The sequence below is a fragment of the Pseudomonas nabeulensis genome (assembly GCF_004682045.1).
GTDB classification, from domain to species: domain Bacteria; phylum Pseudomonadota; class Gammaproteobacteria; order Pseudomonadales; family Pseudomonadaceae; genus Aquipseudomonas; species Aquipseudomonas nabeulensis.
In genome coordinates this window covers 113,640-170,258 of the sequence record NZ_QUZT01000002.1, presented here as the reverse complement: position 1 = coordinate 170,258, position 56,619 = coordinate 113,640, and the positions used below count along the sequence as shown (strand labels likewise).

Sequence of the window (56,619 nt, the reverse complement as noted above, 5' to 3'; positions counted from 1 at the left end):
AGCTTTGCCAACGGTGGGCAACTGTCCTATCGCTATGTCGCTCCGCTGGCGGATGCCGGTGTGCCGCTGCAAGCCATCGGCTGGCTGCTGCGCGGTGACTCGCCGCTCAAGCTGCGCCCGCGCCTGGACCCTCAACAGTGGCGCTGGATGGCCGCGTTCCTCGGCGCGTGCCGGGGCTCGGTGAACAAACGCAATGCCGCGCACTTGCTGCGCCTGGCGTCCCTGAGCCAGACCACGTTGCAGCAATGGCGCGTGGATGATCGCCTGGACGGTTTCCACTGGCGGCGCAACGGCAAGCTGGTGACCTTCCGCGATGCCAACTCCTTTGAACATGCCCGTAGCAAAGTCACCGATATCCTGCAGCAACAGGTGCTGTCAGCGGTGGACTGCGCACGCTTGGAGCCAGCGTTGGGGAGCGGCGGTTTTGTCGGGGGGATCTATACGCCGAACGAGGAAGTGGCCGATTGTCATGCCTTCTGCCAGCGCCTGGCGGCGCGGCTGGAAGCGTCCGGGCGCTGCCGTCTTTTGCTGGGGCGCAAGGTGACCGGTATTCGCCACGCCGCCGGCGCCGTGCAGGCCATCGAGTTGGGTGACGAAGTGATGCCGGTGGATAACCTGGTGTTGGCGGCCGGCTATCGCAGCGCCGAGCTGGGCGTGTCGTTGCCGCTGTATCCGCTCAAGGGCTACAGCCTCAGCGTGCCGATTGGCGCGCAGCATCAGGCGCCGAACGTGAGCATCACCGACTACGACCGCAAGATCGTCTACGCCCGTATCGGCGAACAACTGCGAGTGGCGGCGATGGTGGATATCGTCGGCTTCGACGCAGGCCTGGAGCCCAAGCGCCTGGCGCTGATGAAACGCCAGGCGCTGGAGACGTTTCCGAATGCCGGCGACTACGCCCACGCGGTGGAATGGGCCGGCATGCGCCCGGCCACCCCCACCGGCGTGCCGCTGATTGGCGCCAGTGTCTACCGCAACCTGTGGCTGAACCTGGGCCACGGCGCCCTGGGCTTTACCCTAGCCTGCGGCAGCGGCCAATTGCTCGCCGAACTGATCGGCCAGCACACCCCTTCCATTGATATGCAGGGCCTGGCGCCCCGCGCTGCATAAGGATGCACCGATGACCATCACCCGAATCAGCAGCAATGAGCGTCTTTCCGGCGCCGCCACGTTCAAGGACCTGGTGTTCCTCTCGGGCCAAGTGCCGGGCGACGGCCAGGACGTGGCCACCCAGACTCAGGAAGTGCTGGCCAAGATCGACGCGCTGCTGGCCCAGGCCGGCAGCGACAAGGACCACCTGCTCAACGCGACGATTTACCTGAAAGACATCGCCGACGGTTTTGCGCCGATGAACGAGGTATGGTCCGCCTGGCTGTCACCGGGCATGGCGCCCACCCGCACCACCCTGCAAGCAGAGCTGGCGCGCCCAAGCGTGCTGGTGGAAATCAGCGTGATCGCTGTACGTAAATAACCAAAAAACCAACGGAGAATAACAATGAAAAAAATCCTGTTGACCGGCTGCACCCTGGGGCTTTTGTTGGGCGGGCAGGCGTATGCCAATGAAGCGCCGCTGGACGGTGCGCTGGCCAAGATCGCCAACGCCAAGTCCATCACCTTGGGCTATCGCGATGCATCGGTGCCGTTTTCCTACGTGGGGGATAACAGTGGCAAGCCCATGGGCTATTCGGTGGAGCTGGCGAACAAGATCGTCGAGCGTATCCAGCAAAAAACCGGGGTGGCCAACCTCAATGTGAAGTACAACCTGGTGACCTCCCAGACGCGTATTCCGTTGGTACAGAACGGCACCGTCGATCTGGAATGCGGCTCCACCGGGGTGACCGCCGAGCGGCAAAAGCAGGTGGCGTTTTCCTACGGCTTCATCTACGTGAAGGGCCAGTTGTTGACCGCCAAAGACAGCGGTATCAAAGGCTTTGGTGACCTCAAGGGCAGGAACGTCGTGACCACCGCCGGCACCACCAACGAACGTTTCCTCAAGAGCTACAACGCCGAGCACAAGACCAATATGTTCGTGATCAGCGCCAAGGACCACGGCGAAGCGTTCAAGATGCTCGAGACCGGCCGCGCGGCGGCGTTCTACATGGACGACGCGTTGCTTTACGGCGAGCGCGCCAAGGCCAAGGACCCGCACAACTGGGTCGTGGTGGGTGAAGAGCAATCGCGGGAGATCTACAGCTGCATGGTGCGCAAGGACGACCCGCAGTTTCTCGCCGTGGTCAACGAGACACTGGGTGACCTGTACCGCAGCGGCGAGATCAACGGGATTTACCAGCGCTGGTTCGAACAGCCAATTCCGCCGAAGGGCTTGAACCTGGAATTCCCGATGACCAGCGAGTTGAAGGCGATCATTGCCAAGCCGGTGAGTGATCCGGTGGAGTAGTTGCCTGGTAATACAATCTAAATGTGGGAGGGGGCTTGCCCCCGATAGCGGTGTGTCAGCTACAGATAAGTTGGCTGATCCACCGCAATCGGGGGCAAGCCCCCTCCCACATTTTTGATTGGGTTTGCAGCCCTAGGTTAGAAATCGCCCCACAACTGTTGCGCGACCGCCAGCGCCACCACTGGCGCCGTTTCGGTACGAAGCACCCGCGGCCCCAGGCGTGCCGCGTGGTAGCCGCCAGCTTGGGCGGTCTGGACTTCACCTTCAGTCAACCCACCCTCCGGCCCAATCAAAAACGCCAGGCTCGCAGGCTTGGCATGGCTCACCATCGGCTCCGCCACCGGGTGCAGCACCAGCTTCAAATCCGCCTCGGTCTGCTTCAACCAATCCGCCAGTAACAGTGGCGGATGAATCACCGGCACTGTCGAACGCCCGCATTGCTCGCAGGCGCTGATCGCCACCTGGCGCCAGTGCAGCAGGCGCTTGTCGGCGCGTTCGTCCTTGAGGCGCACTTCGCAGCGGTCGCTGAAAATCGGCGTGATGGCGTTGACGCCCAGCTCAGTGGCTTTCTGGATCGCCCAATCCATGCGCTCGCCACGGGACAGGCCCTGGCCGAGATGGATATGCAGGGGCGATTCAGCCTGGCCCGGGAAGCTTTCGGTGAGTTGCACGGTGACGCGCTTCTTGCCGACCTCCAGCAGGCTGCCCAGGAACTCCGTGCCTGAGCCGTCGAACAGCTGCACGGCGTCACCTTCGCCCATGCGCAGTACGCGGCTGATGTAGTGCGCCTGGGCTTCGGGCAATTCGTGCTCGCCGAGGCTCAGCGGGGTGTCGGTGAAAAAACGGGACAGTCTCATTTCTGTTCTCTGGAAAAGGTGTGCAGGCCATCAGCCCGGATCGCGAAAGCCTGGGTGGAAATCCTTCGGCACGGCGACGCTGACTTTACTGTTGGTGGCGATATCGATGCCTTCGCTGGCCACTTCGGCGAGGAAGTCGATCTGCTCTGGCGTGATCACATAAGGCGGCAGGAAATACACCACGCTGCCCAGTGGCCGCAACAGTGCGCCGCGTTCCAGGGCGTGCTCGAACACCTTCAAGCCACGACGTTCCTGCCACGGGTAGGCGGCCTTGGTGGCTTTGTCCTGCACCATCTCGATGGCCAGCACCATGCCGGTCTGGCGCACTTCCGAGACGTGGGGGTGGTCCACCAGGTGTGCGGTCGAGGTGGCCATGCGCTGGGCCAGGGCCTTGTTGTTCTCGATGACGTTGTCTTCTTCGAAGATATCCAGGGTCGCCAACGCCGCGGCGCACGCCAGCGGGTTGCCGGTGTAGCTGTGGGAGTGCAGGAAGGCGCGCAGGGTGGGGTAGTCGTCGTAGAAGGCGTCGTACACGTCATCGGTGGTGACCACGGCCGCCAACGGCAGGTAGCCGCCGGTAAGGGCTTTGGACAGGCACAGGAAGTCCGGGCGGATGCCGGCCTGTTCACAGGCGAACATCGTGCCGGTACGGCCGAAGCCTACGGCGATTTCGTCGTGGATCAGGTGCACGCCGTAGCGGTCGCAGGCTTCACGCAGCAGCTTGAGGTACACCGGGTGGTACATGCGCATGCCGCCGGCGCCCTGGATCAGCGGCTCGATGATCACTGCGGCGACGGTGTCGTGGTTCTCCGCCAGGGTCTGCTCCATGGCCTGGAACATCGTGCGCGAGTGTTCTTCCCAGCTCATGCCTTCGGGGCGCAGGTAGCAATCCGGGCTTGGCACTTTGAGGGTGTCGAGCAGCAACGCCTTGTAGGTTTCGGTAAACAACGGCACATCGCCCACCGACATCGCGGCGATGGTTTCGCCGTGGTAGCTGTTGGTCAGGGTGACGAAGCGTTTCTTGTTCGGCAAGCCGCGGTTGAGCCAGTAGTGAAAGCTCATTTTCAGCGCGACTTCGATACAGGACGAGCCGTTGTCGGCGTAGAAGCAGCGGGTCAGGCCTTCGGGTGTCATCTGAACCAGGCGCTCGGACAGCTCGATCACCGGCTGGTGGCTGAAACCGGCGAGGATCACGTGTTCCAGTTGGTCCACCTGGTCCTTGATGCGCTGGTTGATGCGCGGGTTGGCGTGGCCGAACACGTTGACCCACCAGGAACTGACGGCGTCGAGGTAGCGCTTGCCTTCGAAGTCTTCCAGCCAGATGCCTTCCCCGCGCTTGATCGGGACCAGTGGCAGTTGCTGGTGGTCTTTCATCTGGGTGCAGGGATGCCACAGCACGGCGAGGTCGCGTTGCATCCACTGGTTGTTCAGGCCCATCGGTGATCTCCTCGAAGCGGTCCTGCGTCGCGCGCAGGTAAAACAATCGCGCAAGCCTATGCAATGGGCGGCGGTGTCACAAGTCATTACACGTGAATTGAAGGTAAACGTAGGACGGTCTGTCACGTTTCTTGGGAATAGTCTTAATTCTTCGTTAACGTATTCTGCGTAAGCTCCTTATCGTATTTCTCGATATTTCGAAGCAAAAATTTGCGCTTTAATTCGATAGGTAAATCGCTAGTCTTGGCACAGTTCTTACGGGATTTGGGACATGCAGCTACGTAACACATCGGCCCGCTATGGCTGGGTCAGCATTGTTTTGCACTGGGGCGTGGCCCTGGTGGTGTTTGGTTTGTTCGCCCTGGGTTTGTGGATGGTCGGCCTCGACTACTACAGCGCCTGGCGCAAAGAAGCGCCGGACCTGCACAAGAGCATTGGCATTACTTTGTTTGCCGTCATGTTGGTGCGCATTGTCTGGCGCTTGCTTAGCCCGCCACCACCGCCGCTGGCGAGCTACAGCCGCATGACCCGTATCGGTGCCGCGTTTGGCCACGGGTTCCTTTATCTCGGGCTGTTTGCCGTGATGATTGCCGGTTACCTGATTTCCACCGCAGACGGTGTCGGTATCCCGGTGTTTGGCCTGTTTGAGATTCCTGCCGTGGTTTCCGGGCTACCGGACCAGGCAGACAACGCAGGCCTGGTGCACCTGTACCTGGCCTGGGTGTTGGTGGTGTTTGCCGGTTTGCACGGCGTGGCTGCACTGAAACACCACTTCATTGATCGTGATGTGACCCTGCTGCGAATGCTGGGACGCAAAGCCTGATGTTCAACCTCGACTCACAAGGAATAGAAAGTATGTTGAAAAAGACCCTCGCCGCTCTGGCAATCGGTACTGCCCTGCTGTCCGCAGGCCAGGTGATGGCTGCTGACTACAAGATCGACAAAGAAGGCCAGCACGCCTTCATCGACTGGAAGATCAGCCACCTGGGCTACAGCTTCATTCACGGTACGTTCAAGGATTGGGACGGCACGTTCAGCTGGGACGCGGCCAAGCCCGAGGCCAGCAAGATCTCGGTCGACGTGAAAACCGCCAGCCTGTGGTCCAACCACGCCGAGCGTGACAAGCACATCGCCAGCAAAGACTTCCTGGAAGTGGCCAAGTTTGCCGACGCCAAGTTCGTCTCCACTGCCGTTAAACCGACCGGCGAAAAAACCGCTGACGTGACCGGCGACCTGACCCTGCACGGCGTGACCAAGCCGGTGACGTTCAAGGCGACGTTCAACGGTGAAGGCAAGGACCCATGGGGCGGCGAACGTGCTGGCTTCAACGCCACCACCACGCTGAACCTGAACGACTTCGGCATCAAGGGCCCAGGCCCGACGTCCCAGACTGCCGACTTGGACATCTCGCTGGAAGGTGTGAAGCAGAAGTAATTGCTGCCTGGCAATGCGTTCAATGTGGGAGGGGCGGTGCGACGATTCGACTTGCTCCCGATGGCGGTGGGTCAGTAACAGATTTTTTGGCTGACACACTGCTATCGGGGGCAAGTCGAATCGTCGCACCGCCCCTCCCACATTTGATCTGCGTTGACTCAAAAAAAATGCCCCGGCTCGAAAGAGGCGGGGCATTTTTTATGTGACGTTGAAACTCAGCGGTTGCGGGTCAGCAGTGCTGGCTTCTCACCACGAGGACGGCCTGGCAGTTGATCCAACTGCTCGGGTGTCGGGAAGCGATCCGCTTTCGACTCCTTGTGGATGATCTTCGGTGCCGGGCCGCCACGCGGGTTCTGCACGGCTGGCTCGGACGAACGTTGCTGGTCGTCACGGGCCGGGCGGCGGTTGCGCGAGTCTTCGCGACGGGCCTGGCCATCACGTGGCGCGCCATTACGCGGGCCGTTGCGCTTGGCTGGCGCAGTTCCGGTGGTGCCGCCGCTGCTGTTGCGCGGGCCGTTCTGGCGACCGCCTTGAGGTTGGCCGTTACGTGGAGCGCCCGCGCCCTGTGCCGGGGCACCTGGGCGGCGGCCACGGCCTTGGGCCGGCTTGGCCTGAGGCACGTAGTCGACGCGGTTACCGAAGTTATCGATATCGTCGTCGAGGAACTCGTCCGGTGCACGGTCAGCCGCAGCGCGTGGCGGCTGGCTCGGCTGGCGCTGTTCGCGGGCCGGGGTGCCTTCACGGGGCTTCTGCTCACGGGCTGGGCGTTCGCCACGGCCGTTGCTGGCGGATTTTTCCTTGCCCTTGTCTTTGCCTTTGTCGCGGCGACCACCGCCACCACCGCCGCCGTTCGGGCCATCGCCCTTCGGACCGCGTGGGTTGCGCGGGTTACGCACGTCCGGACGTTCGCGCGCTTCTGGCTTCTCGGCCTCCACGGCGCTGGCATCGAAGCCCATCAGGTCGCCGTCGGCGATTTTCTGCTTGGTCATGCGCTCGATGCTTTTCAGCAGTTTTTCTTCGTCCGGTGCAACCAGGGAGATGGCTTCACCCGAACGACCGGCACGGCCGGTACGGCCGATACGGTGCACATAGTCTTCATCGACGTTTGGCAGCTCGAAGTTGACCACGTGTGGCAGTTGGTCGATATCCAGGCCGCGAGCGGCGATATCGGTGGCCACCAGGATACGCACGGTGCCGGCCTTGAAGTCGGCCAGGGCCTTGGTGCGCGCGTTCTGGCTCTTGTTGCCGTGGATGGCAACGGCGGTGAGGCCGTGCTTGTCCAGGTACTCGGCCAGGCGGTTGGCGCCGTGCTTGGTGCGGGTGAACACCAGCACCTGTTCCCACGCACCGTGGGTGATCAGGTGGGCCAGCAGCGCACGCTTGTGGCTGGCTGCCAGGCGGAACACGCGTTGCTCGATACGCTCGACCGTGGTGTTCGGCGGCGTGACTTCGATGCGCTCTGGGTTGTGCAGCAGCTTGCCGGCCAGATTGGTGATGTCTTGGGAGAACGTTGCCGAGAACAGCAGGTTCTGACGTTTGGCCGGCAGGCGCGCGAGGACTTTTTTCACGTCATGGACAAAGCCCATGTCGAGCATGCGGTCGGCTTCGTCCAGCACGAGGATTTCCACGTGGGACAGGTCGACGCTGCCTTGGCCGCACAGGTCGAGCAAGCGACCCGGGCAAGCGACCAGTACGTCCACACCACGGGACATGGCCTGAACCTGTGGGTTCATGCCGACGCCGCCGAAGATGCAGGCACTGACGAACTTCAAGTCGCGGGCATACAGCTTGAAGCTGTCGTGCACCTGGGCGGCGAGTTCGCGGGTGGGGGTCAGGACCAGTACGCGCGGTTGGCGCGGGCCATGACGCTGGGATTTGTCCGGATGACCGTTAGGGAACAACCGCTCCAGGATCGGGAGGGCGAAACCACCGGTTTTACCAGTACCTGTCTGCGCCGCAACCATCAGGTCGCGACCTTGCAACACGGCGGGAATGGCCCGCTGTTGCACCGGAGTAGGCTCGGTATACCCCGCTGCCTCGATGGCGCGGACTAAAGCCTCGGAGAGACCGAGGGAAGCAAAGGACATGAGTAATCCTGTTTTAGTTAGGGCTTGGCCCAAAGGGATAATCTTGCCGGGCGTGAATGACGCTTAGGGGAGCGTTATCCCGTCCGGTCCTGCTGCGTCTGGCGGGCACTCCACCGGCTCGCGCGGGCTGAAAGCTGCGCAGTAGCGGGGTTGGGTGCCTTTTTCAAGACCTCAGCGGCCGGGCGTAAGCCTGGCGGAAAGGCCGGAGTATAACAGAGCAATCACGGCGCGCCGCTTTCCTGCTGCTCAACGGTGTGTCCGGAGGCGTTGCTGACTTGGAATCCGCCGTATTTGGCGCTCAAGGCGACGTAGGCCGGTTCTTGTTTGAAGCGCTTGAGTTCAGCGGCAAAGCGCTGCACCAGCAGGTCCATGCCCGCGCCACGGCGCACCGCAAGAAATTGCTGCTGGCGGCTCACCACCACCGGCGCCTGGCTGACCTTGCCCTCCAGGCCCATCGCCTTGATCACATGCTGGCCCACTCGGCGGTCGGTGATCACCATATCGATGCGCCCCAGCAGCAATTTGCCGAAGTTGGCTTCATGGCTGGGGGCCGGTTCGCGGTTGAACACGGTGGAGTCGCTGAACGGTGCACCATACAAATAGCCCGGCGAGGTGCCGATGGTGAGGCCGCGCAGGTCGTCGAGGGTCTGGGCTGGATGGGGGCGGTCGTTGGCGTAGAACACCACGAACTCCACTTCCGAGAGCGGTTCGCTGGGGTAAAGCAGCAGGGCATCGCGGTCGTGGCTATGGAAAATATCCAGCGCGCCGTCGGCGTGGCCTTGTTCAAGCATGGCCAGGCAGCGCTTCCACGGCAGGAACTGCCACTGCACCTCGACACCCAGGCGCTGGAACACGGTCACCGTGGTTTCGTAGTCCAGCCCGCGCATGGTGCCGTTGTCATCGTAGACATAGGGCGCCCAGGGCTCGGTGACAATGCGCAATTTCTCGCCATAAGCGGCCAGGCTCAGGCAAGTAAAGAGGGCGGCAGTCAACAGCTTCAAAAGGATGGGCATGCCCTGAGGTTACGATGCTCTTTGTTTAAATAGAAGCTCTGGGGCGCGCATTGGCAGGCAAGAGGGGGGCAAATGAAAAGGCCCCCGCATGAGCGAGGGCCTGGGTGCCGCTTGAACTCGCCTCAGCGTGGCAGCTTGAGGTTGTTCCAGATGGCGAGGCTCGGCTCAGCCTGGTTCAGGGTGTAGAAGTGCAACCCTGGCGCGCCGCCTTGCAGCAAGCGTTCGCACATTTCGCTGATGACCTGCTCGCCGAACGCCTGGATGCTCTTGACGTCGTCGCCGTAGGCTTCCAGTTGCTTGCGAATCCAGCGTGGGATTTCTGCGCCGCATGCGTCGGAGAAACGTGCCAACTTGCTGTAGTTGGTGATCGGCATGATGCCCGGCACGATCGGGATGTTGACACCCATGGCCCGCACGCGCTCGACGAAGTAGAAGTAGCTGTCGGCGTTGAAGAAGTACTGGGTGATCGCGCTGTCGGCGCCAGCGTTGGCCTTGCGCACGAAGTTGTGCAGGTCGTCTTCGAAGTTGCGCGCCTGGGGGTGCATCTCCGGGTACGCGGCCACTTCGATATGGAAGTGATCGCCGCTTTCTTCGCGGATGAAGCTCACCAGGTCGTTGGCGTAGCGCAGCTCACCGCTGGCCATGCCCATGCCGGACGGCAGGTCGCCACGCAGGGCGACGATGCGTTTGATGCCGGCTTGCTGGTATTGGGTCAGCAGGCCACGCAGGTCGGCCTTGCTGTCGCCCACACACGACAGGTGCGGGGCGGCGGGAACTTTGACTTGGCTTTCCAGCTGCAACACGGTGTTGATCGTGCGGTCACGGGTCGAGCCGCCGGCGCCGTAGGTGCAGGAGAAGAAGTCGGGGTTGTAGCTGGCCAACTGGGTGGCCGTGGCCATCAGTTTTTCATGCCCAGCATCGGTCTTGGTCGGGAAGAACTCGAAGCTGTAGCGACGGTCTTGGGACATGGTAATACCCTTTGAAACTCGAAACTGGAAGGCTTGTGTGGGAGGGGGCTTGCCCCCGATTGCGGTGTGTCAGTAGATGAATTTGTTGGCTGACACTCTGCCATCGGGGGCAAGCCCCCTCCCACATTTAAAGCCCGCTCCCCTTTAGATAGAGAGCGGGCACAGGCTTATCAGTAGCGGTAAGCGTGCGGCTTGAACGGGCCTTCAACCGTCACGCCGATGTAGTCGGCCTGGGTCTTGGTCAGTTGAGTCACTACGCCGCCGAAGCCGCGGACCATTTCCAGGGCCACTTCTTCGTCGAGTTTCTTCGGCAGTACTTCTACGGTCAGGCGCTCGGCTTTCTGGGCAGGCGACAGGTCGGCGTACTTCTGGTCGAACAGGAAGATCTGTGCCAGGACCTGGTTGGCGAACGAGCCGTCCATGATGCGGCTTGGGTGACCAGTGGCGTTGCCCAGGTTAACCAGACGGCCTTCGGCCAGCAGGATCAGGTAGTCGTCGTTCTGTGGGTCGAAATCACCAGCACCGGTACGGTGAACCTTGTGTACCTGTGGCTTCACTTCTTCCCATGCCCAGTTCTTGCGCATGAAAGCGGTGTCGATCTCGTTGTCGAAGTGGCCGATGTTGCAGACAACAGCGCGCTTCTTCAGGGCCTTGAGCATGTTCGCGTCGCAAACATTCACGTTACCGGTGGTGGTCACGATCAGGTCGATCTTGCCCAGCAGGGCCTTGTCGATGCTCGCTTCGGTGCCGTCGTTCTGACCGTCGATGAACGGCGAAACCACTTCGAAACCGTCCATGCAGGCTTGCATGGCGCAGATCGGGTCAACTTCGGAGACTTTAACGATCATGCCTTCCTGACGCAGGGACTGGGACGAACCCTTGCCCACGTCGCCGTAGCCGATCACCAGGGCTTGCTTGCCCGACAGCAGGTGGTCGGTGCCGCGCTTGATGGCATCGTTCAGGCTGTGACGGCAGCCGTACTTGTTGTCGTTCTTGCTCTTGGTCACCGAGTCGTTGACGTTGATGGCCGGGATTTTCAGCTCGCCCTTGGCCAGCATGTCCAGCAGGCGGTGGACGCCGGTGGTGGTTTCTTCGGTCACGCCGTGGACGCGGTCCAGGATGGCCGGGTATTTCTTGTGCAGCAGCTCGGTCAGGTCGCCGCCGTCGTCGAGGATCATGTTGGCATCCCAAGGCGCGCCATCCTTGAGGATGGTTTGCTCCAGGCACCACTCGTACTCTTCTTCGGTCTCGCCTTTCCAGGCAAATACCGGGATACCGGCGGCGGCGATAGCGGCAGCGGCCTGGTCTTGAGTCGAGAAGATGTTGCAGGACGACCAACGCACTTCGGCACCCAGGGCAACCAGGGTTTCGATCAGCACGGCAGTCTGGATGGTCATGTGGATGCAGCCGAGGATCTTGGCGCCTTTGAGCGGCTGCTCAGCGGCGTACTTGCGGCGCAGACCCATCAGGGCTGGCATTTCGGATTCGGCGATAAAGGTTTCGCGACGGCCCCAGGCGGCGAGGGACATGTCGGCGACTTTGTAGTCGTTGAAATCTGCAGGCGTGTTGACAGCGCTCATGAAGAGCCTCCATTCGTAGTGTGCGAATGGGCGCCGTTGTGCGTTTAGTATCAGGCCAGGGCAACCAGGCCGGACAACGCCCCATCCGAGCCTGACAGGTTGAACCTGCTGCAGCGCCCCTCGGACAGGTGGCGGGAAAACGGTAACAATTGGATATGACCGTTTTGAAACGGCGCCGATTATAGCCGTGTGCGCCGCACTTCCCAAGCCTTTCTGTCGGGTGCATGAAGATCCCTCATGGGCTTGATAGGCAATGGCTCGTAGAGCTTGGGCGCGGCCTCTGCCATGATGTTGCCCATCATTCGGCAAGACGCTTTGGAGTGACCATGAACTTCCACACCCGCAAATGGGTAAAACCTGAAGACCTCAACCCCAACGGCACCCTGTTCGGCGGCAGCCTGTTGCGCTGGATCGACGAAGAAGCGGCGATCTACGCGATTGTCCAGCTGGGCAACCAGCGTGTCGTCACCAAGTACATCTCCGAGATCAACTTCGTCAGCGCCTCGCGCCAGGGCGACATCATCGAACTGGGCATCACCGCCACCGAGTTCGGCCGTACCTCGATCACCCTGACCTGTGAAGTGCGCAACAAGATCACCCGCAAAAGCATCCTCACCGTGGAAAAGATGGTCTTCGTCAACCTGGGTGACGACGGTCTGCCTGCGCCCCATGGCCGTACCGAAATCAAGTACGTCAAAGACCAGTTCCAGGACGACAGCCTCTCCGAGTAATGCACAGCGGTCTGATTTGCTTTGCCAAATCATTCCGTATGGATCTTTCCCAGGCTCTCTCGTCACTCAGGACTACTTCCTGAAGAGAGAGCTGTTGTATGAAAGTGTCCATGTCTCCTGTCCCAATCCGGCCCCTTGCAGCGCCAACCATTGACCTTGAGGTTAAGACTGCGCTGGTCAAGGAGGTGGGGCCTCGAAAGCTGAGCCTTCATCGCCATGGTGATGGGCGAGTGACCGTGACTGCGTCGCCGCCACCACCCGGCCACTTGGTGCTCAGCGGTGGTGGCGCCAAGGGCGTTGCTTTTCCGGGAGTGGTGCAGGCGCTGGAGGACGGCAGGAAACTGCAAGGTGTGAAGGTTATCTCCGGCTCATCCGCCGGGGCGATTTCCGCCACATTGCTTGCCAGTGGCATGGGGGGCAAGGCGTTTGGTGAGCTGTCCAACACGATGGATCTGCCGGGCTTGCTCAACAGCAAAGACCCGGTGACGGCTTGGCTGCAAACAGCAAGCACCAAGCTTGGTCAATTGGCCGGGCGCCTTCCAGGCCCCGCTGGGAATATTTCTCAATTGTTGTTGACCCTGCTGCCACGCTTGCAGACCGAAGCATCCCCCCTGGAAGAGATGATGCGCAACGAATCGCGCAAATCGATCCTGGCCCACATTGCCGACACGCCCAGGGCCAGTCGTCCCGCCGACGTCATGAAAATTGCTGACAGACTAAGTGCCGGAGGGGCGCCGACGTTTCGTGACCTTGAGGTCTTGAGCCGGCATATCCCGGCGATCAAGCAGCTCAACATCACTGGCACGGGCATGTTCGACGGGCGCCCGCAGTTGGTGGTGTTCAATGCCAGCTTGACTCCAGACCTGGATATCGCCCGTGCCGCCCATATCTCGGGTTCGTTGCCGGGGCTGTTCAAGAGCCCGGAAGAACAAGGTCATGGGTTCCAGGCGTCGGCCGAAGTCACGGCGTTCCAGGACGGTGGGTTGCTCGTTAATACGCCGGCGCCTGGTGTAATTGAGCGGTCGTTTGCGCAGAGCCCGCTGAGCCGGCCTGAGTCGCTGGTCGTCAAGTTCGAGTCGGAAAAGGAAAGCCCGAACAAAAGTGGCAACTTTTTCAGTGCCATTGTCGACACCGTCACCGGTACACCGCATTCGGCGGCCGGGGCTTATCAAGAAGAACGACTCAAGGCGTATGCCGACCAGACGGTGACCTTGCCGCTGAACACGGAAAAAGGCGATTTCCGTGGGCTGCTCAATGGCACTGTCAATTTCACCATGAGCCTCGAACAGAAACTGCATCTGCAGGCGCGGGCCCGCCAAACGGTGGCGACGCACTTGGAGGCGCGTAGTGACGCGCGTGAACGTTTTTCGTTTGACTCTGTGGATGCAGCGGTGCTGGCAATGGACGATGAAATGCTCGCCAGTGCGCAGGATGAATTGCGCAAGGACTCGGCCGCAGCAGATGTAATGATGTTTCGCAAGAGCGCGCAACAAGCACTGCTGGCCCTGGACAGTGCGATTGCCGAAGCCAATCAATCCAGCGACGCGCTGGCAATCACGCCGAAGCTGGCTGCTGCGCTGCGAAATCTGGATGCACTCGCTCGTCGGCCGGAACACATTGAGTGGCTGGGGCAGCGCCTCAGCGCGGTAGGGCAACGCAACTTCCAGCAACTGCTGCAGGTGGCGGCCAGGCAGGATAAGGCTGCACCTCTGTCCAAGGTCATGGCCAGCGGCGTCGCTCAAATGAAAAGACGTGACATTGCGGTGAAAGCCGAGAACTTCACGCGGGAGGTGATATATCCATCGCTTTATCGGCCGGGCCAACCGGCGTCCAACGTTGAGTTGTTGCAACGCGTAGCCCGTGATCTGGCCGAGGCCAGCACGCCAGGCGAGTTCAATGCCGCGCTTGACGCCATCGTTCAACACTACACGGCGCGCAATAAGCCGTGGCGCACAGCGTTCAAGTCCACCACCGTTGAGATGGCGAAGGCCTGGCGCATACCGATTTCGTCATCTGGCCATTGAACAGCCATTGTCGCGGCGTGTCGTAGCTACAGGCGCCCCTTGGACTTAGCTGATCATGACCACTCAAGACGACGGCAAGACCCCCAACCTGTCGCAAGAAGAGCAACAGGACGTCGACAAGAACCAGCCGCCCCGCGCGGCGGTGCTGCATGAAATCATCCGCACCCAGGGTGATCAGGAACTTGAACGCAATGTGGCGGCGCTGTGGTGGTCGGCACTGGCTGCTGGCCTGACCATGGGCCTGTCGTTGATGGGCATGGGCCTGCTCAACTCGCGCCTGCCGGACGGTGAGGGCTTCAAGGTGATCGCCAGCTTCGGTTACTGCGCGGGCTTCCTCGCGGTCATCCTGGCGCGCCAGCAATTGTTCACCGAAAACACCCTGACCGCCGTGCTGCCGGTGATGAGCAAGCCCACGCTGGCGAATGCCGGGCGGCTGTTGCGGTTGTGGACGGTGGTGCTGGTAGGCAACTTGTGCGGCACCTTGCTGGTGGCCTACGTAATGTTGCACTTGCCGATCTTCGATACCAAGACTGACCTGGCCTTCCTGGAAATCGGGCGCAAGGTCATGGAGAACGATCCCGGCCAGATGTTCGCCAAGGGCATCGTCTCCGGCTGGATGATCGCCACCATGGTGTGGATGATCCCGTCCATGGAAAGCGCCAAGATGTTCATCATCATCTTGATCACCTACCTGATGGCCTTGGGCGACTTCACCCACATCGTGGTGGGGTCGGCGGAGGTGTCGTACCTGGTGTTTGCCGGCGAGTTGCCGTGGAAGGATTTCTGGCAGGTGTTCGCCGGGCCGACGTTGGCGGGCAATATCATTGGCGGCAGCTTTATCTTCGCCTTGATCAGCCATGCCCAGGTGCGCAGTGAAAGCAGCTTGCCGGGCAAGGCGACTGCGGACCCGAGGCATCCGCAGCAGATCAACAAGGGTCAGTGATGTTCAGATGCGGCCTGGGGCTCGCCCTGGGTCACGCGCTTGACCAGTTTGCCGATGCTCAACCCCTGCAACAGGATCGACGACAACACCACGATATAGGTGATGCTGAGCAGCAGGTCACGTTCAGGGCCCAGCGGCAAGGCCAGCGCCAAGGCTACCGAGACCCCACCGCGCAGCCCGCCCCAGGTCAGGATGCGGATGGTGCCGCGTGGCACCGTGCGCCAGCGGCGTAGCAACAGGATTGCCGGGGCTACGGTCAGCAGGCGCGAGAGCAGGATCGCGACGGCCAACAAACTGGCAGCGAACACGTGCAGCCAGTTGAACGGCAGCAGCAGCAGCTCCATGCCGATCAGTGCAAACAGCAAGGCGTTGAGCATGTCATCGAGCAATTCCCAGAAGCCATCCAGGTAGCGACGGGTCATCTCGTTCATCGCCAGCTTGCGGCCCAGGTTGCCGATGATCAGGCCCGCGACCACCATCGCGATCGGTGCGGAGACGTGCAGTTCCGTCGCCATCGCCGAACCGCCGATGACCAGGGCGAGGGTGAGCATCACTTCAATCTGGTGTTGCTCGATGCTCTTGATCATCAGGTACACCAGGTAGCCGATCAGGCCGCCGAACACCACGCCGCCAATCGCCTCATGGGCGAACAGCATGGCCGTGGCGCCGACGGTCGGTGTCTCGCCCAACTGTGCGATGCCCAGCAATACGGTAAACACCACCACCGCCGTGCCGTCGTTGAACAGCGACTCGCCGACGATGGTGGTTTTCAGGGGTTTGGACGCATTGGCGGTACGCAGTACGCCGAGCACCGCAATCGGGTCGGTGGGCGAGATCAGCGCACCGAACAGCAGGCAGTACAGGAAGCTCACGTGCCAGCCGAACAGGGCAAAGATGTAGTAAGCCAGGCTGCCGATCACTACGGTGGCGATCAATACGCCGAAGGTCGCCAGCAGGCCAATGGGCCAGCGGTAGCTGCGCAGGTCGTTCAGGTTGACGTGCAGGGCGCCTGCGAACAGCAGGAACGAGAGCATCCAGTTCATCAGCAGGTCGCCGAAATCGATCTGGCCGATCAGTTGTTGGATGCGTTCTTCCAAGCCTGGATAGCCGAGAAAACTCAGGCCTTGCAGGATCAGGGAAAACATCAGGGCCGTGACCATCACGCCGATGGTGGGTGGCAGGCCGATAAAGCGGAAGTTCACATACGTGAGCAGGGTGGTCAGGCAAATAAAGGCGGCGACAAGTTCAAGCATCCGGGGTCCTTGGAAGTTGGGTGGCGGGGCGTTAATGGGTGGATGGACCGCTGTTGCGGCGTGATGTTGCAGTGTGGCGCGAAAAACACCCATAGAACCATTCAGGATGTGACCGTTCATAGTGATGGGTGCGGCTTGGTGGTTTTAGTGCTAAAACTCTAATTTCTGTTTTAAAACAAAAAAGGAATCGGTGATGACGGTAGCGTTCTGGTGTGTGTTGATCGCAATTTTCCTGCCTTACCTGTGCACGGGCCTGGCCAAGTTCAGCCAAGGCAAGTTCGGGCCTCGGCAAAACCACGACCCGCGTGCCTTCCTGGAGACCCTCGAGGGGTTCGCCCGGCGTGCGCACAATGCCCAGCTCAACAGTTTTGAAGTCACCCCGGCATTTGCGGCGGCGGTGATTATCGCGCACCTGGCCGGTACGGCTGAATTGGTGACGATCAATGTGCTGGCGGTGCTGTTTATCACCAGTCGCCTGTTGTACATCATTTGCTACGTGGCGGACTGGGCGATCCTGCGTTCGCTGGTGTGGTTTGTGGGGATGGCGTTGATTGCGAGTTTCTTTTTTGTCTCGATCTAAAGGCTGAAATGGATCCTTTGTGGGAGGGGGCTTGCCCCCGATAGCGGCGCATCAGCCAGTACACCTGCAACTGGCACACCGCAATCGGGGGCAAGCCCCCTCCCACATTTGCCCCTCTGTGTCTGTCAGGTACCGGCAGGCGCATCAGGCACGTGAGGCAACGCCGCCCCCTTGGGCCACAGCATCCAGATCTGCCCCTGCTGCTTCATATTCCCCGCCAATTCACCCGCCGCATCACCGGTGCCCCAGAACAGGTCGGCACGCACTTCGCCGGTGATAGCACCGCCCGTGTCTTGTGCGGCGACAGGTCGTGCGATGGGCGAGCCGTCCGGTTTGGTCGTGGACAGCCACAACAGACTGCCCAGCGGAATCACCTTGCGATCCACCGCCACGCTGTAACCTGCGGTCAATGGCACATTCAGCGAACCACGTGGCCCTTCATTGCTGTCGGGGCGGGCGCTGAAGAACACGTAGCTGGGGTTGCTCGCCAGCAGTTCCGGGATGCGTTGCGGGTTGGCCTTGGCCCAGGCGCTGATGGCGCCCATGGTCACGTCTTCTTTCTTCAACTGACCTTGCTCCACCAACCAGCGGCCGATAGGGCGATAGGGGTAACCGTTCTGGTCGCCATAACCCACGCGCAGTTGGCGCCCGCCGGCCAGTTGAATGCGGCCCGAGCCCTGGATCTGCAGGAATTGCAGGTCCATCGGGTCTGTGAGCCAGGCAATCGGCTTGGCCGTGGAGCCTTGGCCGTTGATGGCGCTGGCGTTGTCATAAGGCTTCACCACGCGACCTTCCAGGCGACCGCGCAGGCGCTTGCCCTTGAGTTCGGGGTAGATTGCTTCCAGGTTGACGATGATCAGGTCATCCGGCACGCCATACACCGGCACGTTGGCTTTGGCGGTTTTGGTCAGGCTGCCGGGGTAGACCGGCTCGTAGTAACCGGTGATCAACCCGTTCGGCGTGTTGTCTGCCGAGCGCAAACCGAACACATCCAGGCGCTCCTTGAGAAAACCGCGCACTGCCACGGCATTGCTCGGCACCGCAGCGGCTGCCGCGCAGGTCGCGCCCCAGATCGGGTCGGCCTTGAGGCGCTGGCAGGCGCTGCGCCAAGACTCGAAACCCGCCAGCAAATCACTGTCGGACACGGCGGGCAGTGCTTCCCACGGGGCACTCACATAGGTGGCGACCGCGTGGGGTTTTGAGGTTTCATCTTTGGCAGGCTCTTTACCTGCATCGCAGCCGGCGAGCAGGGCGATCATCGGCAGAGCCCACGCCAATCGGCGGCTCCAGCGTTTTGAAATGGCATTCATACAAACACTTCCTGAAGCGATTGCCCGCGCCGCAGCGCCGTTGGGCAACCCTTATTATTAATAGGGCTATTGGTCTTTGTGGGCGGGGCGAGGATACTGGCCGCCGTTTCCCGTGACCTCGAAGCCACCATGACTTTTAAAAGACTGACCGTTGTATTGCTGGCCTGCCTGACACTGTCCGCCTGTGGCGGCGTCGATCCGAATTCACCCCTGGGCCAGCGCAAGGCGATCTTCAAGCAGATGCTCAAGACCGGCGAAGACCTGGGCGGCATGCTGCGCGGACGCATCCCGTTCGACGGCGCCAAATTCGCCGAAGGCGCGGTCAAGCTGGATGCGTTGTCCCATGAGCCGTGGAAACATTTCCCGAGCGTACGTGAAGAAGACCACACCAGCGCCAAGGATGACGTGTGGCAGCAGCAGGCACGTTTCCAGGAGTTGGCCCGCAACCTTGAGGCGGCCACCGGTGAATTGGTGATCGCCAGTAAAGTGCAGCCTTACTCGGCCAGTTATCTGGGGCCAGCGGTGCAGAAGGTTGAAGATGCCTGCAGCGCTTGCCATAAACAGTTCCGAGACCACTGACCGGGTTTACTGGTCGAGCTCTTCCACGGCGTCCTGCAATTCTTTGCGGGACTGGGCGAGCTTGTCTTTGCGCTTGTTGATCTTCTCGGCGTCGCCCTTTTTCATCGCCTTGTCGAGGTCGGCCTGGCGGCGGCTGACTTCATGCTTGGCGTCGAGCACCTTGTTTTCGCGCTCTTTGCGCAATGACGCATCGGTGCAGTTGGCAGTAACTTCGCTCAGGGCTTTTTCCAGGCCGGCTTGTTGTTCAGCGTTGCCGTGGGCCTTGGCTTGCTCGATCTGAAGGGTGATGGCCTGGCGCTTGGCGGCGCAGCCAGTCAGTTGCGGTGCTTCTTCGGCAGCCAGCAGCGGCGTGGCCATGAAGCTTGCGACGGTCAGCAGGGCAAGAGGGGCTAGAAATTTCATGTGGGGCTCCAAGGTCGCAATCTGATAGCCGGGTCGGGTTCAAAACCCGTCAATGCCGGCCACGTGTAGTGTTTCAGCCAAGGCCTGTACTTGCGGGTCGTGAAAAAAGGCGCTCAATTGCGCCGCACGGCCCGGGCCGATGCCATCAATGGCCAGCCAGCCTTGGGTGTCTCTGGCAACCAGCGTCTGCCAGTCACCTTCCAGGTTGTTACGTGCCGCAGGCGGTACACCCAAGGCTTTGAGCCATTGTGCAAAGGGCCGCTGCCTCGCGCTGTGGAGGCTCTCTAGCACCCGTGCGCGGCTGCGATCACCGAAGCCCTCAATGTTAGCAAGCTCTGCCGGGTCCAGGGTCAACCAATCAAGAAAGCTTGCGATTAGACCGGCCTGGATCAATACGTTCCACGTCTCGCGGCCGATATGGGGCAGCGCCAGCCCTTGGTTGCCACTGAGCCAGGTAAGGCGCGCGAGCAACTGTTCTTCGCAGCCGGGGTCCAGTTGCCAACAGCTCAGGGCGTGAAAGTCATGAGGATCGGGAACGGGCAGGCCAACCCTTGAAGTGGCGCGCAGGACAACTTCGTCCAGCCGAGGAATCACCTGGCCTGCCAGGCTGATGGACACTTGATCGCCAGGGCGGATATCCAGCGCTTGCCAACGCTTCAATGAGCCGACGCTGACGCGGCTGATCTGTCGGTCATCCAGTTGCACCGGCGCCAGTTCGAGCATCGGGGTGATGCGTCCGGTGCGACCGATCTTGAAGTGCACTTTGCGCACCAGCGCCAGCGCCTGGGTGACCGGGTACTTCCAGGCAACCGCCCAGTACGGCGCACTGACCTGCCAACGCTCGGCGGGTGCGCGCGCTGCTTGATGCAACACCACGCCGTCACTGGCGAAGGGCAATGGATGGTTGTACCAAAAGGTGCGCCAATGCGCGGCATCGCCGATGTGCTGGATGGGCTGGCTGTAGCGCTGGCTATCGCTGAAGCCCAGGCGGGCTAGCGTCGCAATGCGTTCGGTAAAAGAGGCCGGACCATCAGGCCAGGCCCAGACAAACAGGCCGATACCCGCAGCATCGGTGTCACTCAGCTGTCGACGGTTCATCAAGCCGGCCACTTTGCTACGGGCATTGAGCCCACCATGGGCGGATTGCACATGGTCATCGAGGCGCCAATACAGTTCACCTTGCAGCACCAGGTCGATGGGTTCGGGCAGTTGCTGGACAATGCCGGGGATCTTGCGCGCAGAGGCTGACCAGTCTTGGCCAAGCGCACCGTCGCCACGGCTGATCACCTGGCCCAACCGGCCCTGGCGATACACCAGGGTCACGGCAACGCCGTCGACCTTGGGCTGGACCCATACATCCTGGCGCGTACCCAGCCAGGTGCCGACGGCCTGCTCATCCAGCAGTTTTTCCAGGCCGGTATGGGCGACGGGGTGAGGCAAAGAGCCTCGCGAAGTCGCCAGCGGATGGTCGGAGGTTGCGATAGGGTGGGGCAGGCATTCGCGCCAGCGGTCAAGGCGCTGTCGGGCCTGATCATAGAGTTCATCGCTGACAGGCGATTGGCCAAGTCGGTGATAACGGTCGTCCCACTGGCTGATGTGCGTGGCCAGGTGATCGACCTGGGCCTGAGGCTCATCGGGACAGTTTTCGGCAGAGACCCAAACGGGTAAAACACAGAGTAAAAAAGCCATCATTCGAAGCATTGTGAGCATCCTTGCCCGGAAAGGGTGCCCAGCCTAAAGGATCCCATTGCCCACAAAAAAGCCCCGACGGCGCGGGGCTTTTTACCGGGTGTTTCTGCTTACTTGAACAGACCGCCCAGGGCTTTCACGGCGTCGTTCTTGTCGGCCTTGGCCTCGGTGGTTTGCTGCTTGGCATCGGCTTTGGCCTGGGTTTCAGCCAATTTGTTGCAACCTTTGTTGACCTGGTCTTGCGCTGCTTTAAAAGCCTTTACGGACAGGGTGTCGTTCTTGGCTTCGGCGGCATCGATCTTGGTTTGCAGGTCCTTGGCGTGTTGCTGGCAGTCGCCGGCGTTGCCGCCGCCCAGTTGGGAGCTCAGGGCGCCACTCAGTGCACTCAGGTCGGTGCCGGAGTGAGCGGGCAGGGCAAACAGGCTGAGCAACAGGGCAGCAGGGGCGAGCGTGGAGATGCGCATGGAAAACCTCAATGTTCGATTGCTTGCGCGCTTATGAATCCCGGGCAGGCGCAATGCAATATCCAAATAAGGTGAAGGGCCCGAGAGGGCGCGGATTCTAGAGGGCCATCATTGGGCCTGCAAGGTTTGGATCCAAAAAACGTGAAGATCATCGCGCAAATGGCCGCGCACTAAAAAGCCCCGCCAGGCGAACCTGACGGGGCTTTGATGTACCGAGAGCGATTACAGGCCGGCGGCAGTGCGCAGGTCGTTGGCGCGGTCGGTTTTTTCCCAGGTGAAGGTGGTGAAGGTATCGTCGCCGACAGTCTTCTGCGCAGGGGTACGACCGAAGTGGCCGTAGGCTGCGGTTTCCTGGTACATCGGGTGCAGCAGGTCGAGCATGGTGGTGATCGCGTAAGGGCGCAGGTCGAAGATCTCACGCACCAGCTTCACGATCTTGTCATCGCTGATCTTGCCGGTGCCGAAGGTATTCAACGAGATCGACGTAGGCTGGGCCACACCGATGGCGTAGGACACCTGGATCTCGCAACGCTCAGCCAGGCCGGCCGCGACAATGTTCTTGGCCACGTAACGACCGGCGTACGCCGCCGAACGGTCAACCTTGGATGGGTCTTTACCCGAGAACGCGCCGCCGCCGTGACGGGCCATGCCGCCGTAGCTGTCGACGATGATCTTGCGACCGGTCAGGCCGCAGTCGCCTACCGGGCCACCGATGATGAACTGGCCAGTCGGGTTGATGTGGAACTGGGTGTCCTTGGTCAGCAGTTCAGCCGGCAGCACGTGCTTGACGATCAGCTCCATCACGCCTTCGCGCAGGTCGGCGTAGGACACGTCCGGGTTGTGCTGGGTCGACAGGACAACGGCGTCGATACCCACCACCTTGCCGCCTTCGTAACGGCAGGTCACCTGGGACTTGGCGTCCGGGCGCAGCCAAGGCAGTTGGCCGGATTTACGGGCCTCGGCCTGACGTTGCACCAGTTGGTGCGAGAAGGTGATCGGTGCTGGCATCAGCACGTCGGTTTCATTGCTGGCGTAGCCGAACATCAAGCCCTGGTCGCCGGCGCCCTGGTCTTCTGGCTTGGCGCGGTCGACACCCTGGTTGATGTCGGGAGACTGCTTGCCGATGATGTTCATCACGCCGCAGGTTGCGCCGTCGAAGCCGACGTCGGAGCTGGTGTAGCCGATGTCGGTGATTACGTCACGAACGATCTGCTCCAGGTCAACCCAGGCGGTGGTGGTCACTTCGCCAGCGATGATCGCTACGCCGGTTTTCACCAGAGTCTCGCAGGCCACGCGGGCGTGCTTGTCTTCAGCAATGATGGCGTCCAGCACCGCGTCAGAAATCTGGTCGGCGATTTTGTCCGGATGCCCTTCAGACACGGACTCGGAGGTGAAAAGGGAGTATTCGCTCATCTCGATGTTTTCCTGATATTTACCGATGGTGAGTGTCGCCAGCCGGTCGCTGAAAATGGCGGACCTGGATCTGGAAACCATTACGTAAGCCTACATAGAGGCTTTCCCCGGGAACGAGTCCCGCAGCGGTGGCCCAACGGGCCAGATCGTCCTGTTCAAAACCCAACCAGAGATCACCGCAGGCCTCCTTGGCCCAATTCTGGTTGTGGCTGCATAAATCTGTAACCAGCAGGCTACCGCCGGGGTGCAGCAGCCCGGCCATTTGCTTGAGGGCGTCGGCGGGGGCGGCGAAATGGTGCAAGACCATATTCAGCACCACGCAATCGGCCTTGATCGGTGTGCCATTGAGCGCGTCAGCCAACTGCAGGTTGACGTTGCCCAATGCCTCGCGCTCACACAGCTGGCGTGCCAGTTCGAGCATCGCCGGGCTGTTGTCCAGCGCCGTGACTTGCGTAAAGCGCCGCGCCAGCTCCGGCAGGAAACCGCCATCCCCAGGGCCGACTTCCAACGCCGTGGCTTCATGACTGAAGCTCAGTTTGTCGAGCAACGCCAGTACGCTGTCGCGGTATTGGGCCAGGCCGGCGATCAGGTCTTGCTGGGCGCGAAACTTCTCGGCGACCCGTGCGAAAAAGTCCTGACTGGCTGCGGCGCGTTGCCCATGAACCTGGCCAATACGCGCCTGCACGTCGGTCGGCAGGCTCAGGCCGTCCACTTCTTCAAGCAGGGCAGCATGCAGCTTGCCGCCGAGCAGGTCGGTGTGGGGCAGGGCGCGGCGGTAGAAAATCGCATTGCCTTCGCGGCGGGTGGCCACCAGGTCGGCCTGGGCCAATACCTTTAAATGGTGGCTCATGCCGGACTGGCCGATGGCGAAGATCTGCGCCAGTTCCAGTACGCCGAAGGAATCGTTGGCCAATGCCCGTAATACGTTCAACCGCAACGGATCGCCAGCGGCCTTGCACAAGGCTGCCAGTTCATCGCCGTCGTCGGGACGCAGGGAGGGCATGGGTAGATTCATAAGGCCAGCAGTCTAGAGACGGGGGGATATCCCTGCAAGGCCAATATCAAAAAGTTTTGATATTGATCGATAAGTGGCGGTTATAAGCAGCCGCTATAACCTTTAGACGAACGAGTGGCCGGTTTCTGCAAGGCAATGGCGCCCAATGCACAGGAAAAACACCCTCAAGTGACTATCTGTCATTGCCCGCAGGCGGTGGCTGAGGGAAAATGCCGGTCCTTTTTTCCGTTTCTTTTCAGCAAACCCCAGGAGATCAGCGATGCCCAGCCGTCGTGAGCGTGCCAACGCCATTCGTGCCCTCAGCATGGATGCCGTGCAAAAAGCCAACAGCGGCCATCCCGGTGCCCCAATGGGCATGGCGGATATCGCCGAAGTACTTTGGCGTGACTACCTGAAACACAACCCGAGCAACCCATCGTTCGCCGACCGTGACCGCTTCGTGCTGTCCAACGGCCACGGCTCGATGCTGATCTACTCGCTGCTGCACCTGACCGGCTACGACGTCACCATCGACGACCTGAAAAACTTCCGTCAGTTGCACAGCCGCACCCCGGGCCACCCGGAATTCGGCTACACCCCAGGCGTCGAGACCACCACCGGTCCCCTGGGCCAAGGCCTGGCCAACGCCGTGGGTTTTGCCCTGGCAGAAAAAGTCCTGGGCGCGCAGTTCAACCGCGCCGGCCACAACATCGTCGACCACCACACCTACGTGTTCCTGGGTGATGGCTGCATGATGGAAGGCATTTCCCACGAAGTCGCTTCCCTGGCCGGCACCCTGGGCCTGGGCAAGCTGATCGCCTTCTACGATGACAACGGCATCTCCATCGACGGCGAAGTCGAAGGCTGGTTCACCGACGACACCCCGAAGCGTTTCGAAGCCTACAACTGGCAGGTGATCCGCAACGTCGACGGCCACGATCCGGAAGAGATCAAGACCGCCATCGACACCGCTCGCAAGAGCGCGCAGCCAACCCTGATCTGCTGCAAGACCACCATCGGTTTCGGCTCGCCGAACAAGCAAGGCAAAGAAGACTGCCACGGCGCCCCACTGGGTGACGCGGAAATCGCCCTGACCCGTGAAGCGTTGAAGTGGAACTACGGTCCGTTCGAAATCCCGGCTGATATCGCTGCCGAGTGGGATGCCAAGGAAAAAGGCCTGGCCACCGAAGCCGAGTGGGACCAGCGCTTTGCTGCCTACTCCGCCGAATTCCCGGAGCTGGCCAACGAGCTGGTCCGTCGTCTGGCCGGTGACCTGCCTGCCGACTTCTCGGAAAAAGCCTCGGCCTACATCGCCGAAGTCGCGGCCAAGGGCGAGACCATCGCCAGCCGTAAAGCCAGCCAGAACACCCTGAACGCCTTTGGCCCGCTGCTGCCTGAGATCCTCGGCGGTTCGGCTGACCTGGCCGGTTCCAACCTGACCCTGTGGAAAGGCTGCAAAGGCGTGACGGCTGAGGACGCCAGCGGCAACTACATGTACTACGGCGTACGTGAGTTCGGCATGAGCGCCATCATGAACGGTGTGTCCCTGCACGGTGGCCTGGTGCCTTACGGCGCGACTTTCCTGATGTTCATGGAATACGCACGCAATGCTGTGCGCATGGCCGCGCTGATGAAGAAGCAGGTCATCCACGTCTACACCCACGACTCTATCGGTCTGGGTGAAGACGGCCCGACGCACCAGCCGGTCGAGCAACTGACCAGCCTGCGTACCACACCGAACCTGGACACCTGGCGCCCAGCCGACGCGGTGGAATCCGCCGTGGCCTGGAAGCACGCCATCGAGCGCAAGGACGGCCCTTCGGCGCTGATCTTCTCGCGTCAGAACCTGCAACACCAAGTGCGTACCGATGCGCAGATCGCCGACATCAGCCGTGGCGGTTATGTGTTGAAGGACTGCGCTGGCGAGCCGGAGCTGATCCTGATCTCCACCGGTTCCGAAGTGGGCCTGACCGTTCAGGCGTACGACAAACTGACCGAGCAAGGCCGCAAGGTGCGTGTGGTGTCGATGCCCTGCACCAGCGTGTTCGAAGCCCAGGACGCCAGCTACAAGCAATCGGTCCTGCCGTTGCAGGTCAGCGCGCGTATCGCCATCGAAGCGGCTCACGCCGACTACTGGTACAAGTACGTGGGCCTGGAAGGCCGCGTGATCGGCATGACCACCTACGGTGAGTCGGCGCCGGCAGCTGCGTTGTTCGAAGAGTTCGGTTTCACCCTGGACAACATCCTGGGTCAGGCTGAAGAGCTGCTGGAAGACTAAGTCAGTCTGCGTTGTCTGCACTGGCGCTATCGCGGGCAAGCCCGCTCCCACATTGGATCGCGGTCTAAATGTGGGAGCGGGCTTGCCCGCGATGGCGTCAGAACATTCAGCACCGCACTAACCTTGATCGAGAACCCCATGCCTCAACCGCGTCCCTACAAAGTTGCACTCAACGGCTACGGCCGCATTGGTCGTTGCGTCTTGCGTGCTCTGTTCGAGCGAGGGGCGGCGGCCGGGTTTGAAATTGTCGCGATCAACGATCTGGCTGACATGGCCAGCATCGAATACCTGACACGCTTTGACTCCACCCATGGCCGTTTCCCCGGCGAAGTGCGGGTCGAGGACGATTGTCTGCATATCAATGGCAACTGCGTGAAGGTCTTGCGCAGTGCCACCCCCGAAGGCATCGACTGGAAAGCACTGGGCGTCGACCTGGTGCTGGAGTGTTCCGGTGTCTATCACACCCGTGCCGATGGCCAGCGTTTCCTTGACGCCGGCGCGCCGCGTGTGCTGTTTTCCCAGCCGATGGCCAGCGAGGCGGATGTCGACGCCACCATCGTCTATGGCATCAACCAGGATTGCCTGACCGGTGATGAGCTGCTGGTGTCCAACGCCTCCTGCACCACCAACTGCAGCGTGCCGTTGTTGCGCCTGCTGGATCAGGCAATTGGCGTGGACTACGTGTCGATCACCACGATTCACTCGGCGATGAACGACCAACCAGTGATCGACGCCTATCATCACGAAGACCTGCGCCGTACGCGTTCGGCGTTTCAGTCAGTGATTCCGGTGTCCACAGGCCTGGCGCGCGGCATCGAGCGACTGTTGCCGGAACTTGCCGGGCGAATCCAGGCCAAAGCCGTACGGGTGCCGACGGTGAACGTGTCCTGTCTGGACATCACCATGCAAACCGTCAGCGACACCGATGCGACGGAGGTCAACCGGATCCTGCGCGACGCCGCCACCAGCGGCCCGCTCAAAGGCCTGCTGGCCTACACCGAGTTGCCCCACGCCAGTTGTGACTTCAATCATGACCCGCATTCGGCGATTGTCGATGCCAGCCAGACCCGCGTTTCCGGCCCGAGGCTGGTGAACATCCTGGCCTGGTTCGACAACGAATGGGGCTTTGCCAACCGCATGCTGGATGTTGCGGGACACTACCTGCACATCGCTACTCAACAACCTCAACAGTAATTCAGGAACTGCGACCCATGACCGTGTTGAAGATGACCGACCTCGATCTGCAAGGTAAGCGCGTACTGATTCGCGAAGACCTCAACGTCCCAGTCAAGGACGGTGTTGTCACCAGCGATGCGCGAATCCTGGCCTCGCTGCCGACCATCAAGCTGGCCCTGGAAAAAGGCGCGGCCGTGATGGTCTGCTCCCACTTGGGTCGTCCGACCGAAGGTGAGTTCTCCGCCGAAAACAGCCTCAAGCCTGTAGCCGAGTACCTCAGCAAAGCCCTGGGACGCGACGTGCCGCTGGTGGCTGACTACCTGGGTGGCGTTGACGTTAAAGCCGGCGACGTCGTGCTGTTCGAAAACGTGCGCTTTAACAAGGGCGAGAAAAAGAACAGCGACGAACTGGCCCAGCAATACGCTGCACTGTGCGACGTGTTCGTGATGGACGCCTTCGGCACCGCGCACCGCGCCGAAGGTTCGACCCACGGCGTGGCCAAGTTCGCCAAGGTCGCGGCGGCTGGCCCGCTGCTGGCTGCTGAACTGGATGCGCTGGGCAAGGCCCTGGGCGCGCCGGCGCAACCAATGGCGGCCATCGTGGCCGGTTCCAAAGTCTCCACCAAGCTGGACGTGCTCAACAGCCTTAGCCAGATCTGCAACCAACTGATTGTCGGCGGCGGCATCGCCAACACCTTCCTGGCCGCAGCCGGTCACCCGGTGGGCAAATCGCTGTACGAGCCGGACCTGCTGGACACCGCCCGTGCCATCGCCGCCAAGGTCAGCGTGCCGTTGCCGGTAGACGTGGTGGTCGCCAAGGAATTCGCCGAAAGCGCCGAAGCCACCGTCAAGCTGATCGCTGACGTTGCCGCCGACGACATGATCCTGGACATTGGCCCGCAAACTGCAGCCAACTTCGCCGAACTGCTGAAAGCGTCCCAGACCATTCTGTGGAACGGCCCGGTGGGCGTGTTCGAGTTCGATCAGTTCGGCAACGGCACCAAAGTGCTGGCCAAGGCGATTGCCGAAAGCTCAGCGTTCTCCATTGCCGGCGGTGGCGACACCCTGGCGGCCATCGACAAATATGGCGTTGCCGATCAGATCTCCTACATTTCTACCGGTGGCGGCGCGTTCCTCGAATTCGTCGAAGGCAAAGTACTGCCGGCCGTTGAAGTGCTGGAAACCCGAGCCAAAGGCTAAGGCGCGTGATCCGGAAAAGGAGTGTTCCCATGATCAAGTCGTTGGCACTGCTGATCGCAGCGGGCCTGTTGGCCGGCTGCGGCAGCACGCCAGGCGCGGCGCCGGAGGCAGGAAAGCCTTCGGCCACGCAGCCGAAAAAAAGCTGCTACCAGGCTGACTGGCAAGCCGAGACCATGCCGGTGATCAACAAGCGTATCGGCAACGAACGGCTGGAGAAATACGACGCCGCGCCCAACGGTCAGGAACAGGGCTGCCCTTGACGGGTCAGAACACACGAGGATTGGCAATGAAAGGCGTTATCGCCCTGGCATCACTGGCCTTGTTGGCCGGTTGCAGCAGCATGAACATGTTCAGTAGCAAGGCTGAGCCTGCGGACAAGTGGACCACCTGGACCTGCGACAGCAAGGCCGAGGTCAACTGGCGCTTTGCCAACCCAGCTAAATCCGAGGTGGATGTACGCCTCGGCGGTTCCGACCAGGTGTACCGCCTTAAACAGGACGTCGCCGCCTCGGGCGTGCTGTACGCCAACGACCAATTGGCGTTTCACACAAAAGGTGAGGAAGGCCTGGTTTACTGGGTTGCCACTGACGACTTGATCGGCCGTGGCTGCAAAGCCCAGTAAGAACCCGATCTCAAGACAAATGAGATCCAAATGTGGGAGGGGGCTTGCCCCCGATAGCGGTCTGTCAGGCACCTGTGTACTGGCTGAACCACTGTCATCGGGGGCAAGCCCCCTCCCACATTCGATTCGGTTCCAGGTTGGAATTTGGATCAGTACCGCAGCAATAACGATTCAGCAAGCCAGGCATACAAACCCTGACCTGCAATAACTTGAATAGCAGCCGCCGCTACGGCAGGCTTGCACGATTAACGACCCTCGACCGGGAGAGACAACACAATGGCACTTATCAGCATGCGTCAAATGCTGGACCACGCAGCCGAGTTCGGCTACGGCGTCCCAGCCTTTAACGTCAACAACCTTGAGCAGATGCGCGCCATCATGGAAGCCGCTGACAAGACCGACTCCCCCGTGATCGTCCAGGCTTCGGCCGGTGCCCGCAAATATGCTGGCGCGCCGTTCCTGCGTCACCTGATCCTCGCGGCCATCGAAGAGTTCCCGCACATCCCGGTGTGCATGCACCAGGACCACGGCACCAGCCCGGACGTGTGCCAGCGCTCCATCCAACTGGGCTTCAGCTCGGTGATGATGGACGGCTCCCTCGGCGAAGACGGCAAGACCCCGACCGACTACGAGTACAACGTACGCGTGACCCAACAAACCGTGGCCATGGCTCACGCCTGTGGTGTTTCGGTTGAAGGCGAGCTGGGCTGCCTGGGTTCCCTGGAAACCGGCATGGCCGGCGAAGAAGACGGCATCGGCGCTGAAGGCGTACTGGATCACAGCCAAATGCTGACCGACCCGGAAGAAGCCGCCGACTTCGTGAAAAAGACCCAAGTTGACGCCCTGGCTATCGCCATCGGTACCAGCCACGGCGCCTACAAATTCACCAAGCCGCCTACCGGCGACGTGCTGGCCATCGACCGCATCAAGGAAATCCACAAACGCATCCCCAACACCCACCTGGTGATGCACGGTTCTTCCTCGGTCCCGCAAGAATGGCTGGCGATCATCAACCAGTACGGCGGCGACATCAAAGAAACCTACGGCGTGCCGGTTGAAGAAATCGTCGAAGGCATCAAGTACGGCGTGCGCAAGGTCAACATCGACACCGACCTGCGCCTGGCGTCCACCGGTGCCATGCGTCGCCTGATGGCCACCAACCCGAGCGAGTTCGACCCACGTAAGTTCTTCGGCGCGACTGTGACTGCGATGCGTGATGTGTGTATCGCGCGTTATGAAGCGTTTGGTACTGCGGGTAATGCTTCGAAGATCAAGCCGATCTCGTTGGAAGCGATGTATCAGCGTTACCTGAAAGGTGAGTTGAACGCTAAGGTCAACTAAGGCCTCAAGCGTTTAAAAGAAGCCCGCAGTGATGCGGGCTTTTTTGTGGGTGATTTAGCGGACGTAAGGCGCTTGAAATGTCCGCCATAGTGGACATAATTTGTTTATTCAATCAAAAAGTCCTATATGGGTGACATTTTGCTCATCACCAATCCCCCCTCTTTTGGCGAGCGGCTCAGGCAATTGCGTCGGGCAAAGCAATACAGCCAGCAACAGCTTGCAGAAAAGGCACGGTGCAGCCGTAAGACCATTATCGATCTCGAGGCCGGTGAAAACGTCGCCATGTACACCGTTTTCAGAGTCATTACTGCCTTGGGTATGGCCTTGGAGGTCGTGGACAGGCGGATCGATCTCAAGTCCCTTGCCGAACTGGTGGATCAGGATGAGTAAGATCAAACGACTGATCATCGACACCCCTCAGGGGAGTGCAGGCGAATTGTCCAAAGGCTCGCAGTTTTCATTCGCCTATGCCTCAGTCGAGGCCTCCCGTGAGGTGTCGCTGGTGATGCCCTATGACCCGACACCTGCCGTCAGCAACGTGCTGCATCCGATTTTCGATATGAATGTGCCCGAAGGTTTCCTGGCTGATCAGATCAAGCGCCGAATGGCCAAGCACATGCAAGTGGATGAAATGCGCTTGCTCTCGATTATCGGTGGCAACCAGATTGGTCGGCTGAGCTATGAGAACCCATTGGAAACGTCTGCCCCAGTAAGGGCGCAGGTGGGGTTGCAGGAAATTTTGTCGGCAGATGCCTCGCAGAGGGTGTTTGATTTTCTGGTGGAGACCTATTTCGAATCAGGGATCTCAGGTGTGCAGCCAAAGGTTTTGGTGCCTGACCTGGATAAGCTGGGCGGTAGCCGTAAAACCCTGCTCAGCTCCGACCTGATTGTGAAATCCGGTGCTGACGAGTACGCCCACCTGGCCCAGAACGAATTCCTTTGCCTGGAGGCTGCTCGCCTTGCGGGGTTGCAAACACCGCGATGCTGGTTGTCTGACGGCGGTGATCTTTTTGTGATGGAGCGCTTTGACCTTACCCAAACCGGCAGGTTGGGGTTTGAAGACATGGCAGTACTGCTGGGGCTGAACAAAGATCCGCACGACAATTACAAGTATTCGCAAAGTTATGAAACGCTCGCAGCAGTGATCAGTACTGTTTGCCAGCACGGTGATCCGTTGCGCGAGCTTGAGCGGTTTTTCTCTTCCGTTTGCCTGTCGGTCATGGTGCGTAATGGCGATGCTCATCTGAAAAATTTCGGTGTGCTCTATGACCATCCCGGCGCCCCGGAGACGGTGCAATTGGCGCCGGTGTTTGATGTCACTACGACCACAGCCTATGAAAACTACAATCCCAAATCTGGCCGTTCATTGGTCGACCGCACGTTGGCGATCAAGATGAACAAGGTCAAGGCCTACCCGGACCGCCAGCAGTTGCTTGAATTTGGTCGCAAGCACTGTGGTGTGGAAAATCCTGGACTGATCATTGAACGTATTGCTCAAGCGATGTCCGAAGCGCTTAACGAGCATCAGGCGCGAATTGATAGTGGGCTGTTTTCCACGATGCAAAGTGAGTGGGATGCAGGGCGAGCGATGGCGCTTCATGACTCAGTGGTGTCGGGCATGAGGCGAAAACCGGTAGTGAAGCGTGTGCATTGAAGGCTGATGGATAAGCCCGCAGTGATGCGGGCTTTTTTGCGGCTGCGATTTGGCCTCGCGGCGTTCAGTCGTGATCAATATCCAACTTGGCAAACGTCACCCGTGCCCCTTCCTTGGTATCCCCACTGTTGTCCTGCACATAAGCCCCTGCCTTGAAATACAACGGCTTGGCGCCCCACGCTGCACCAATGCGCTCATTCCACTCACCATCCGCCGCATACACGCTGAGCAGCCCGGCTTTATTCAGATTAATGACATAGGTAAAGCTCTTCTCCAGCGGCACATTCGACGCGACGATAATCACGCGGCTTTCGTCTTCGTCCGGGCGCATGCGCACTTTGGCGACGATGTTGCCGGTCTGGGTTTTCTCCTTGAATTGGTATTCCAGCTTGATCAGCGGTTTCTGGCTGTCATAGGCATGGATCTGGCCGATCACGATCTTGCCGCTGGACGGCACTTGGTTCACCGCCAGGGTGGCGCGCAGGAAGTTGTCGGCGTCGGGGTAGGTCCAGTTGCGCAGGCGGCCGTCGGCGTAGGTTTCGCGCAATTCACTGCGCGGGTAGATAGCGTTTTCGGTGCGGGTGCCGGTGACGGGGGTCCAGAATTGCACGTTGCTGCCTTCGGCCTGGAAATACTGGTCGTTGAAGCCGCTCATCAACCTGGGGGTTTCGATGGTCGCCGGTGGGGAGCCGACGGGAATGCTCAGATTCCAAGTGGAAAGGTCGATCATGGCGTGTGCCTTTTTGCAGGGGGTAACAACTTTGGCCCTTGGGCCAGACAGGTTCTTTATAGGCGGTGCTCGTCGGGTTGTTAAACATTTACTGGCAATTTATTGGCGCCAACAGAATGTCAAAAAGCCATGTTTCCCATGGAACGGGGCCTCCAGCGACTGACCGTTAGTCGGCTTCCTGAACTTTGGCGCAATGATGGCACCCAGGTACTTCTGATTTTTCGGAACCGAGGCTAGAGTGAGGCCTCAGAGTTTGTCCGGGTTTTCTCTCAGAATTGACCGGAATGGCTCCCAAGGAAGAGACGTAGCATGGAATGCGCTCCACACCCCGGCGACAGCAGATCGGTTCTTTTGGTGGTCGACGACTACCCGGAAAACCTGATCAGCATGCGCGCCCTTCTACAGCGCGAGGATTGGCAGGTGGTTACCGCCAGCTCCGGCCTGGAAGCCCTCGAGTTGTTGCTGGCACACGAAGTCGACTTGGTGCTGCTCGATGTCAAGATGCCTGGCATGGATGGCTTCGAAGTCGCGCGCCTGATGCGTGGCAGCCAGCGTACGCGGATGACGCCGATTATCTTCCTCAGTGCCAACGCCCAATCCGCCGCCGCCGTGCTTGAAGGCTACGCCAGTGGCGCTATCGATTACCTGTTCAAACCCTTTGACCCACATATTCTCAAGCCCAAGGTCCAGGCGTTGCTGGAGCACCAGCGCAATCGCCGGGCGTTGCAGCGCCTGAGCCACGACCTGGAGTCTGCCCGCGCCTTCAATGCGTCGGTACTCGACAACGCCGCCGAGGGCATCCTGGTGGTGGGGCAAGAGGGCGTGATCCAGTACGCCAACCCGGCGATTTCACGCTTGCTCAACGCCACGATGGAAGAGTTGCAGGGACAGGACTTCCTCAATTTCCTGCAAAAGCCCCATGTGCCCGTCTGGCTGGAATCGCAGATGTACGCCGGTTACCGCAAGGGCGAAACCTGGCGCCTGCACGACGCAATTCTGCGCACGGGCCGTGGCCAGCAAGTGCCGGTGGCCTTGTCTTGCGCGCCATTGCCGGCGGAGCAGAGGGCGATGGTGGTGACTGTGCTGGACATGTCCGAAGTGCGTCACCTGCACCAGCAACTGGAGTTCCAGGCGGTCACCGACCCGTTGACCGGGTTGCTGAACCGCCGCGGTTTCTATCAGGCGGTCGAGAACAGTCTGCTGCGCAGTGAACGCGCTGATCAGTCGTTGGTGCTGATGTACCTGGACCTCGACGGGTTCAAGCGGGTCAACGATTCCCTCGGCCATGACGCCGGAGACCGCGTGTTGCGCTGGGTCTCCGAGCAACTGCAGGGCTGTCTGCACTCCTGCGACATTCTTGGGCGCATGGGCGGCGATGAATTCACGGCGCTGCTGGAGCTGGAGTTTCCGGAGCAGGCGGCGAAGATTGCAGAAAAACTGATCGAAAGGGTCTCGGTTTGCCAGCAGGTCGACGGTTTGGAGGTGATGCTCGGCGTGAGCATCGGCATTGCCACGTTCCCCGACTGTGGCTCGGATTTGAATGGCCTGCTGCGTGCGGCGGATATCGCCATGTACGAAGCCAAGCGCGCCGGGCGTCAGCAGTATCGCTACTACGACCAGGAAATGAACGGTCGCGCCCGTTCGCGGCTGATGCTGGAAGACAGCGTGCGCACAGCCATCCAAAACAAGGATTTCAGCCTGGTCTACCAGCCGCAGGTGTCGCTGGTGGACGGCCGCTTGCGGGGTGTCGAGGCGTTATTGCGCTGGCAGCACCCGAGTGTCGGCGACGTGCCGCCGGGGCTGTTCCTGCCTTTGCTGGAAGAGGCGCGGCTGATCAGCCAGTTGAGCGCGTGGATCTACCAACAGGTCGCCGCCCAGCGCCAGGCCTGGCAAACCACCTTCGATGATGAACTGGTATTGAGCGTGAGCCTGAGCAGCAACCAGTTCAATATGCCCAACCTGGCCACTCAGTTGCAGCAGGTACTCGAGCGACATGGGTTGCAGGCGCGGCAGTTGGAAGTGGAGATCAGCGAAGACAGTTTGATGAGCAACCTGGAAGAGTCCGCCAAGCAGCTAAAGTTGCTGCGCCAGGTTGGCGTGCGGATTGCGCTGGACGACTTTGGTGCGGGCAATTGCTCCCTGTCCCACCTGCGTGACCTGGCCTTCGATACCCTCAAGCTCGACCCGCAATTGGTCGCGCGCCTGCCGGGCTCGCCACGGGATGCGGCGTTTGCACTGAGCATTATCCAGCTCTGTGGGCACTTTGATGTGTTGGTGGTGGCCGAGGGCGTGGAAACGGACGAGCAAGCCCAATGGCTTAAAGCCAATGGTTGCCCGTTTATCCAGGGGGCGTGGGCGGCGCAGCCGTTGATGGCCGACGAAGTTGCCGGCTGGTCGCACCCTCGTCTGCGTTGAATTCGCTACACTGGCGCCCATTCGAACCCTGTTGCAGACCCCATGACCGCGCTGAAATACCTCCAGGCCTACCCCGCAGCCCTTCAAGAACAAGTGCGTCAACTGATCGCCAAGGACCAGTTGGGCGCTTACCTGGAACAACGCTACCCCGAGCGTCACGCCGTGCAGAGCGACAAGGCTCTGTACGCCTACGCGCTGGCCTTGAAGCAGGAGCATCTGCGCAACGCGCCGGCCATCGACAAAGTGTTGTTCGATAACCGCTTGGACCTGACCCACCGCGCCCTGGGCCTGCACACCACGATTTCGCGGGTGCAGGGCGGCAATCTCAAGTCCAAGAAAGAGATCCGCATTGCTGCGCTGTTCAAGGAAGCCGCGCCGGAGTTCCTGCGCATGATCGTGGTGCACGAACTGGCGCACTTCAAGGAATCGGACCACAACAAGGCGTTCTACAAACTCTGTGAATACATGATGCCGGGCTACCATCAGGTGGAATTCGACCTGCGGGTGTATCTCACGTATCGCGACCTGCAGGGCAAGCCCTGACCGCACAAGGCGATTGACCATGGAAGTGAGCAAGACCAAGAGCAGTTTCTACCGCCGCCTGTATGTGGCGTATTTGATCGACAGCGGCCTGGCCAGCAGTGTGCCGGCGTTGACCGATGTGACGGGCATGCCCCGGCGTACGGCGCAGGACACGATTGCGGCGTTGGCCGACTTGGATATCGTGTGTGAGTTCGAGCAGGAGGACGGTGCGCGGAACCATGCCGGGTGTTATCGGATTCGCAGCTGGGGGGCGATTGATCGGGGGTGGATTGAGGCGAATCTGGATTCGGTGAAGCAGGTGTTGGGGTATCCCTGAGTGATGTGTTGATTGGTCCATTGCTATCGGGGGCAAGCCCCCTCCCACATTTGATAGGCGGCGCGGTCAAAATGTGGGAGGGGGCTTGCCCCCGATGGCGGCCTCAAACCCGCCGCATACCAATATGTGGAATATCGTCCTCCAGGTATTCCTCACCCGCCACCACAAACCCATACCGCCCGTAATACCCCTGCAAATGCGCCTGGGCCGACAGAAAAATCGGCGTTTCCGGCCAGATTTCTTCTATCTGCCGAAGGGTCTCTTCCATCATCTGATGCCCCAGCCCGGTCCCCCGCGCTACCGGCGCCACGATCACCCGGCCAACGACCACATCACCGCCCTGTGAGTCAGGATCGAGCAAACGCAAGTAGGCCACCAACTCATCATCCTTCCAGGCCATCAAATGATGGGTATCGCCCTCCAGGTCCTGCCCGTCGATGTCCTGGTACACGCATTTTTGCTCAACGACGAATACCTCGCCGCGCAGGCGCAGGATCGCGTACAGCTGTTCCTTGCCCAGGTCGGTGTGATGTTTGCAGACCCATTCGACTGTCATGGTGTGATCTCTTGTAAGTGACTGTCCTGATAGTAAGCGCGGCCGGCGTTTGTGTCTAAATCAGCTATTTTTGTGAGTGAAGTCAAATTGACATCATTGAGTGCATTCGCGGCCCGTGGGTTTGTGTAATCTTCAGCTACTGTTACATCCTCAGTGCCCGCCAAGGACGTTAAGCATGCCGCGATTTGCTCGTGCCGTTGCTTTGATTGGAGTGTTGCTGCTGTCCCAGTCGGTATTCGCCCAGCGCCTGCGCCTGGTGGCGGATGCCTGGCCTCCCTTTACCGATGCCACGTTGATCAACGGCGGGCTGGCGACCGATATTGTCAGCACGGCCTTGGCTCGAGCGGGCTATGCCAGTGACTTCGAACAGGTGCCCTGGGCCCGTGCGCTGATGGGTGTGGGCGATGGGCGCTATGACGTGCTGGTCAATGCCTGGTACGACGAATCCCGCACACAGCTGGGGCAGTTTTCGGGCGAATACCTGCTCAATCGCGTGCGGTTCCTGAAGCACCGTGACGATGCCATCGACTTTCAGAACCTTGAACAATTGCACGACTACCCCATCGCCGTGGTGCGCGGTTATGCCTATTCGGCGCCGTTTGATACGGACACGCAGTTGCAGAAAGTCCCGGTGCACAACTTCGCCATGGCCGTGCGCATGCTCGCGGCGCAGCGGGTGCGGTTGACGGTGGAGGATGAGTACGTGGCGCGTTATTACCTGTCGCGCGAGTCGGTAACGGTGCGCAATGCCGTGGAGTTTTTACCCAAGCCTTTGAGTGAAAACAGCCTGCATATCCTGGTCAGTTTGAAGAACCCGGAGCATGAAAGGATCGTGGCGGGGTTTGATCGGGAGATTGCCAGGATGAAGGCGGATGGGAGTTATGCGCGGTTGGTGAGGCAGCATGGAATGTAGTGCGCTTGCGGGCCTCATCGGGGGCAAGCCCCCTCCCACATTTTGACCGCGCCGCCTATCAAATGTGGGAGGGGGCTTGCCCCCGATGACGATCTAACCGGCGCTGGTATCCTTGATCAAATGCGCAGCCAACGTCCGCAACGGCCCCAGTTGCCGACAAATCAACGCCAACTGCGTCTGCACCAACCGCTGCCCTTCGTCGATCTCATCCGGCATCTGCTCCAGCTCTGCCGCCAATGCTTCTTCCGCATCACTTTGAATCGCAATCGGCTGCTTGTTGGCCAACCCCGTAGCGATTTCATCGATGCTCGCCGCCAGCGTATTCCCCGCACCCTCGATCAAGTGCTCGCGCACGTCGGCGGGCAATTGAGTCTCGCGGTGTGCCCCCAGCCCCGACAAGTAACTGAGCAACGTATGGGACAGCACCAGGAAGCGGAACCCCACATCCGCCTCCTTACGAAAGTGCCCGGGCTCCATCAGCATATTCGCCAATGTCGTCGACAGCGCCGCATCGGCGTTGTGCGCGTTACGCCGGGCCAGGCGATAAGCCAGGTCGTCGCTCTTGCCGGCGGCGTATTGCTGCATGATCTGGCGCAGGTAGATGCTGTTGCAGGTCAGGGTGTTGGCCAGCACTTTGTTCAGGCGCCGGCCTTGCCAGTCCGGCAGGAACAGGAACACCGCCAGGCCCGCGATCAAGCTACCAAGCAAGGTATCGAACAGGCGCGGCAGGAACAGCCCGTAGCCATCGCCTACCTGGTTGAAGCAGAACAGCACCATCAGGGTGATGGCGGCCGTGGCCAGGGTGTAGCGAGTGGTGCGGTTGATAAAGAACACCAGGCCGGCGGCGATGGCGAACATCGACTGCACCAGAGGGCTTGGGAATAGATCGAACAACGCCCAGGCCACGGTGAGGCCAATGGCGGTGCCGATGATCCGCTGGCCGAGCTTGCGCCGCGTGGCGCCGTAGTTCGGTTGGCATACGAACAGCGTGGTCAGGATGATCCAGTAGCCCTGGGACGCGTGGATCGCATGCAGGGTGGCGTAGCCGATGGTCAGTGCCAGGGACAGGCGCAGCGCATGGCGGAACAGCAAGGAGGTCGGCGTCATCTGCGTGCGCAGGCGCGTCCACATTTCCTTGAGGTTGCGCGGGGCGCGGTCCAGCAGGTTGCTGTCGGTGGCATCGGCCAGGTTGTCGGGGTTGCTCGCGTCACCCAGCAGGCGGTCGAGGGTGGACAGGTTGGCCGCCAACGCGCGCAACGAACGCAGCAGGCCGCGCCAGGCCGGGTTGCTCTGGATGCGCAGGTGTTCCAGCGAAGCGTTCAGGTCACCCAGGGCTTCGGCGAAGCTGTCGTCATAGATGAACGGCTGGCGCAGTTGGATCGACTCGGCCAGGGCCTGGCAGGCCTTGCCTTGCTGGCGCAGCAGGCGTTGGCAGCGGAACAAGACGTCGCTGTGGAAGAATGCTTCGGCCAGCGCGTTGTAGGGGTAGTGGGAGGAACTGGCGCGTTCGTGGATGTCCTGGGCAAGGAAGTACAGCTTGAGGTAGCGACTGACCTTCGAGCCCGGTCGACCATTGCCCACGCGGTGCAGGATGATTTCCTTCGCCGCATTCAGCGCGGCGACCACCCGGCCATTTTGCTGGGCCAGTTCCAGGCGGCGCGCTTCCACATCCAGTTGGCGGATCGGTTCAAACAGTGACGACTTGAGCTTAAGGTAGCGCCCCAATTCGCGGAACAACCGCGCCAGGCTCTGTTGCACCGGCTGGTTGGAAAACAGCGCTTGCCACAGCACCGACAAAGCGCCGTACCAGGCGGCGCCGGCCACCAATAGCAGCGGTTCGTGCCAGAAATCCGAGACCGCGCCGCCGCGCTGGTCCACGCCGATCATGGTGTACACCGACAAGATCAACGTCGCCGACGCAATCGCGCCGTAGCGTTCGCCGAGGGCGCCGAGCATGGTCAGGCAGAACGTGGCCAGGGCCAGGGCGATAGCGAAAAACCACGGATAGGGAAACAGCAACTCCACCGACAGCGCGGCGATACTGAAACACACCAGCGTCACCGCCAGCGCGTTGAGGCGGCCTTGCCAGCTGTCATCGGTCTCGGCCAGGGCGCTGGCGATAATCCCCAGGAACAGCGGGATCAGCAGCGTCATCTCATCCTGATACCAGCACAGCGCCATGCTGCCGGTAAGGGCGATGAACACTCGAATGCTGTAGCTGAATTTATCCAGCGCCCAGAGACGGCGCAGGGACTGCTTGAACGAGGTCGATGACATGAAGTCTGGAGTCTTCCGGGACGATGCCGTTAAGTTGGCCCATCAGTGACGCCACGGCAAGGGTCGCGATCACATCTCCTGGAAAATTATTCCCAAGCACACCACAAAACCAATGTGGGAGGGGGCTTGCCCCCGATTGCGGTGTGTCAGTCAGCCCATCAGTTACTGATACACCGCTATCGGGGGCAAGCCCCCTCCCACCTTTAACCCAGTACATCCTTAGGTCAGGCGTATTGTGCGGCGGCGTAGCCAGAGGCCCATGCCCACTGGAAGTTGAAGCCGCCCAAGTGACCCGTCACATCCAGTACCTCGCCGATAAAGTACAGCCCAGGACTTTTCAGCGACTCCATGGTCTTGGACGACACCTCCCGCGTATCCACCCCACCCAGTGTCACTTCCGCTGTGCGATAACCCTCAGTCCCCGCCGGCACCAACTGCCAGCTCCCCAGTTTCGCCGCGATATCGGCAATTTCCGCATGGGTGTACTGCTTCATCGGCTTGGACACAAACCAGGTTTCCGCCAGCAGGTTGGCCATCTTCTTGGTGAAGATTTCACCCAGCAGGGTTTTCAACTCGCTGTTGGGCCGCTCGGCCTGTTGCTGTTGCAGCCAGGTATGGGCGTCGTGGTCGGGCAACAGGTTGATCTCCACTGTATCGCCGGATTCCCAGTACGAAGAAATCTGCAAAATCGCCGGCCCGCTCAGGCCACGGTGGGTAAACAGGATGTTCTCGCGGAAGCTCTGGTCATTGCAGCTCACCAGGCAATCCACGGACGTCCCCGACAGCTCGCCGCACAAGTCTTTGAGTTGGTCGGTGATGGTGAACGGCACCAACCCGGCGCGGGTCGGCAGCAGCTCATGGCCGAATTGCTTGGCCACTTGATAGCCGAAACCGGTGGCGCCCAGTGTTGGAATTGACAGGCCGCCGGTGGCGATCACCAACGACTCGCAGCGCAGTTCGCCCAAGGTGGTTTGCAATTGGTAGCCGCCGTCGACCTTGGCGATCTCCTGGATCGAGGTGTCCAGGTGCAGGTTCACGCCGGTCTGGATGCACTCGTCGAGCAGCATGCCGAGGATGTCGCTGGACTTGTTATCGCAGAACAGTTGGCCGAGTTTCTTTTCGTGGTACGGCACGCCGTGCTTGGCCACCAGGCCGATAAAGTCCCACTGGGTGTAGCGGGCCAGGGCCGACTTGCAGAAGTGCGCGTTTTGGGAGAGGAAGTTGGCAGGCTCGGTGTACATATTGGTGAAGTTGCAGCGGCCACCGCCGGACATCAGGATCTTCTTGCCGGCCTTGTTGGCATGGTCGATCAACATCACCTTGCGCCCACGCCCGGCGGCGGTCAGCGCGCACATCAAGCCTGCGGCGCCGGCGCCAATGATCACAACTTCGGTCGAGCGCACAGCTTTGTCCTCACAAAAATATTGATTTGAAATGCAATCAAATGTGGGAGGGGGCTTGCCCCCGATAGCAGTGTGTCAGTCAGTACATCTTTACCTGATAGACCGCTATCGGGGGCAAGCCCCCTCCCACATGGGATCTCCGATAAATTGGAGATCGTGTTACAGGATCCGCACGCGCAACGAACGGCCCTTGATCTTGCCGTCATTCAAGCGCTGCAACGCCTGCTTGGCGATGCCGCGCTCAACCGCCACAAACGCCTGGAAGTCAAAGATCGCGATCTTGCCCACCTGCGCCCCCGGAATCCCGGCTTCGCCGGTCAATGCACCGAGGATGTCGCCCGGACGCACCTTGTCTTTACGGCCAGCGGCAATGCACAGCGTGCTCATCTGCGGCAACAACGGACCACCGCTTTGCGGCTTGAGGTTGTCCAGTTGGTCCCAGTTCAGCGGGGTCTTTTGCAGTTGCTCGATGGCTTGGGCGCGGTGCGCTTCGGACGGCGCCACCAGGCTGATCGCCAGGCCGGTCTCACCGGCACGGCCAGTGCGGCCTACACGGTGGATGTGGATTTCCGAGTCGCGGGCCAGTTCGACGTTGATCACCATGTCCAGCGAGTCAATGTCCAAACCGCGTGCCGCCACGTCAGTCGCGACCAGCACCGAAGTGCTGCGGTTGGCGAACATCGCCAGTACCTGGTCACGGTCGCGCTGTTCCAGATCGCCGTGCAGGCCAACAGCAGAGATGCCCTTGGAGGTCAGATGATCCACGGTTTCCTGCACTTGCTGCTTGGTAAAGCAGAACGCCACGCAGGAGGCCGGGCGGAAGTGCGCCAGCACCTTGGTCACGGCGGCCATGCGCTCGTCCGGCGAGATCTCGTAGAAGCGCTGTTCGATCTGGTCATCGGAGTGGAACGCTTCGGCCTTCACTTGCTGCGGCGCGCGCATGAACTTGGACGCCAACTGCTTGATGCTCACCGGGTAGGTGGCCGAGAACAGCAGGGTCTGGCGGCGTGGCGGGGTCTTGCTGATGATGTCTTCGATGGCGTCGTAGAAGCCCATGTCGAGCATGCGGTCGGCTTCGTCGAGGATCAGCGTGTTCAAACCGTCCAGCACCAGCGAGCCTTTGCGCAAATGTTGCTGGATACGGCCCGGCGTGCCGACGATGACGTGGGCGCCGTGTTCCAGGGAGGCGATCTGCGGGCCGAGGGACACGCCGCCGCACAGGGTCAGGACCTTGATGTTGTCTTCGGCACGGGCCAGGCGACGGATTTCCTTGGCGACCTGGTCGGCCAGCTCACGTGTGGGGCACAGCACCAGGGCCTGGCAGCCGAAGTAGCGCGGGTTGATCGGGTTCAACAGGCCGATGCCGAAGGCGGCGGTCTTGCCGCTGCCGGTCTTGGCCTGGGCGATCAGGTCCAGCCCCTTGAGGATCACCGGCAAGCTCTGCGCCTGGATCTGCGTCATCTCGACATAACCCAGCGAGTCGAGGTTAGCCAGCATGGCGGCGGACAGGGGCAAAGTATTAAAAGCGGTGGCGATGGTAGTCACGGGACTGGCTCTGCAAAACAAAATGTTGCGCAGTGTACCAGTCCCGCAGGATTTTCCCTGCAAGTTCTAGACGGGAAGCCTACTTAGTGCTCGATATCGTGCTCACGGTTGACCACCCGTTTGCCGTCGGTTGGCGACAATTGCAGGAAGATCGCCGCCGCTAGCATCGCCATGATGCCTACGGTGAGGAAGGTCAGTTGGAACGCGCCGAGTACCGTGCTCACGCCGTCGTTGCCGGTTTCTGCGGTAAAGCCGCCGAGCAATGCACCGGCGCAGGCCACCCCAAGGCTCAGGGACAATTGCGCCACTACCGACAGCAAACTGTTACCGCTGCTGGCCTGGGCGTCGTCCAGGTCGATCAGGGTCACGGTGTTCATTGCGGTGAATTGCAGGGAGTTGATCGCCCCCAGCACCGCCAGCATGCCCAGTAGCAGCGGGTAGGGCGTCTGTTCGCTGACCAGGCCCATGCTCGCCAGCATGATACCCAGCGCCAAGGTGTTGCCGGTGAGGACGATCCGATACCCCAGGCGCTCGATCAATGGCCGGGCAATGGACTTGGCAAACATCGCCGCCGCTGCCAGGGGCAACATGCTCATGCCCGCTTCCGAGGGCGAGTAACCCAGCGCCACCTGCAACAGCAATGGCACAAGGAACGGCAACGCGCCGCTGCCCAGGCGGGCAAACAGGTTGCCCAAAATGCCCACGGCAAAGGTGCGCGTCTTGAACAGCACCGGCGAAAACAGCGGGTTATCGATATGCCCCGCCCGCAACCAGTACGCCGCCAGGCACGCCAAGCCACCGAACAACAGCAACATCACCCGCAGGTGCGGCAGGTGCAGTTCGCCCAGGCCTTCCATGGCGATGGTGATCAGCACCATCGCCGCGCCAAACAGCAAGAAGCCGATGCTATCGAAGCGTGTGCGCTCGCTGCCGCGCAGGTCCGGGATCAGTTTCCACACGGCCCAGCAGCCGACCATGCCCACCGGCAGGTTGATCAGGAAGATCCAGTGCCACGTCAGGTATTGCACCATCCAGCCGCCCATGGTTGGGCCGAGCAGCGGGCCGAGCAGGCCGGGGATGGTAATGAAGCCCATGATCCGCACCAGTTCGGAGCGGGGATAGGCACGCAGCACGACCAGCCTGCCGACGGGGAGCATCAACGCGCCGCCCAGCCCTTGCACCACCCGTGCGCCCACCAGCATGGTCAAGCTGCTGGACAGGGCGCACAGCAGCGAGCCAATGCTGAACAGCATGATCGCGCCAAAGAAGATTTTCTTGGTGCCGAAGCGGTCGGCGATCCAGCCCGACGCCGGGATCAGCAAGGCGACGGTGAGCATGTAGGCGATCACCACGCCTTGCATGCGCAGCGGGTTTTCCGCGAGGTCCCGGGCCATGGCCGGCAATGCCGTGTTGAGGATCGTCCCGTCCAGCGACTGCATGAAGAAGGCAATCGCCACCACCCAGGGGAGCCAGCGGGCGGTCTTGGCATCGAGCGGGACGCGATTCGGCATAGAAAACCCTTTTTGTTAGCAGGCTATGTGTTGGCGATTATGCGCCATCCGTCGCGGCTTTTCCCACCAGGAAATCCAGCAGTTCACGGTGCACCGCTGCCGCCGCTTCGCTGGATTCAAGGTCGAGCAAGTGGCCAGTATGCTCGGCCACGGCAAAGCTGCTGCGCCCCACATACTGCTTGAACAGTTGCGCCTCGGCGGCGGGGGTGTATTCATCCAGGGCGCCATTGAGGAAGTGCACCGGCGTTTCAATCTGCCTGAGGGCGGGCAAGTAATTGCCATCGCCCAGCGCCAGTACCTGATGGATATGAAAGCGCGCCTGGCGGTACTCGGTAGTGGCCATGCTCGACAGATGTCGATGGTTATTGCGCTTGAGGCGCGGCGACAGGTATTTGCCCACGGTGTCATTGAGCAGGTGGCCGACGGCGGATTTGTCATCGGCCTCGATCAACACGCGCACGCGCTCCACATAGTCGAGCATGGCCTGGTTGAGGTTGGGTGCCAGGGCCATCACCACGGAGCTTTTGATCGACGGCGGGTTGTGCGCCAGGGTCAGCAGGGTGGAGATGCCGCCCCAGGAGGCCGAGACCAGATGGTTGACCTCAAAGCGTTCTACCAAGGCCCGCAGGATTTGCACCTCGTCGTCCTTGGTCACCAGGTCGAGGTCGGCATTGTGCTCGCGGGAATAACCCGAGAAGGGCAGGTCGAACAACAGCACGTTGAAATGCTCGGCCAAACACTTGCTGGTGCGGGCGAAGGAGCGGGTGGTGGACAGCGCGCCGTTGACCATCAGCACCGTGTCTTTGTGCGGGTCGTTGCCTAATCGCTCGATGTGAACGTTGTAGTGTTTGAACAGCTTTTGTATGACGAAACTTCCCTGGTTCATGTCAACGTTCCCTGTAGGTGGCGGGGTGCCACCAACCGTTATAACGGGGTTTTTTACGGGGGACAACTGAGCACGGGGGGACAAGCTTTAGTTGGGAATTGGCGGTAGGAAGAAGGACGAGCGAGGTATCTGAAAGCAACACCGGTCAATGTGGGAGGGGGCTTGCCCCCGATAGCAGTGGATCAGTCAAAGATGCTTCAACTGACATTCCGCCATCGGGGGCAAGCCCCCTCCCACAAGGGATTTTCAGTGTTTAGAGGGTCAGCGTAAGGCGCTTTACCAAGGCCCCCGGCAACAGGTTGGACGAGGTATTGCGCTGGCTATAGGTACTTGGCGACAACAACAACTCCCGCTCAGCCGTCAGCGCTTCCAGCTGCGACCCCAGCAAGCTATACACACTGTCATCAAACCGCATGGTACTCACCGGCGCCTTGATCTCACCGTCTTCCACCCAGAACGTGGCAAACCGCGTCATGCCCGTGAGGCGCGCCGCCGGCAGGTCGGAGTAGTTCAAGTACCACAGGTTGCTGATGTACAACCCGGTGCCCAACTGCTTGAGGATATCGGCCTGGGCCAGGCTACCCGCCGCCATCTGCAACGCACTGGGCGATTCATCGCTGCTGGCGCCGTTGGTGCTCAGACCGTATTCGGCGGCGCTGCGGGAGTTGATTAACTGGCCTTCGGCCTTGCCCGCCTCGATCAACGTGACATCGCCACGCGGGTAGCCTTCGGTGGAGAACGCCTGGCTCAACGAGCCGCTGACCTGCTCGGCCACCGTCACCAACGGGCTCAGGGACTGTTCGCCTGCATAGAGCTTTTGCAATGAACTGCCCTTGCTGGCGATGGCCTGGGCGGAGAAACCACCCCAGGTAATGATGCTGATGATTTCTTCAATCGCCGCTGGCGCGAGGTAGGCGCGGTATTGCCCAGGCGCCAGTGTGTGCAGCGGACGGCCAAGGTACTCCAACTGCTCGCGGGCCTGCTGGAAACGCGCGGCAAATTCGGTGCTGTCCCACGTGTGCCCGGCGTAGCTGGCCTTGACCGCCTCGCCATTGGCGTGGAACAGGCTGAAATCGAAATTGAAGCTATTGGCCTGGTGCCAGCCAAACGCCCCCGATGAACTGGCAAAGCCACGGCTGATCGGCCCGGCGGCATAGAACCCCACCAGGTCCACGCCGTCTGCGGCACGGCTGATGTCTTCCAGCACCAGGGCCAGTTCCGGCAGCGGTTGCGCCTGTTCGTTGTTGCTCTGCCAGGCGTTGTGGTTCAGCAGCAGGTAAGGGTCGGGGGGCAACAGCGGCAAGGTTTCGCGCAGTTGTTGCAGGCCGTCGGCGAGGCGCTGCAGGTCAACCTGCGGTTCGCCCGCGAGGGTGATGGCCAGGTCGGCGTGACGCCCGTCATTGATCAGTTTCAGGTTGACGCTGGCCTGCTGTACCTGGCCCGCCTGGCGCACCTTGGCGTGGTTGAACCGCACGAACTCGGACGATTCATCCGCATAGCCCAGGTGGAATTGTTCGCTGTCGGTGATGGCCTGCGTGAGCCATTCCACCAATGCCTTGAAGTTGTTCATCAGGCATCTCCCCCGAATACATCAACGTTGCTGAACACACAGGCCGGCGAGGCGTGGCCGACGCGAATTACCTGGTTGGGTTCGCCTTTGCCGCAGTTCGGCGTGCCCAAGACCTTGAAGGTGCTGGCGTCGCCGACCGCGCTGAGGTTGCGCCAGAACTGCGCGGAAATCGCCCGGTAGTTGGGGTTTTTCACCACGCCCTTGAGCTCGCCGTTTTCGATCAACTGGCCCCACTCGCAGCCGAACTGGAATTTATTGCGCGCATCGTCGATGGACCACGAACGGTTGGTCGACATCAGGATGCCGTTTTCGATACCGCCCACCAGTTGCGCCAGGCTCTGGTCGCCGGCTTCGATATTCAGGTTGGCCATGCGGTCGATGGGCGCACGGTTCCAACTGCTGGCACGGCTGTTGGCGACGCCACCCATGCCCGAACGGAATTGCGACAACGCGCCGCCCAGTGGCTTGAGCAACAGGCCTTCGCGAATCAGGAATTGTTTGCTCGCGGCGGTGCCGTCGTCGTCATGGCCGTAGCTGGCGAGTTGCTCGGGAATGTCCGGGTCGAAGGTCACGTTGAGCAACGGTGAGCCGTATTGCAGCTGGCCAAAGTCGCTGGCCTTCACAAAACTGGTGCCGGCGTAGTTGCGCTCATCGCCGAGGATACGGTCCAGCTCCAGCGGGTGGCCGATGGACTCGTGGATCTGCAAAATCATCTGGTCGGGCATCAACAGCAGGTCACGCGGGCCGTTGGGCGTATTCGGGGCGAGCAGCAATTGCAGGGCTTCGTCGGCGATGCGCGGCGCGGCGCCGGCCAGGCCGAAGCGGTTGATCACTTCAATGCCGCCCTGTTGGCCGAAATTGCTGCCGCCGAGGGTGCGGGTCTGGCTGTCGTGGCCGTCGTAGGCGGTGACGTTGACGCCGGGAAACACAAAGCGCTGGGCCTGGCGCAGTTCGGCGCCGGCGTTGTTGAGGTAGATCTGCTCGACGTGGGTCAGGCCGAGGCTGACTTCCCAGCTCACCAGACGGTCATCCTTGGGGACTGCGGCGGATTCGCTGCCGAGCAATTGGTAGCAGTCGCTCAAGGAAGGGAAGGGCTGGTCGAGTTCGGGGGACAGGTAGTCGGCGACATCGCTGGAGACATGTTGGTCGCGTAGATCCAGCAGGGCATGGGGCTTGATCAAACGCGCCTGTTGTTCGGCACGCTCAAGGGCGGCTTGCAGGCCGGCCAGGGAGATATCGTTGGTCGCCGCGTAGGCTTCCACACCGTTGAGACGCACGGTGAGCATGGCGCCTTCGTCGTGGTTCAGGTGCGGCGGTTCGGCAACGTTTTTGCGCACGGCCAGGGAGTGGCCGGATTCGCGCACGTAACGCAGCGAGAAAAATTCGGCGCGGGTGCGCAGGGCTGCGAAGTGTTTTTTGAGTGTGGCGTGGTAGTCGAACATGGGGCCTTCCTTGTGGGCGGGCTCGTCGCGGGCAGGCGGACAGAGTAGCTGATCAAGGAGGAGGTGAGCACCTGTGGCGAGGGAGCTTGCTCCCGCTGGGCTGCGCAGCGGCCCCAAAAATCTTGGGAGCGCTTCGCACTCCAGCGGGAGCAAGCTCCCTCGCCACAAAGTACATCAGTTACTGTGCTGTTGGGCCTACTTCACGCATCGGCTTGCCACGCACCGGCGCATCGCCGGCCACGTAGTAGTCGGCAGTGCTGCGCGGCAGCGGCTGGCGGCCACGGATCTTGTCGGCGATTTTCTCGGCGATCATGATCGTCGGCGCGTTCAGGTTGCCGGTGGTGATGATCGGCATGATCGACGCATCCACCACGCGCAGGCCTTGCATGCCATGCACGCGGCCTTCGCCATCCACGACCGCCATGTCGTCGGTGCCCATCTTGCACGAACAGGACGGGTGGAACGCGGTCTCGGCGTGCTCGCGGATGAACTTGTCCAACTGTTCATCGGTTTGCACTTCGATGCCCGGGCTGATTTCGCGGCCACGGTACTGGTCCAGGGCTGGCTGCTGCATGATTTCACGGGTCAGGCGGATGCCGTCGCGGAATTCCTGCCAGTCCTGCTCGGTGGCCATGTAGTTGAAGAGGATGCTCGGGTAGTCCCGTGGGTTCTTCGACTTGAGCTGGATGCGACCACGGCTCGGCGAACGCATGGAGCCCATGTGCGCCTGGAAACCGTGCTCTTGCACACCGTTGCTGCCGTTGTAGTTAATCGCCACCGGCAGGAAGTGGTACTGGATGTTCGGCCATTCGAATTCTTCACGGGTACGGATAAAACCGCCCGCTTCGAATTGGTTGCTGGCGCCGATGCCGGTGCCGTTGAACAGCCACTCGGCACCGATGGCCGGTTGGTTGTACCAGAGCAGCGACGGGTACAGCGACACCGGTTGGGTGCAGGCGTATTGCAGGTACAGCTCAAGGTGATCCTGCAGGTTTTCGCCGACGCCGGGCAGGTCGTGGACCACCGGGATGTCGAGGCTTTCCAGCAGTTTGGCCGGGCCAACGCCGGAGCGTTGCAGCAATTGCGGCGAAGCGATTGCGCCGCTGCACACCAGTACTTCTTTACGGGCGCGGGCTTCAACGCGCTCTTCGGCGGCGCCAATCAGGTAACGCACGCCAACGGCACGCTTGCCTTCGAACAACACTTTGTCGGTCAGGGCGTGGGTGACGATGGTCAGCGTCGAACGCTTCTTGGCGGTGTCCAGGTAACCGCGCGCGGTGCTGGCGCGACGGCCTTTAGGCGTGACGGTGCGGTCCATCGGGCCGAAGCCTTCTTGCTGGTAGCCGTTCAGGTCGACGGTGCGCGGGTAACCGGCTTGCACGCCGGCTTCAACCATGGCGTGGAACAGCGGGTTGTTACCGGCTTTGGGCGTGGTCACGCTGACCGGGCCATCGCCGCCGTGCCAGTCGTTCGGGCCGATGTCGCGGGTTTCGGCTTTGCGGAAGTACGGCAGGCAATCGAGGTACGTCCAGTTTTCCAGGCCTGGCAGTTTTGCCCAGCCGTCGTAGTCCATGGCGTTGCCGCGGATGTAGCACATGCCGTTGATCAGCGAAGAACCACCCAGGCCCTTGCCGCGACCGCATTCCATACGGCGGCCGTCCATGTGCGGCTCTGGATCGGTCTCGTAGGCCCAGTTGTAGCGGCGGCCTTGCAGCGGGAACGCCAACGCCGCAGGCATTTGCGTGCGGAAGTCGAAACGGTAGTCGGGGCCGCCGGCTTCCAGCAGCAGGACGGTGACGCCTTCGTCTTCGGTCAGACGGGTCGCCAGGGTGTTACCGGCGGAGCCGGCACCCACAATGATGTAGTCGTATTCTTGGGACATTGGATGTACCCCTTTTTGAAGTGTGGTCAGGTAGGGCCTCATCGGGGGCAAGCCCCCTCCCACACTGACTGTGTTCACAAATCCAGATATGTAAATACAGTCAAATGTGGGAGGGGCGGTGCGACGATTCGACTTGCCCCCGATGGCGGCCTCACAGGCAATACAGGACTCGGGTGTTAGAACACCGAGGCGTAATCGCCCAGCTCAACCTGTACCGATTTGATGCGGGTGAAGTTGTTCAGCGAGCTGATGCCGTTCTCACGGCCCACACCGGATTGCTTGTAGCCACCCACTGGCATCTTCGCGTCGGACTCGCCCCAGGCGTTGATCCAGCAGATACCCGCTTCCAGCTGATGAATCACGCGGTGCGCGCGGTTCAGGTCTTTGGTGACCAGGCCGGCCGCCAGACCGAAGTCGGTGTCGTTGGCGCGGCGGATCACTTCTTCTTCGGTTTCGTAGGTCAGGATCGCCATGACCGGGCCGAAGATTTCTTCACGCACGATGACCATGTCGTCGGTGCAGTCGGTGAATACAGTCGGCGCCACGAACGCGCCTTTGGCGAAGTCGCCAGCGGTCAAACGCTCGCCGCCGCACAGCAGGCGTGCGCCTTGCTCTTTGCCCTTGGCGATATAGCCCAGCACGCTTTCCATGTGTTGGAAGCTGACCAGCGGACCGAAGTTGGTGTTCTCGTCTTCCGGGTTACCCACACGAATGCGCGCAACACGCTCGGCGATCTTGGCTTCGAACGCGGCTTGCAGGTGCTTCGGTACGAATACGCGGGTGCCGTTGGTGCACACCTGACCGGAGCTGTAGAAGTTGGCCATCATCGCAGTGTCGGCGGCGCGATCCAGGTCGGCGTCGTCGAAGATGATCAGTGGCGACTTGCCGCCCAGTTCCATGGTCACGTCTTTGAGCGAGGAGCTCGACGCGCTGGCCATGACCTTCTTGCCGGTGTCGGTGCCGCCGGTGAAGGAGATTTTTTCGATGCGCGGGTGCTCGGTCAGCCAGGTGCCGACTTCACGGCCGCTGCCGGTCAGTACGTTGAACACGCCCGCCGGAACGCCGGCTTCGGTGTAGATCTCGGCCAGTTTCAGGGTGGTCAGCGAGGTGACTTCGCTTGGCTTGAAGATCATCGCGTTACCGGCGGCCAGGGCCGGTGCGGATTTCCACAGGGCGATTTGGATCGGGTAGTTCCACGCGCCGATACCGGCGACCACGCCCAGCGGCTCGCGGCGGGTGTAGACGAACGAAGTGTCGCGCAGTGGGATCTGCTCGCCTTCGATGGCGGGCACCAGGCCTGCGTAGTATTCCAGTACGTCGGCGCCGGTAACGATGTCGACGTACTTGGTTTCGGAGAAGGCTTTACCGGTGTCCAGGGTTTCCAGGGCGGCCAGCTCATCGTTGCGCTCGCGCAGGATGTCGACGGCACGGCGCAGGATGCGCGAACGCTCCATGGCGGTCATGGCGGCCCAGATTTTCTGGCCTTTTTCGGCGCTGACCACGGCGCGTTCAACGTCGTCAAAGGTGGCGCGTTGCACTTGGGCGAGGACTTCACCGTTAGCCGGGTTGATGGCGTCGAAGGTGGCATCGCTGCCAGCGTCGCTGTAGCCGCCGTCAATGTAGAGTTTTTGCAGTTCGAAACGGGCCATAAAGTCCTCGCAAGTGCATAAGTGGTTGGCGCGGTTCGGGCGTTGAGCGGTTATGTGTGCTCTGACGTACCCTGCTTGGCCAATTGGAAATCCATGTATTCGTAAGCGATCCGTTGCGCCTGCTCCGTGTCGAAAGCGTCTCCCGACAGGGCGCCGCGCAACCACAAACCGTCGATCAGGGCCGCCAGCCCTCGGGCTGCCTTGCGTGCACGCGGCAGCGGCAGCACTCGGCGGAACTGGCAGCACAGGTTGGAATACAGACGTTGATCGTTGATCCGCTGCAACCGGTGCAATGACGGGTGGTGCATGCTGGTGGCCCAGAAGGCCAACCAGGTTTTCATTGCCGGGCCGTTGACCTGGCTGGCGTCGAAGTTGCCTTCGATAATCACCTGGAGGTGCGCCCGTGGGCTGTCATCCTTCAGGGCGCGCCTGCGTTCGTGGACGTTGTCGATCAGCGCGTTCATCAGGTAACGCATGGTCGCTGCGATCAGGCCGTTCTTGTCCTGAAAGTAGTGACTGATGATGCCGTTCGAGACGCCGGCCAAACGGGCGATCAGCGCAATGCTGGCATCCCCCATTCCGACCTGATCGATGGCCGTGAGCGTGGCTTCGATCAACTGCTGGCGGCGTATGGGTTGCATACCGACCTTGGGCATGTAGCACCTCTCCTTTGGCCTGCCGATGGGCGATAAACGTCCGTCGGCTTGATGGCCAGTCTATTTTGTTTTGATTGAACGTTCAATCAACAAAGAATAAGATCTGCGACAAATGGTCGCTGCCTACAGGTTTTTCCTGCCTGGGAGCCGCGACATCCGGCACCCGCAAAAACCCTTGAAACGCCCTGTCTACCGCTTCGGTAGGGGTGCAAGGATTTTCGGGGTGTCTTTATAACACCCGTCCGTCGACTGCCGATAAATCGATGTCCCGGGATAACCGTTGCCTTGTGTTTCTCTTTCGCACTGCCCGGAGCATCTGCGCCATGAGTTCTGCCTCTCTTATAAAGACCCCGCCGGAAAAGGTGCGGGTCAACGGTTGGGTGTTCTACACCTCCACCGCGTTGATTCTGTTGTTGACTGCCATCCTGATCATCGCCCCGCAGGAGGCCGGGCGCATGCTCGGCGTCGCCCAGGCGTGGCTGTCGAAAAGCTTCGGCTGGTATTACATGGTGGTCATCGCCGCTTACCTGGTGTTCGTGGTCGGCCTGGCGTTTTCCTCCTACGGCAAATTGAAACTGGGCAGCAAGGACGACACCCCGGACTTCAGCTACGGCGCCTGGGCCGGCATGTTGTTCTCGTCGGGTATCGGCATCTCGCTGCTGTACTTCGGCGCCTCGGAGCCGTTGGACCACTACTTCAACCCGCCCGAAGGCGCAGCGGCCAGCAATGGCGCAGCGCGCCAGGCGCTGCAACTGACGTTCCTGCACTGGGGCCTGCACGGCTGGGCGATCTATGCGTTGGTCGGCCTGGCCGTGGCGTACTTCGCGTACCGACATAACCAGCCGCTGGCCTTGCGTTCGGCGCTGTACCCGCTGGTGGGCGAGCGTTGGGTGAAGGGCGCGGCCGGCCATGCGGTGGACGGTTTCGGCATGTTCGTGACCTTGTTGGGCCTGGTGACGAACCTGGGGATTGGTTCGATGCAAGTGTCGTCGGGGTTGGAAAACCTGTTCGGCATGGAACACAGCAACACCAACCTGTTGATCGTGATCATCGTGATGAGCACCGTGGCGACCATCGCCGCCGTGTCGGGTGTGGAGAACGGCATTCGCCGTCTGTCCAACCTCAACATTGTGCTGTTCAGCGGTCTGCTGATTTTTGTGCTGCTGTTCGGCCCGACTTTGCACCTGCTCAACGGCCTGGTGCAGAACACCGGTGACTACCTCAACGGCATCATCCTGAAAACCTTCGACCTGTATGTGTACGAAGGCGACGCCGACAAGACCGAGCGCTGGATGGGCCTGTGGACCCTGTTCTACTGGGCGTGGTGGATTTCCTGGGCCCCATTCGTGGGCATGTTCATCGCGCGTATTTCCCGTGGTCGCACGGTGCGTGAACTGGTGGCCGGCGTGTTGCTGATCCCACTGGGCTTTACCCTGGCGTGGCTGTCGATCTTCGGTAACTCGGCGCTGGACCTGGTGCTGAACCACGGCGCGGTGGAGTTGGGCAAGACCGCCCTGGAACAACCGTCCATGGCCATCTACCAACTGCTTGAGCATTACCCGGCGTCGAAAGTCGTCATCGGTGTGTCGATCTTTGTGGGCTTTGTGCTGTTCCTGACCCCGGCGGATTCCGGCGCGGTGATGATGGCCAACCTGTCGTGCAAAGGCGGCAATGTGGATGAAGATGCGCCGCACTGGCTGCGGATCTTCTGGTCGGCGGTGATCACCCTGGTGACCATCGGCCTGCTGTTCGCGGGCAACTTCGAAGCCATGCAGACCATGGTGGTGCTGGCGGGGCTGCCGTTCTCGGTGGTGCTGGTGTTCTTTATGTTCGGTTTGCACAAGGCGATGCGCCAGGACGTGGCCATCGAACAAGAGCAGGCGCAATTGGCCGAGCGCGGTCGTCGTGGTTTCAGCGAACGCCTGACTGCGCTGGACCTGCAGCCGAGCCAGGGCACGGTGCAGCGTTTCATGGACAAGCACGTAACGCCGGCGTTGGAAGAGGCCGCCGTTGCGCTGCGTGACCAAGGGTTGGAGGTGCAAACGCTGTTGGGCAAATCCAAGCGCTGCATCGGTGTGCGCATCGAGAGGGAAGAGGGCAACCCGTTTGTCTACGAAGTGAGCCTGGACGCTTACTCGTCGGCACCGAACGACCTGCCCGAGGAAGAGCGCACGCGTTACTACCGGGCTGAGGTCTACCTGCACAACGGACCTCAGGAATACGACCTGATGGGCTTCACCCAGGAGCAAATTACCCGGGATGTGCTCGATCAGTTTGAAAGCCATCGGCAGCTCCTTGGCCGGGTTTATAGCTGATAGTTGAAGCCTGGTGGTGTCCTCACTGACACCACTGGGTCCAACTGTGTAAACAGATCCAAATGTGGGAGGGGCGGTGCGACGATTCGACTTGCCCCCGATTACAGTGTGTCAGTCAGTACATCTGTTACTGATCCACTGCTATCGGGGGCAAGTCGAATCGTCGCACCGCCCCTCCCACATTGACCCAGTTTCTACAGTTGGTTTTGCAGTGTTGGTTAGCCCAGATTTTTGCCTAGCAGGGCATGGTACAACTCACTGTCCCCCAGAATCCCCACCACCTGGTTGTTGTCATGCAACACCAACTTATTCCCGGTGTGATAACGAATCTGCAACGCATCGCGCATGCCGATATTCGAGTCCACCAGCGTCGGCAACCGACCCAGGCCTTCCACCGCTTGCCCCGGTGCCCAATTCTGCAAGTTCATCACCGCACCATTCTGACGAGCACCTTTAATGGTGTTGCCTTCGGCCAGGTCCAGCCATGAATCGCCACCCGGGTCCAGGCATACCGAGCCGTTGACGCGCTTGCAGTTGTCCAGCGTGCGCATCAGGCTGCGGCCGCACAGCACGTTCAGCGGGTTGGTGTGGGCGACGAAGGTGCGCACATAGTCGTCCGCCGGGTTCAGCACGATTTCTTCCGGCACGCTGTACTGGATGATCTTGCCGTCTTTCATGATCGCGATGCGGCTACCCAATTTGAGCGCCTCATCCAGGTCGTGACTCACGAACACGATGGTCTTGCTCAGCTTGCGTTGCAGCTCCAACAGCTCATCTTGCAAGCCTTGGCGGATCAGCGGGTCGAGGGCCGAGAAGGGTTCGTCCATCAGCAAAATATCGGCGTCCATCGCCAACGCACGCGCCAGGCCGACGCGTTGCTGCATGCCGCCGGACAGCTCGTCGGGCTTCTTGTTGCGCCATTGGGCCAGGCCCACCAGTTCGAGCTTTTCATCCACCAGCTTGCGTCGGTCTTTCTCCGGACGGCCTTGCATCTCCAGGCCGAAGCTGATGTTTTCGCGCACCGTCAGCCAAGGCATCAGGGCGAACTTCTGGAACACCATGGCGATGCGTTTGGTGCGCATCATTTTCAGCTCGGCGGGCGTGCAGGAGGCGATGTCGATCTGGCGCCCTTCATGCTCCACGAACAGTTGGCCACGGCTGACGGTGTTGAGGCCGTTGATGCAGCGCAGCAAGCTGGATTTGCCGGAGCCCGACAGGCCCATCAGCACGCAGATTTCGCCTTTTTCGATATCCAGGCTGGCTTTTTCTACGCCGACAATCTGCCCGGTCTTTTTCAGGATCTCGTTGCGGCTCATGCCCTGGTCCAGCAGCTTGAGCGCTTCGCGTGGGTCTTTGGTGAAGATCACGTCGACATTGTCGAATCGGATAATGCTCATGCATCACCCCCTACTTTGGCGTCGGGTTGTTTGCAGATGCGGTCGAGCATGATGGCGAGCAAGACGATGGCCAGGCCCGCTTCGAAGCCCAGGGCAATGTCAGCGGTGTTGAGTGCGTTGACCACCGGTTTGCCGAGACCGTCGGCGCCCACCAGGGCCGCGATCACCACCATCGACAGCGACAGCA

At 60.8% G+C, this 56,619-nt stretch carries 50 protein-coding genes and 1 riboswitch (2 of these 51 running past the window's edge); of the genes, 23 read left to right on the top strand and 27 right to left on the bottom strand.

Annotated elements, in window-relative coordinates:
• The 3 genes in view from DYL61_RS02245 to DYL61_RS02235 are tightly spaced (at most 24 nt apart) and all read left to right on the top strand, a layout consistent with a single transcriptional unit that may run on beyond the window.
• Positions 1-1,110: the 3' portion of a D-amino acid dehydrogenase gene (locus DYL61_RS02245; protein WP_135307034.1), read on the top strand. It extends 123 nt beyond the left edge of the window; the window shows 1,110 of its 1,233 coding nt (coding positions 124-1,233); its start codon lies beyond the left edge, outside the window; its stop codon occupies positions 1,108-1,110.
• A gap of 10 nt (positions 1,111-1,120) precedes the next feature.
• Positions 1,121-1,471, top strand: a complete 351-nt coding sequence (locus tag DYL61_RS02240; protein WP_105697737.1) for a RidA family protein — start codon at positions 1,121-1,123, stop codon at positions 1,469-1,471.
• Positions 1,472-1,495: 24 nt separating this feature from the next.
• A complete protein-coding gene (locus DYL61_RS02235) occupies positions 1,496-2,398 on the top strand; it encodes a transporter substrate-binding domain-containing protein (RefSeq protein ID WP_135307033.1) in 903 nt (300 codons plus the stop codon).
• Positions 2,399-2,535: 137 nt separating this feature from the next.
• Here DYL61_RS02235 and DYL61_RS02230 read toward each other — a convergent pair whose 3' ends face one another.
• Both DYL61_RS02230 and DYL61_RS02225 read right to left on the bottom strand, forming a co-directional pair.
• On the bottom strand, positions 2,536-3,255 hold the full coding sequence (locus DYL61_RS02230) for a 16S rRNA (uracil(1498)-N(3))-methyltransferase (RefSeq protein ID WP_135307032.1): 720 nt from the start codon (positions 3,253-3,255) through the stop codon (positions 2,536-2,538).
• A gap of 30 nt (positions 3,256-3,285) precedes the next feature.
• Positions 3,286-4,692 carry an adenosylmethionine--8-amino-7-oxononanoate transaminase gene (locus tag DYL61_RS02225; protein ID WP_135307031.1) on the bottom strand — a complete coding sequence of 469 codons (1,407 nt, stop codon included), beginning with the start codon at positions 4,690-4,692 and terminating at the stop codon, positions 3,286-3,288.
• A gap of 271 nt (positions 4,693-4,963) precedes the next feature.
• Between DYL61_RS02225 and DYL61_RS02220 the strand changes: the two genes are divergently transcribed.
• Together DYL61_RS02220 and DYL61_RS02215 are read left to right on the top strand one after the other, a co-directional pair.
• Entirely contained in the window at positions 4,964-5,515 is a 552-nt protein-coding gene (locus tag DYL61_RS02220; RefSeq protein WP_135307030.1) for a cytochrome b, read from the top strand.
• 32 nt (positions 5,516-5,547) lie between these two features.
• Entirely contained in the window at positions 5,548-6,126 is a 579-nt protein-coding gene (locus tag DYL61_RS02215; protein ID WP_105697742.1) for a YceI family protein, read from the top strand.
• Between the two features lie 215 nt (positions 6,127-6,341).
• Here DYL61_RS02215 and DYL61_RS02210 read toward each other — a convergent pair whose 3' ends face one another.
• The 4 genes from DYL61_RS02210 to ahcY form a co-directional block, all read right to left on the bottom strand.
• Positions 6,342-8,213 carry an RNA helicase RhlE2 gene (locus tag DYL61_RS02210; RefSeq protein WP_135307029.1) on the bottom strand — a complete coding sequence of 624 codons (1,872 nt, stop codon included), beginning with the start codon at positions 8,211-8,213 and terminating at the stop codon, positions 6,342-6,344.
• A 221-nt stretch (positions 8,214-8,434) separates the two neighbouring features.
• Positions 8,435-9,226: a substrate-binding periplasmic protein gene (locus DYL61_RS02205; protein WP_135307028.1), complete on the bottom strand. Its 792-nt coding sequence runs from the start codon at positions 9,224-9,226 to the stop codon at positions 8,435-8,437.
• Between the two features lie 122 nt (positions 9,227-9,348).
• A complete protein-coding gene (gene metF / locus DYL61_RS02200; protein WP_105697745.1) occupies positions 9,349-10,194 on the bottom strand; it encodes a methylenetetrahydrofolate reductase [NAD(P)H] in 846 nt (281 codons plus the stop codon).
• A 170-nt stretch (positions 10,195-10,364) separates the two neighbouring features.
• A complete protein-coding gene (gene ahcY, locus DYL61_RS02190) occupies positions 10,365-11,774 on the bottom strand; it encodes an adenosylhomocysteinase (protein WP_135307026.1) in 1,410 nt (469 codons plus the stop codon).
• 21 nt (positions 11,775-11,795) lie between these two features.
• Positions 11,796-11,902, bottom strand: a riboswitch (S-adenosyl-L-homocysteine riboswitch).
• A gap of 198 nt (positions 11,903-12,100) precedes the next feature.
• On the opposite strand from ahcY, the gene DYL61_RS02185 reads away from it, so the two are divergent.
• The 3 genes from DYL61_RS02185 (at position 12,101) to DYL61_RS02175 (ending at position 15,472) form a co-directional block, all read left to right on the top strand.
• The gene (locus DYL61_RS02185) at positions 12,101-12,505 is read left to right on the top strand and encodes an acyl-CoA thioesterase (protein WP_135307025.1); all 405 of its coding nucleotides are present in this window, start codon (positions 12,101-12,103) and stop codon (positions 12,503-12,505) included.
• 98 nt (positions 12,506-12,603) lie between these two features.
• Positions 12,604-14,529 carry a patatin-like phospholipase family protein gene (locus DYL61_RS02180; protein WP_135307024.1) on the top strand — a complete coding sequence of 642 codons (1,926 nt, stop codon included), beginning with the start codon at positions 12,604-12,606 and terminating at the stop codon, positions 14,527-14,529.
• A 55-nt stretch (positions 14,530-14,584) separates the two neighbouring features.
• On the top strand, positions 14,585-15,472 hold the full coding sequence (locus DYL61_RS02175; RefSeq protein WP_135307023.1) for a formate/nitrite transporter family protein: 888 nt from the start codon (positions 14,585-14,587) through the stop codon (positions 15,470-15,472).
• On the opposite strand, the gene DYL61_RS02170 is transcribed toward DYL61_RS02175, so the two are convergent.
• On the bottom strand, positions 15,466-16,725 hold the full coding sequence (locus DYL61_RS02170; RefSeq protein WP_135307022.1) for a cation:proton antiporter: 1,260 nt from the start codon (positions 16,723-16,725) through the stop codon (positions 15,466-15,468). The two genes, DYL61_RS02175 and DYL61_RS02170, sit on opposite strands and share 7 nt — an antisense overlap.
• Positions 16,726-16,918: 193 nt before the next feature.
• Here DYL61_RS02170 and DYL61_RS02165 point away from each other — a divergent pair, with 193 nt between their 5' ends.
• Positions 16,919-17,305: an MAPEG family protein gene (locus DYL61_RS02165; protein WP_135307021.1), complete on the top strand. Its 387-nt coding sequence runs from the start codon at positions 16,919-16,921 to the stop codon at positions 17,303-17,305.
• 125 nt (positions 17,306-17,430) lie between these two features.
• On the opposite strand, the gene mltA is transcribed toward DYL61_RS02165, so the two are convergent.
• Positions 17,431-18,615, bottom strand: coding sequence for a murein transglycosylase A (gene mltA / locus DYL61_RS02160; protein WP_135307020.1), 1,185 nt, complete (start codon positions 18,613-18,615; stop codon positions 17,431-17,433).
• Positions 18,616-18,744: 129 nt separating this feature from the next.
• On the opposite strand from mltA, the gene DYL61_RS02155 reads away from it, so the two are divergent.
• Positions 18,745-19,194 (top strand): c-type cytochrome, encoded by a 450-nt coding sequence (locus DYL61_RS02155; protein WP_135307019.1) that lies wholly within the window; start codon positions 18,745-18,747, stop codon positions 19,192-19,194.
• Between the two features lie 6 nt (positions 19,195-19,200).
• Here DYL61_RS02155 and DYL61_RS02150 read toward each other — a convergent pair whose 3' ends face one another.
• The 5 genes from DYL61_RS02150 to DYL61_RS02130 all read right to left on the bottom strand — a co-directional run bounded on the left by DYL61_RS02150 (position 19,201) and on the right by DYL61_RS02130 (position 24,177).
• A complete protein-coding gene (locus tag DYL61_RS02150) occupies positions 19,201-19,596 on the bottom strand; it encodes a DUF1090 domain-containing protein (protein ID WP_135307018.1) in 396 nt (131 codons plus the stop codon).
• A gap of 39 nt (positions 19,597-19,635) precedes the next feature.
• Positions 19,636-21,297, bottom strand: coding sequence for an NAD-dependent DNA ligase LigB (gene ligB, locus DYL61_RS02145; RefSeq protein ID WP_135307017.1), 1,662 nt, complete (start codon positions 21,295-21,297; stop codon positions 19,636-19,638).
• Between the two features lie 98 nt (positions 21,298-21,395).
• Entirely contained in the window at positions 21,396-21,749 is a 354-nt protein-coding gene (locus DYL61_RS02140) for a hypothetical protein (protein WP_135307016.1), read from the bottom strand.
• Between the two features lie 222 nt (positions 21,750-21,971).
• Positions 21,972-23,162: a methionine adenosyltransferase gene (gene metK / locus DYL61_RS02135; protein ID WP_105697756.1), complete on the bottom strand. Its 1,191-nt coding sequence runs from the start codon at positions 23,160-23,162 to the stop codon at positions 21,972-21,974.
• Between the two features lie 19 nt (positions 23,163-23,181).
• The gene (locus tag DYL61_RS02130) at positions 23,182-24,177 is read right to left on the bottom strand and encodes an ArsR/SmtB family transcription factor (RefSeq protein WP_135307015.1); all 996 of its coding nucleotides are present in this window, start codon (positions 24,175-24,177) and stop codon (positions 23,182-23,184) included.
• A 259-nt stretch (positions 24,178-24,436) separates the two neighbouring features.
• On the opposite strand from DYL61_RS02130, the gene tkt reads away from it, so the two are divergent.
• From tkt to DYL61_RS02090, 8 genes are all read left to right on the top strand, one after another.
• Complete coding sequence (gene tkt / locus DYL61_RS02125) at positions 24,437-26,434, top strand: transketolase (protein WP_135307014.1); 1,998 nt, start codon at positions 24,437-24,439, stop codon at positions 26,432-26,434.
• A gap of 138 nt (positions 26,435-26,572) precedes the next feature.
• Positions 26,573-27,628 (top strand): erythrose-4-phosphate dehydrogenase, encoded by a 1,056-nt coding sequence (epd, locus tag DYL61_RS02120; RefSeq protein ID WP_105697759.1) that lies wholly within the window; start codon positions 26,573-26,575, stop codon positions 27,626-27,628.
• 17 nt (positions 27,629-27,645) lie between these two features.
• Complete coding sequence (locus DYL61_RS02115; protein WP_135307013.1) at positions 27,646-28,809, top strand: phosphoglycerate kinase; 1,164 nt, start codon at positions 27,646-27,648, stop codon at positions 28,807-28,809.
• 29 nt (positions 28,810-28,838) lie between these two features.
• Positions 28,839-29,069, top strand: a complete 231-nt coding sequence (locus tag DYL61_RS02110) for a hypothetical protein (RefSeq protein ID WP_135307012.1) — start codon at positions 28,839-28,841, stop codon at positions 29,067-29,069.
• Positions 29,070-29,095: 26 nt separating this feature from the next.
• Positions 29,096-29,431 carry an MliC family protein gene (locus DYL61_RS02105; protein ID WP_135307011.1) on the top strand — a complete coding sequence of 112 codons (336 nt, stop codon included), beginning with the start codon at positions 29,096-29,098 and terminating at the stop codon, positions 29,429-29,431.
• 276 nt (positions 29,432-29,707) lie between these two features.
• Positions 29,708-30,772, top strand: coding sequence for a class II fructose-bisphosphate aldolase (fba, locus tag DYL61_RS02100; RefSeq protein ID WP_003177554.1), 1,065 nt, complete (start codon positions 29,708-29,710; stop codon positions 30,770-30,772).
• 126 nt (positions 30,773-30,898) lie between these two features.
• Complete coding sequence (locus tag DYL61_RS02095) at positions 30,899-31,162, top strand: helix-turn-helix transcriptional regulator (protein ID WP_238704512.1); 264 nt, start codon at positions 30,899-30,901, stop codon at positions 31,160-31,162.
• Positions 31,155-32,426, top strand: a complete 1,272-nt coding sequence (locus tag DYL61_RS02090) for a type II toxin-antitoxin system HipA family toxin (protein ID WP_135307010.1) — start codon at positions 31,155-31,157, stop codon at positions 32,424-32,426. The genes DYL61_RS02095 and DYL61_RS02090 overlap by 8 nt, the downstream gene beginning before the upstream one ends.
• A 64-nt stretch (positions 32,427-32,490) precedes the next feature.
• Here DYL61_RS02090 and DYL61_RS02085 read toward each other — a convergent pair whose 3' ends face one another.
• Positions 32,491-33,156 (bottom strand): polysaccharide lyase family 7 protein, encoded by a 666-nt coding sequence (locus DYL61_RS02085; protein WP_135307009.1) that lies wholly within the window; start codon positions 33,154-33,156, stop codon positions 32,491-32,493.
• Positions 33,157-33,465: 309 nt separating this feature from the next.
• Here DYL61_RS02085 and DYL61_RS02080 point away from each other — a divergent pair, with 309 nt between their 5' ends.
• The 3 genes from DYL61_RS02080 to DYL61_RS02070 are packed head-to-tail and all read left to right on the top strand — an operon-like array spanning position 33,466 to position 36,430.
• Positions 33,466-35,571 (top strand): putative bifunctional diguanylate cyclase/phosphodiesterase, encoded by a 2,106-nt coding sequence (locus DYL61_RS02080; RefSeq protein ID WP_135307008.1) that lies wholly within the window; start codon positions 33,466-33,468, stop codon positions 35,569-35,571.
• Between the two features lie 42 nt (positions 35,572-35,613).
• Complete coding sequence (locus tag DYL61_RS02075) at positions 35,614-36,114, top strand: M48 metallopeptidase family protein (RefSeq protein WP_010207148.1); 501 nt, start codon at positions 35,614-35,616, stop codon at positions 36,112-36,114.
• Between the two features lie 19 nt (positions 36,115-36,133).
• Positions 36,134-36,430, top strand: coding sequence for a winged helix-turn-helix domain-containing protein (locus DYL61_RS02070; protein WP_135307007.1), 297 nt, complete (start codon positions 36,134-36,136; stop codon positions 36,428-36,430).
• A 103-nt stretch (positions 36,431-36,533) separates the two neighbouring features.
• On the opposite strand, the gene DYL61_RS02065 is transcribed toward DYL61_RS02070, so the two are convergent.
• The gene (locus DYL61_RS02065; protein ID WP_135307006.1) at positions 36,534-36,986 is read right to left on the bottom strand and encodes a GNAT family N-acetyltransferase; all 453 of its coding nucleotides are present in this window, start codon (positions 36,984-36,986) and stop codon (positions 36,534-36,536) included.
• Positions 36,987-37,161: 175 nt separating this feature from the next.
• Between DYL61_RS02065 and DYL61_RS02060 the strand changes: the two genes are divergently transcribed.
• Complete coding sequence (locus DYL61_RS02060; RefSeq protein ID WP_135307005.1) at positions 37,162-37,899, top strand: substrate-binding periplasmic protein; 738 nt, start codon at positions 37,162-37,164, stop codon at positions 37,897-37,899.
• 93 nt (positions 37,900-37,992) lie between these two features.
• Here the strand turns inward: DYL61_RS02060 and yccS are convergent, their stop codons facing one another.
• The 10 genes from yccS to betI form a co-directional block, all read right to left on the bottom strand.
• Positions 37,993-40,176, bottom strand: coding sequence for a YccS family putative transporter (gene yccS, locus DYL61_RS02055; RefSeq protein ID WP_135307004.1), 2,184 nt, complete (start codon positions 40,174-40,176; stop codon positions 37,993-37,995).
• A 224-nt stretch (positions 40,177-40,400) separates the two neighbouring features.
• Complete coding sequence (locus DYL61_RS02050) at positions 40,401-41,579, bottom strand: BaiN/RdsA family NAD(P)/FAD-dependent oxidoreductase (protein WP_135307003.1); 1,179 nt, start codon at positions 41,577-41,579, stop codon at positions 40,401-40,403.
• Positions 41,580-41,738: 159 nt separating this feature from the next.
• Positions 41,739-43,076 (bottom strand): ATP-dependent RNA helicase DbpA, encoded by a 1,338-nt coding sequence (gene dbpA / locus DYL61_RS02045; protein ID WP_238704514.1) that lies wholly within the window; start codon positions 43,074-43,076, stop codon positions 41,739-41,741.
• Positions 43,077-43,207: 131 nt separating this feature from the next.
• A complete protein-coding gene (gene mdtD / locus DYL61_RS02040; protein ID WP_135307002.1) occupies positions 43,208-44,635 on the bottom strand; it encodes a multidrug transporter subunit MdtD in 1,428 nt (475 codons plus the stop codon).
• A 37-nt stretch (positions 44,636-44,672) separates the two neighbouring features.
• Positions 44,673-45,521, bottom strand: coding sequence for an alpha/beta fold hydrolase (locus DYL61_RS02035; RefSeq protein ID WP_135307001.1), 849 nt, complete (start codon positions 45,519-45,521; stop codon positions 44,673-44,675).
• A gap of 253 nt (positions 45,522-45,774) precedes the next feature.
• Positions 45,775-47,091: a TldD/PmbA family protein gene (locus tag DYL61_RS02030; protein ID WP_135307000.1), complete on the bottom strand. Its 1,317-nt coding sequence runs from the start codon at positions 47,089-47,091 to the stop codon at positions 45,775-45,777.
• Positions 47,091-48,533, bottom strand: coding sequence for a TldD/PmbA family protein (locus DYL61_RS02025; protein ID WP_135306999.1), 1,443 nt, complete (start codon positions 48,531-48,533; stop codon positions 47,091-47,093). Before DYL61_RS02025 ends, DYL61_RS02030 begins: the two co-directional genes overlap by 1 nt.
• Before the next feature lie 178 nt (positions 48,534-48,711).
• Positions 48,712-50,415 (bottom strand): choline dehydrogenase, encoded by a 1,704-nt coding sequence (gene betA, locus DYL61_RS02020; RefSeq protein ID WP_135306998.1) that lies wholly within the window; start codon positions 50,413-50,415, stop codon positions 48,712-48,714.
• Between the two features lie 176 nt (positions 50,416-50,591).
• The gene (betB, locus tag DYL61_RS02015) at positions 50,592-52,064 is read right to left on the bottom strand and encodes a betaine-aldehyde dehydrogenase (protein WP_135306997.1); all 1,473 of its coding nucleotides are present in this window, start codon (positions 52,062-52,064) and stop codon (positions 50,592-50,594) included.
• Positions 52,065-52,114: 50 nt separating this feature from the next.
• Positions 52,115-52,720 (bottom strand): transcriptional regulator BetI, encoded by a 606-nt coding sequence (gene betI, locus DYL61_RS02010; protein ID WP_135306996.1) that lies wholly within the window; start codon positions 52,718-52,720, stop codon positions 52,115-52,117.
• 380 nt (positions 52,721-53,100) lie between these two features.
• Between betI and DYL61_RS02005 the strand changes: the two genes are divergently transcribed.
• Complete coding sequence (locus DYL61_RS02005) at positions 53,101-55,035, top strand: BCCT family transporter (protein ID WP_238704513.1); 1,935 nt, start codon at positions 53,101-53,103, stop codon at positions 55,033-55,035.
• 218 nt (positions 55,036-55,253) lie between these two features.
• On the opposite strand, the gene choV is transcribed toward DYL61_RS02005, so the two are convergent.
• A complete protein-coding gene (gene choV, locus DYL61_RS02000; RefSeq protein WP_135306994.1) occupies positions 55,254-56,432 on the bottom strand; it encodes a choline ABC transporter ATP-binding protein in 1,179 nt (392 codons plus the stop codon).
• Positions 56,429-56,619 carry the 3' portion of a choline ABC transporter permease subunit gene (choW, locus tag DYL61_RS01995; RefSeq protein ID WP_105697781.1) on the bottom strand. It continues 655 nt past the right edge of the window, so the window shows 191 of its 846 coding nt (coding positions 656-846); the start codon falls outside the window, past its right edge; it ends in the stop codon at positions 56,429-56,431. Before choW ends, choV begins: the two co-directional genes overlap by 4 nt.

Coding starts and splice junctions, on each gene's coding strand:
- DYL61_RS02240 (WP_105697737.1), top strand. CDS start 1,121: ATGACCATCACCCGAATCAGCAGCAATGAGCGTCTTTCCGGCGCCGCC.
- DYL61_RS02235 (WP_135307033.1), top strand. CDS start 1,496: ATGAAAAAAATCCTGTTGACCGGCTGCACCCTGGGGCTTTTGTTGGGC.
- DYL61_RS02230 (WP_135307032.1), bottom strand. CDS start 3,255: ATGAGACTGTCCCGTTTTTTCACCGACACCCCGCTGAGCCTCGGCGAG.
- DYL61_RS02225 (WP_135307031.1), bottom strand. CDS start 4,692: ATGGGCCTGAACAACCAGTGGATGCAACGCGACCTCGCCGTGCTGTGG.
- DYL61_RS02220 (WP_135307030.1), top strand. CDS start 4,964: ATGCAGCTACGTAACACATCGGCCCGCTATGGCTGGGTCAGCATTGTT.
- DYL61_RS02215 (WP_105697742.1), top strand. CDS start 5,548: ATGTTGAAAAAGACCCTCGCCGCTCTGGCAATCGGTACTGCCCTGCTG.
- DYL61_RS02210 (WP_135307029.1), bottom strand. CDS start 8,213: ATGTCCTTTGCTTCCCTCGGTCTCTCCGAGGCTTTAGTCCGCGCCATC.
- DYL61_RS02205 (WP_135307028.1), bottom strand. CDS start 9,226: ATGCCCATCCTTTTGAAGCTGTTGACTGCCGCCCTCTTTACTTGCCTG.
- metF (WP_105697745.1), bottom strand. CDS start 10,194: ATGTCCCAAGACCGTCGCTACAGCTTCGAGTTCTTCCCGACCAAGACC.
- ahcY (WP_135307026.1), bottom strand. CDS start 11,774: ATGAGCGCTGTCAACACGCCTGCAGATTTCAACGACTACAAAGTCGCC.
- DYL61_RS02185 (WP_135307025.1), top strand. CDS start 12,101: ATGAACTTCCACACCCGCAAATGGGTAAAACCTGAAGACCTCAACCCC.
- DYL61_RS02180 (WP_135307024.1), top strand. CDS start 12,604: ATGAAAGTGTCCATGTCTCCTGTCCCAATCCGGCCCCTTGCAGCGCCA.
- DYL61_RS02175 (WP_135307023.1), top strand. CDS start 14,585: ATGACCACTCAAGACGACGGCAAGACCCCCAACCTGTCGCAAGAAGAG.
- DYL61_RS02170 (WP_135307022.1), bottom strand. CDS start 16,725: ATGCTTGAACTTGTCGCCGCCTTTATTTGCCTGACCACCCTGCTCACG.
- DYL61_RS02165 (WP_135307021.1), top strand. CDS start 16,919: ATGACGGTAGCGTTCTGGTGTGTGTTGATCGCAATTTTCCTGCCTTAC.
- mltA (WP_135307020.1), bottom strand. CDS start 18,615: ATGAATGCCATTTCAAAACGCTGGAGCCGCCGATTGGCGTGGGCTCTG.
- DYL61_RS02155 (WP_135307019.1), top strand. CDS start 18,745: ATGACTTTTAAAAGACTGACCGTTGTATTGCTGGCCTGCCTGACACTG.
- DYL61_RS02150 (WP_135307018.1), bottom strand. CDS start 19,596: ATGAAATTTCTAGCCCCTCTTGCCCTGCTGACCGTCGCAAGCTTCATG.
- ligB (WP_135307017.1), bottom strand. CDS start 21,297: ATGCTTCGAATGATGGCTTTTTTACTCTGTGTTTTACCCGTTTGGGTC.
- DYL61_RS02140 (WP_135307016.1), bottom strand. CDS start 21,749: ATGCGCATCTCCACGCTCGCCCCTGCTGCCCTGTTGCTCAGCCTGTTT.
- metK (WP_105697756.1), bottom strand. CDS start 23,162: ATGAGCGAATACTCCCTTTTCACCTCCGAGTCCGTGTCTGAAGGGCAT.
- DYL61_RS02130 (WP_135307015.1), bottom strand. CDS start 24,177: ATGAATCTACCCATGCCCTCCCTGCGTCCCGACGACGGCGATGAACTG.
- tkt (WP_135307014.1), top strand. CDS start 24,437: ATGCCCAGCCGTCGTGAGCGTGCCAACGCCATTCGTGCCCTCAGCATG.
- epd (WP_105697759.1), top strand. CDS start 26,573: ATGCCTCAACCGCGTCCCTACAAAGTTGCACTCAACGGCTACGGCCGC.
- DYL61_RS02115 (WP_135307013.1), top strand. CDS start 27,646: ATGACCGTGTTGAAGATGACCGACCTCGATCTGCAAGGTAAGCGCGTA.
- DYL61_RS02110 (WP_135307012.1), top strand. CDS start 28,839: ATGATCAAGTCGTTGGCACTGCTGATCGCAGCGGGCCTGTTGGCCGGC.
- DYL61_RS02105 (WP_135307011.1), top strand. CDS start 29,096: ATGAAAGGCGTTATCGCCCTGGCATCACTGGCCTTGTTGGCCGGTTGC.
- fba (WP_003177554.1), top strand. CDS start 29,708: ATGGCACTTATCAGCATGCGTCAAATGCTGGACCACGCAGCCGAGTTC.
- DYL61_RS02095 (WP_238704512.1), top strand. CDS start 30,899: ATGGGTGACATTTTGCTCATCACCAATCCCCCCTCTTTTGGCGAGCGG.
- DYL61_RS02090 (WP_135307010.1), top strand. CDS start 31,155: ATGAGTAAGATCAAACGACTGATCATCGACACCCCTCAGGGGAGTGCA.
- DYL61_RS02085 (WP_135307009.1), bottom strand. CDS start 33,156: ATGATCGACCTTTCCACTTGGAATCTGAGCATTCCCGTCGGCTCCCCA.
- DYL61_RS02080 (WP_135307008.1), top strand. CDS start 33,466: ATGGAATGCGCTCCACACCCCGGCGACAGCAGATCGGTTCTTTTGGTG.
- DYL61_RS02075 (WP_010207148.1), top strand. CDS start 35,614: ATGACCGCGCTGAAATACCTCCAGGCCTACCCCGCAGCCCTTCAAGAA.
- DYL61_RS02070 (WP_135307007.1), top strand. CDS start 36,134: ATGGAAGTGAGCAAGACCAAGAGCAGTTTCTACCGCCGCCTGTATGTG.
- DYL61_RS02065 (WP_135307006.1), bottom strand. CDS start 36,986: ATGACAGTCGAATGGGTCTGCAAACATCACACCGACCTGGGCAAGGAA.
- DYL61_RS02060 (WP_135307005.1), top strand. CDS start 37,162: ATGCCGCGATTTGCTCGTGCCGTTGCTTTGATTGGAGTGTTGCTGCTG.
- yccS (WP_135307004.1), bottom strand. CDS start 40,176: ATGTCATCGACCTCGTTCAAGCAGTCCCTGCGCCGTCTCTGGGCGCTG.
- dbpA (WP_238704514.1), bottom strand. CDS start 43,076: ATGCTGGCTAACCTCGACTCGCTGGGTTATGTCGAGATGACGCAGATC.
- mdtD (WP_135307002.1), bottom strand. CDS start 44,635: ATGCCGAATCGCGTCCCGCTCGATGCCAAGACCGCCCGCTGGCTCCCC.
- DYL61_RS02035 (WP_135307001.1), bottom strand. CDS start 45,521: ATGAACCAGGGAAGTTTCGTCATACAAAAGCTGTTCAAACACTACAAC.
- DYL61_RS02030 (WP_135307000.1), bottom strand. CDS start 47,091: ATGAACAACTTCAAGGCATTGGTGGAATGGCTCACGCAGGCCATCACC.
- DYL61_RS02025 (WP_135306999.1), bottom strand. CDS start 48,533: ATGTTCGACTACCACGCCACACTCAAAAAACACTTCGCAGCCCTGCGC.
- betA (WP_135306998.1), bottom strand. CDS start 50,415: ATGTCCCAAGAATACGACTACATCATTGTGGGTGCCGGCTCCGCCGGT.
- betB (WP_135306997.1), bottom strand. CDS start 52,064: ATGGCCCGTTTCGAACTGCAAAAACTCTACATTGACGGCGGCTACAGC.
- betI (WP_135306996.1), bottom strand. CDS start 52,720: ATGCCCAAGGTCGGTATGCAACCCATACGCCGCCAGCAGTTGATCGAA.
- choV (WP_135306994.1), bottom strand. CDS start 56,432: ATGAGCATTATCCGATTCGACAATGTCGACGTGATCTTCACCAAAGAC.